This window comes from Exilibacterium tricleocarpae, assembly GCF_007004655.1.
GTDB classification, from domain to species: domain Bacteria; phylum Pseudomonadota; class Gammaproteobacteria; order Pseudomonadales; family Cellvibrionaceae; genus Exilibacterium; species Exilibacterium tricleocarpae.
Window position 1 is genome coordinate 173,014 of sequence record NZ_ML660090.1, and the last position, 57,671, is coordinate 230,684.

Below are 57,671 nucleotides of genomic sequence, written 5' to 3' on the forward strand. Positions count from 1 at the left end.
GGCCAGCGTCACGCTCAGCAGCGCCGCCGCCAGCCAGTTGACGCGGGGACCAAGCGCTGGGCTTTTAATAAAAAGCATCGTGCTCTTGACAGACGGCATCGCAGCTTTAATAAAAAGCACCGCGCTGTTAATAAATAGTTTCACTGTACTTCACCACGGTTTCCGACTTCTGGTAGCGCCCCGGCAGCAGCCGGGCCAGTGATTCGAAGCTCTGCTTGACCCAGTCGTCGTAGAGCCCGGTCCAACTGCGTTGAGCGTTGGCTTCGTGTATTTCGATCGCCTTTTCTTCGAACGGGAAGGCCTGTTCCTCGAGCAACACTTCGTACTGTTCGAGGGCCAGTGCGTCCAGGTCCTTGGGCCGCTCCGAGTCCATCAGGTCACTGCTCAGGCGCGAATAGACTTCACCGATCCGAAAGTTTGCCTGGGTGGCGAACTCGGCCACGCCGTAGTCCAGGATCTTTTTATAAGCTGCCAGGGTGTCCTGCAAGGCCTTTTTCTTGTTCTTGAGACTTCGTTGCAAAGGTAACTTAAGCGGTATGCGCACAAAGTTCTGATAGGTGTCATGGGCCAGTTCCGTCGACGAAAACGCCGCCATGTAACGGGAGCGGTCGGTGCGCTTGGCGCCGGCCCTGGCATCGCCGTCGACGATCTTGCGCAGCCAGAAGCGCCGTTTGCCGGGCTGCTTGTCGGCGAGATAGAGTTCCTGCAGTTTGAATTTCGCCTCCATCGCGATATCGAACGGCTCGGGATAGGTGTTGGCGTATTGGCGGTACTGCGCGATGGCATCGCCGCGGCGCTCACCTTTTTCATACAGCTCCGCCGCCAGGAACAGCGATTGGCGCCGTACATTGGGGTCCGGATCGGATTTGGCGACACCGCCGAGGGTGTCGGCAGCCAGCTCCCAACTCTGCATGGCCTGGTAGACCACGACCAGCTTGGCCGGTATCTTGGCGCTCAGACTGTGGCCGGGGAAGCGGGCGCGAAAATCCGTCAGCTCGCGCTCCGCTTCGTCCCAACGCTGCAGTTCCATCAGATAGTTGGCGGCGTCGTACTGGGCTTTGATGGCAATTTCCGATCCCGGTGTCGCCGCCCGCACCCGCAGCAGTTGTTCCACTGCCTGGGCCTTGTTGCCCGCCGCCAGGGACTGCTCGGCGGTTTTAAAGATACTGGCGGCAACGCGCTCCTCGATCTTAGCGCGGTCCGGGTCTTTGGGATTTAGCAACTGCAATACCGAGCGGTAAGCGACTTCGGCCTCGGCGTAGCGCTGCAGGTCAAACAGGCCGTGGCCCTGCACCAGCCAGGCGGTGCGGCGCAACTCGGTGGCCGCCGGGGGCTGCCACTCGGTGATACGGCGGGCGGCGGCCACTGCTTTTTCATGCTCGCCCTGCTCCAGCAGGGCCTGGGCAGCCTGGGTCAGGACACCCGGGGCGCGCTTGTCGGTGGCGTAGTAGTCGGCAAAGTTGAGGGCGTTGTCAATTTTGCGCTGGGCCCAGACCTGCCGGGTCTCGGCCGGTGCCTGCTCGATCAATTCCTGTGCCGCCAGGATCGCGGAATAGCCGGCTTCGGGCCCGTGCTTTTTGTCGAGATAATGGTAAGCGACGCGCTCGTAAGCGTCGATGGCACGGGGCAGCTGGCGGGCCTCGTAAAAGGTTTCGGCCATCAGGAATACCATCTCCGGCGTCTGCTTGTCCTTGGGAAAGGTGTCGACAAATTCCTGGTACCAACCGGCGGCGGTCAGATAGGTCTGGCGCTGTTTGGCGAGCCGCTGGGCCGGTGACAAGCCTTTTTCCTGCGCGTCGTCCGCCGCTTTTTGCTTGGCTTTGGGTGCTTGTTTTAACTGCTGGGCCTCGGCGTGGTAGTACTTGGCCAGCTCCGGAATGTAAACGTGCAGGTAGGTGCGCAGTTCGTTGCGAATCGGTTCTTCCTTCATGCCCCAGTACTGGCTGTGGATGCCGTAGCCGCGCACGAACGCTTCTTTGGCCGGCAGGATCAGGCTGGGGAAATTACCCAACTCGTACACTTTGATGGTGCGCACGCTAAACGCCGGCGAGTAGTCAGATACGGGGTAGTTCTTCACATAGTGAATAAAGGTGTCGGCACTGTCGCGGAAACGGCGCTTGTCCAGATAGAGTTTACCGAGGCGATCGTAGAGCTGGTGGTGATAGGGACGCTCGCCCAGTTGCCGGTAAACCTCGGTTATGGTCTGGGCGCCGTCGAGATAAGAAAACACCAGGCTCATCACCCGCAGGGTATCTTCAGAGAGGCTGCGTTGCGGCCCGTCGAGACTGGCAAAGTCGCCGTTGGGCGGTGTAATCGCATCGAGCACCTTAGTGAATGAACCCAGGGAGGCGCGATAGTTATTGCGTTTGAACTGGGACCAGCCGTGCATGTAAAGGGCGTTGTGATAAAACGGGGACTCCTCACCGACCGCCATAACCGCGGCATAGGCTGCCTCTGCCGCGGCATAGTTGCCCTCGCTGAAAAACCGTTCGGCGCGGCGGAACTGGGCCTCGGCAATCAGCGACGACTGCGGATAATCCGCCGCCAACTTGTCGAGCACCGCGGCTGATTCCTCAACCCGACCATCCAGCGCGTAAGCTTTGGCCAGCTGGTAGCGCAGGGTATCGGTGTCGGTGTGTGCCTCCTGCAGTTCGATCAGCTCCTCGTACATGTCTATGGCGCCGTCGAAAAACCGGCGCACCTCGGTGGCCGCCAGTTGGGTCTGCTCGCTGCGGGCCATTTCCAGCCCCGCCAGGCGCACCAGGATTTTGCGCCGCACTTCCGGGTCCTCGGCCACTTCCAGGGCGCCGCGGTAACTGTTTTCGATATCTTCCAGGGTCACCTTGGGAATTTTGATTTCGGGGTCGGGCAGTTGCGCCGGTTCCAGTTCCGCCAGGGTGGGTCCGCGGTCGATATCACCATCGCCAAACCAGGCGCAACCCTGCCCCAGAACGGCCAGCACCAGCGCGGCGACGGTGCTTTTGCGCAGCGCCGGACTCATGGCTGCCCCTCCCGCACCGCTGTGCTCTGAGCCGCCGCGGCCTGACCTCCGACCGGGGTCTGTTGCGCCGGCGCGTCTGCTTCAGGTGAGTCTTCCTCGAGCGAGATTTCGTCCTCCAGGGACGCATCATAAAGGCGCGCCACTGAGAGGCGCGCCTGGGCCAGGTAGTGACGCAGGCGCCGGCGCTGGGAGAGAATTTCTTCCGATACCTGCCGGCGCAGGCTGGATTCCGCCAGGGCTACCGCCGCATTGACTTTGTCACTGTGACTCTGCACCCGGGCCCGCGCGGACTGCAGCCGCTGTCGGTAGGGCTCGATATCCGGCGCCGTGTTGATAACACCTTCGAGGCGCTGTTGATTGCGTTCCAGTTCCTGTAGCGCCGCGTCCAGCTCGCCGAGCGTCCTGCGGTTTTCCCAGAGGTGATCGGCAAACGCCTCACTGGCGGTCCACAGCAGCATGCCGCGAAAGCGCCGCAGCGGTGTCCTGTAATCTTCAATATCTTCCCCGGCCGCCTCGAGCCGTTCCATACCGACGCGCGCGCGCTCGGCAATTTCGTAGAGCGAAGCGGTATCGGCACTGGCGATGGCCAGGTAATCGCGCTCGGCGGCGATGGTTTCGATCCGTGTCGCCAGGGCTTCGCGGTGGGCCACCAATCGGTTTTTTTGTTGCAGTAGTTGCCGCGCGGCGACCAGTTGCAGTTTTTTGCCGCGGGCGATTTCCCGCTCGTCCAACATCAACTGGTAGGCGTCAAGTTTTTCCACCCACTGCCCGAGACGGGTCTGCATGCGCAACAGATCGCGCAGTTCCTGCACCGAGCCCTGGAAGCGGTTGCTGGCAAACAATTCCGTCAGGTAGCTCAGGTGGGGTTTGACGGCGGTGGTCTTGTCGATGGCAAACCAGTTGCGATTGCTGTCCTCACTGACCCGCAACGCCGCCAGCAGCGCCTGGTTCTGGAGCTCTTCGAGCACCTGGTCGATGCGGGCAATTTCCTGCTGAAAGACATTCTCGGCATTGAGAAACGCCCCCAGCGCTTCGCCGGCAGAGCCCAGCTTCTCATAGGCATAGGGCACCGCCAGCACCGCCTCTTGAGTAGAGGCGTGTACCAGTGAGCGCCGGCTCAGGGCCTGCCAGGGCTTGAGCGCCACGGCGTAGTCGCCGGTCTGCGCCGCCGCCCAGCCGTAGCCAAGCAGTGCCCGGTTGGACATGGGGCTTTCCAGCCGCACCTGGGTGAACTGACCCAGCGCATCGGCGTGCAGCCCCTGCAACATCAAGGTGTAGCCGGCGGCAGTGAGGGCTTTATCGTTCAGTGCCAGGTGTTCTTCGAGGGTATCGGCGTCCTGCATCAAGCGCAGCTTACCGAGGGCGGCGTAGTGCCTGATGGCCGTCTCGTAATCCTGATCGCGGCTGTAGGCAACACCCAGGTTGTAGTGGACATAGGGCAGCCAGTTGCCGAGATAACGGTCGCCCTTTTTCAGCAGCCGCCGGGCCCGCTCGAGACCGCCCCGCTTGATGGCGAGGTTGACCTGGAGCGCGGCCAGCTCCTGCAGCAGTTCGTCGTCGAAGTTACCGCGAATATTGCCGAGGCTCGCTTCGGCACCGTCCCAGTCGCTGCGCAGGTAACGCAACTTGCCCAGATAAAACCAGGCGGCGTTGCGCACATCCCGCGGGCGGCTGCCGTCGAGCAGGCGGGTAAAGGTCTCACCGGCGCGGCGCTCCATGCCAAATGCGAGACTGATACCGCCGGCCATCAACTCCGGATTATCACCGTGGCCCTTGATACCGCCGCGGGCCTCGGCCACCATCAGCTCGGTGAGGGCGGCCAGGTAGTGATCCTGGTAGTAGTGATACAGGGTGACGCCGTAGCGTAAATCCGCCACCGAACTCAACGGCTTGGCCGCCACGGCCCCGCCGGAACCGGCCGATAGCCAGAGGCTCAGGAACAGCGTTACAAGCCGAGGGGTCTGCACCTGAGGTCTCACAACTGCCATTCTTTGATATCGAAGACCGGTTGCAGCTTGGTGGTGGAGTCGACAATACGCAACTCCAGCGCCTTGGGCTCCTGTTCCTTCTCCAGGGTGACGGTGGCGCCGCGCTTGTACTCGCGTCCCCCCGGGCCTTTGCCGGTGAAAAATGCCGTCACTTCGTGGCTGCCGGATTTCAGGTTGCCGAGAAACAGCCGCTGCACGCCGCCGCGGAACAGGGCATCGACCTGGCGCGGGGTATAGAGATGACTGGCCACCAGTTTATCGCCGATTTTCACCTTTACCGCATCCAGTTCGAAGAATTCACCCACGTCCATGGAGACGAACAGGGCGACCTGGGTGTTGGCGGGGAAGAGCAATTCCTCTTCCAGAATCAACAGGTCGCGATTCAGCTCCAGCACTGTCTGTTTGAGGTCCTCCACCTGCTCGCTCAGGGGTGCGGCGGGTTCATCGCCGGCCGGCAGCACCGGTGCCTCGAATTCGGCGCCGGGCATTGGCTCCGGGTCCTGCGCCCCGGGTTCCGTGTCCAACACAGGGTCGGCCATCGGATCGGAGGTCTGCGCGGCGGGGTCCGTATCGTTGCCGGCGGTTGCATCGGGCTCTATGTCCTGCGCCATCGTCGCCGGATCGGGGTCGGCAATCGTCTCGGCCGGCTCCTGGGCATAGACAGCGGTACCGAGTAACAAACTGACAGCGGCGATACACAGGGTGAATCGGCCGGTTGACGGATTGGTTGTGCGCTTCATGCGATAACTCTCTGATTCTGTGTCTGTTGCTCTTTAATTATGTGGCTTATGTTGTTTGGCTTAGGGCCCTCTATGTCCCTTTAGCTGAGGGCTCTCTAATCCCTCTGGCTGAAGGCTCTCTAATCCCTCTGGCTGAGGGCTCTCTAATCCCTCTGGCTGAGGGCTCTCTAATCCCTCTGGCTGAGGGCTCTCTAATCCCTCTAGCCGAGGGCTCTCTAATCCCTTTAGCTGAAGGCCCGTTATCCCTTTAGCCAGGGGCTTCTCAATTCCGGCTGATATCTCGCCCCGCGGTTAGCCTTCCAGTATTAATCCTAGGCGAACAATTTAAGCCTAGGCGAATGACAATTAAACGTGCCGATAAATATCCGCTTACTACCCAGTCACCGCCACCTTGCAGGCGGCAACAGCGGCACTAGGTACAGCGCCCTGTCTTCCCGCACTGTCCCGCAGCCGCCGGGAGCCCGGCCCCTAAGCCGCAGTCGCAGGGGCGCCGGCGCTGTTACCACCGCTTGGCGGATGGCGTTACTGCAGCAGAATCCGGCATTTCTTTTCCGTCAGCCCGTCTCTTTCTTTTCCGTTAGAAAGCATCGATAAGTGCCAAGTTTATAGTGACAATGCCAATTTTTGTGCGGCATGGACCACAACTTGATAAATTCGGCAGGCAACTGTGCGGAAAAACCCGAATATCGGGCCCAATATGACAATTGGCGTCAAAATCATTCTTTCGGCGGCATCAAACCCTGACTGTAGTGCAGCTTGCCGGCCGAGTCGATAATGACGCCATCAAAATCCTTTAGGCGGTTTAACAGGGCGAGGCCCTTTTCCACTCCCAGTACAAATACGGTGGTCGACAGCGGGTCGGTGTCAAACCCCCGCGGTCCCACCACACTGACACTGGCAATACCGGTCGCCGAGCGACCGGTGCGGGGATTGAGGATGTGGTGCACCCGCTCCCCGGTCTGCTGGTCGATAAAATAGCGCTCGTAATCCCCCGAGGTGGACACCGCGGCGTCGCTCAATGGCAGCAGCACCGCAACCCGGTCCCGGGCGCGGGGGTTCTTGACCCCGACCATCCAGGGGCGGCCGCGCTTGTCGCCGATCACGCGGCTGTCGCCGCCGGCGCTGACACTGGCGTGGGTGATACCGAGTTGGCGCAGTTTCCGCGCCGCCAGGTCGACGGCATAGCCCTTGGCGATGCCCCCCAGGTCGATGCGCAAATCCGGGTGGCCGAACGCCAGGGTGCGGCGCTCGCGGTCCAGGGTAATCAGGCGGTAGTCGATGGCGGGCAACAGTTGCCGGCGCTGTTCACCACTGGGTTGGCGTCCCTCACGATAGTCGTAGCGGCCGCCGACCGAGGCGAAACTGATATCGAAGGCGCCCTCGCTCAGGCGGCTGTAATAGAGAGACTTATCGATCAGCATCTGCATTTCCGCGCTGATGGGTACAACCTCGCCAAAAGCGGTGGCGTTGAGGCGAGATAAGTCGCTGTCTGTTTTGTAGGGGCTCAGGGTATTGTCAAGGCGGCGCGCCTCGGCCATCACCGCCGCGATGGCGCGCTCGGCGGCGGCCGCGTCAGTATGCCAGAGCGTGACACTGACCTCGGTGCCCATGATCGGCTGGCTGTCACTGAACCATTCGGCGCGGGCCGCCAGCGTCGTGCAGACGCCCAGCGACAGCAGCAAAGTGCGCAGTAACAGCGACAGGACGAGGTTGGGAGCGGTTGGCATTGACGACTGCGCCTGCGATCGCTCAGAACGACCAGCTGACGGCATAGCCGCCATCGGCGCCGCGTTCGCCGATCATCGGCAGCGCCTGGAACAGCGGCGCCGGCGCACCCTCGCGCGGCTTGATGGTGCCGGAGAAAGACAGGGTTTCACGGGCGTTAACCTGCAGCCGCAGCTCGATGGGGCCGTCCAGATCAAATACCTCGGCGTTGACGCCGCCCTCACCGTCTTCCTTCAGCTTGGCGGCAAAGCTGCCCAGACTCATCCAGGTGCGCCCGTATTGAAACCGCGCCCCGCGCCAGTTGATATTGCCGTCGATAGCACCGAGATTGGGGCCATCGCCTTTGGCAGACTGAATCTGCACGGACAGGTCGCCGTCCAGCTGCAACTCCTGCCACCAGAGACTCAGCAGGGCCGCCGCGCCGTTGAACTCGCCGTCGGCCAGGCGCCAGCCGGCCGGTCCGCCGCAACCGCGGCCGCTGAGTTTCTGCCGCTGCAGGGCGGTCTCAAAGTCGACGCAGGGTTGCAGCCACAATAGGGACAGTGGCCGAAACTGCCACCGCAGCGTACCCAGGGGCAATACCTGACCCTCGATCTGCACGGCGGCAGAGGCGGCGCGGCCGGACCAGAAACTGCCCGATACCTGACCCATCTGCAGCGGCGTCAGGCTCTGCAGCAACCAGGCACCCCAGGCCGCCGGTATCGACGTCAGCACCATCCCCAGCCACAGGAGTACGGCGGCGATAATCCAGTGTGCACGCTTGATCGGTAGCTGCCTCAGGCGCTTTTCGTCGGCATCGGCTCCAGTAGCTGTATCGGTCACCGCAACTACCCCTTAAACAGGCGCACATTGGCCACCACTTCGCCGGCAACATTGCCGGTCACCACCGACAGTTCACGGACCTGGACGCTGTGCTGACTTTCCAGTTCGTGAATCCAATGCATAAAGTTGTTGAACGGCGCCCCGTCGAGCCGCAGTTTCACCTCACCGCTGCTGCTGGGCTGAAAACCCTGCATCTGCAGGCCGTGCTTGCGCAACGTCTGGTCCACCAGGTCGGCTATGCTGCCGCGGGAGCGGGGCACCGCGGCGGTGCGACTGCGCTGCTGGAGTTCAGCGGCCAGCTCCTGCACCCGGGCCAGCTTTTCGGCGGCGATCACATTGGTGCGGGCCTGTTCCTCCCGCGCCTTCTGCAAGGGTTGCAACACCACTGACCAGAGCAGAAATATCAACAGGCAAACCGCGCCGATCGCCAGGATCAACTGCTCGCGCCGGTCGCGTTGTAAAAACCACTCTTTTGCCGCACCATTCACCGCCTGATCCCTCGCTCACTGCGTAAACCTTTACTCACTTTGTAGCCCTTCATATCCGCGCTCACCCCTATATCTGTCGCTTGATGCGCATGCGCGCCTGCTGCACTTCACCCTGGGCACTGGAGTTGAGCAATTCCGCCTGCAGGCCTTTTTGCTCGACGCTGACGCGCAGCTTCTCAATCGCGTTAAAGGTTTTCGCCTCCAGTGTCAGCCGCAATTCACCGCGCTGATCCGTGTAATTCATCCCCTGCAGGGTAAGCTCTTCGTTGCCGGCGATCAGCGGCGCCACGGTGCCGATCATCACGGTGGCGCCACTGCCCTCGCCACCGCCCTGCAGCGCCTGGACTTTGGTCTTGAGCTGCCTCTCGGGATCGCTGATACGACCTCGCGGCACGGCGGTGCGGTAGGCCTGTTCTGTCTGCTGGCGCAAACTGAGATGCTCCGATTTGAGCACCTGGTAGCCGCCCAGGTTCAAGCCGCCGTAGAGCACCACTGCGACCAGCGCCACCGCCGCGACCTGGCGCCATTCCAGCCACCACTTTTCAAACGGCAGGCGCCGGGCGAATTCCCCCTGGCGCAGGTTGATCGGCGGCGTCGGGCCGGCCTCCAGGTCGCAGCGATCCCACATGTCCAGGGTTTCGGCCTCGACTTCGGCCTCGATATCGGCCGGCAACAGGGCTCTCAGGGTCTCGAGCGCATCGCTGTCATCGGCCAGCAGCCGGATCGACTCCGGCGCCGGTGCCTGTGCCAGCAGGGCCTCGAGGGCCGGCGTCAACAGGGCGGCCTCAATGGCAAAACCGAGATTGTCGCCATAGCTGACCGAGACCTGTCCGCCGTAGGCGAGGCCGCCGAATGACAGGGTCCAGCCGTTGTCGGCCCGCGGCAACACCAGGGGCTCGGGTACACAGTAGTGCAGATCGACGCCGCGGCTGGTGAAAGCGCCCAGTCGCTGGCGGAACCAGTCCCGCTCGGTGTAGGCCACCGCCACGTTTTCCTCACCGGGCTCGCAGAGGGCGAAATGCATATCGTCGACGTCCGCCGCCACCGCCTCCTCGAACTGGAAGGGGACCAAACGCGCCAGGTGGCGCTTCTCTTTGGCGCTGAAAGTCATCTTGTCACAGACGATATGGTCCCCCGGCAGCAGTAGCCAAAGCTCGCTGCCCGCCTCGCGCAGGTGGGCGCAGAGGGCGTCGATATTGCCGCGGCTGGGCACATCTCGCCAGTGGCCGTCGGCACCCAGATCACGCCAGAAATAGGTGTCCGGGTCCGGCCCGAAATGTATGATCACTTTGTTCAACGCAGGAGCCCTTGTTTCGTGGTATCCGGTTTTAGAATGGTTGGTGCTGATATATCGACATCTAAGGTGGCAAAATCCTGACTATCGAAACCTGAGGCACCAAAACCTCGAGCACTGAAACCTGAAGTACTAAAACCTAAAGTGCCGATCTCTACCCTATCGGGTTTTATTCTACTAACTATTAGCATAACGGCTTACTTCCGCGCCGGTCCGGCAACACAGGTTATTATTGTTTCGCATCTGTCCTTCCATTTCCGCCTTTTGGTTCCGCTTTTTGCCAACAGCCTTGCTGTCGACAGTGGACCCGTCCGGGGTTCGCTACCTGGAGGTCGCGCCCGCCAACTCGTCGGCGCCTTCCTCCTCATCCTCGGGCTCGAGCTGCGGATACACCGGCAGGCGGTTGTCGCGGCGCCAGACCACACTGGTCTGGCCCTCGCCGTCGCGCTTGAGCAAACTGGTAATATGACGCCGCTGGCGACCGATCTGAGTTTTGCCCAACAGCATAAAATGGCTGCTCTTTACCGTCAGCCCCTCACTGGAAATCTGGTCCCGCTCCTCCTGGCTCTGGATACTGGTGACGGTTTCGGAGGTGGTAAACTCGCGCACGTTACCGTAACCCTCGTCGCCCCGACCCGCCACCATGGACTCACCGTCAATCAGTGTCAGGGGTGTCAGCTCGGAGCGGATGTTAAGCGTGCTCATCAACCGCGCCGAGGCGGTGTTGACATTGATGTCCGTCGCCTCCGGCAGCGCCACCAGCTCGTACTTCACCAGATTGTACAACTCTATCGGCATATGCCGCACCAACAGCAGCTCACTGATCGAGTTCATCGGCTGGTTGGCCGGCCGGTAGGGTATCTCCAGACCGCGATAGTAGTCGCTTTCGGCGCCGGAAAAATCGAACGGCTGATCGTCGGCATCGAGCCAGTCGATAACCGCAACGGTAATTTCCTGGGCCAGCGTCTGGTCGACGGGAAACTCGTCGTAAGTCTGCAACAGTCGCATAAAACGTCGTTGGGCGGGGGTAAAACGCTGCCAGGGCTCAGCGCTGGCGCCGCCACCCGGGTCCGAGGCCCTGCCCACCAGTGAGTTGATATTGAGCCGCCCCTGGGCGTCTATCAGCCGCGGCTCCACCCAACCGCCCTCCACCGGGAACTGCGGCAGGTCCATAGCCCAGGCCTCGGCCAGGTGATCGACATCCATATCCTCATCCTGGGCCAGCGCATAGGCCGCCAGCGACTCCGAACCGAACAGGTACTCGCGCGCCTGGGCCCCGTGCCAGCGATTCTCGGCCCGCGCGGCGGTGAGTTGGAATTCCGCCGCGATACCCACCGCCAGGCCCACCACGGTGGCGACGATCAGCAGGGCGATAATCAGCGCCGCCCCGGTCTGTCTTCGAAACGGCCGCCGAAACGAAGGTTGCAACGAACGTCGAGACGAGGATTGAGACCAGGCTCGAGGCACCGATGCCGGCATGGGTCTAGGCCCCGACGGCAAGGTCGAACAAACGGGTAATTTCACCCAGGTCCTCCAGTTCGATGGTCATTTCCACCGCGGCGGGCAGTTGCTTGGCCTCCGCCCCCTGCACCGGCGGCCACAGGGTCTGCCACTGCCCCGACCCCAGGCTGGTGACGGTGTCGGGCAGGAAGCGCACCGTCACCTCTTTGACTTCCTCGAGCAGGTCCAGCTCCTGCGGCTCCTCGACACCGGTGCCGTCCACCACAAACCAGTAGTCCCGCCACAGGGTCTCACCGTCGAAGCGATAACCGACCCGCTGCAGCTCGCTGCGCGGCTGATTGAGCGGGTTGGTCCAGCCGCCGCGCACGAACAGCATCAGATATTGGGTGCGCTCGCCGCCGCTGAAGGCGGCCGTGTCGAGACCCAGCGCGTCTTTACCGCTGCGGGCCAGGGCGTGGCGCAGGTCGGTTTCGATCAATTGCAGGGCGCGGTCGATATGATTGAGCCGTTTGGCCGCGGCGCTGGTACGCTCAGTGGCCTCAGTGGCGACATCGAACGCCTCGTAGGCCAGCGCCGCCACCAGCACTGAAATCGCCATCGCCACCAACACCTCGAGCAGGGTGAAACCGCGCTGGCGACCGCTGCCAGGCCGCCTATTCATGGACAAACCCCGCCAACATCACCAGCGACTCTTCCTTTTCCTTGTCGCCGAGGCTGACCCTGACCTCCATCCGCTTCATGCCCTCGACCGGTGTTTCCAGCGCCTCCAGGTACCAGGTCCAGGTGGTGCCGGCCATTTCCACCTGGTCGCTGGCGGTGCCTTTGAAGACCTGGTTATTGAGCCGGCGCAGCACTCTGAGTTCGGTCATTTTGTTCTGCGCGATCCACTGGGCAATGGTGCGGTCGCGCATATAGCTGGTGTGGGAAGTCTGGCCCTGGACCTCGTGCAACAGCGCCGGCAGGGCCATGCTGACAATAGCCAGGGCCACCAATACCTCGACCAGGGTAAAGCCGCGTGTACCTTTTTTTACACAGCCGCGGGTTTTTACTAAGCCGCAGGCGCTTTTTCTAACACAGCCGCAGGCGCCTTTTAAACAGTCGCAAGCACTGATGTGAGCCGGGCTGCGGGCGTTAATCTTCATCGGGTTGCAGCTCCTCCCGCGCCTCCGCCAGGCGCAAACCCTCTTCCCAGACGATACGTCCCAACAGGTCCACCTCGATATGCTGGTTGTGGTCGGAGTCGTCGCGCATGGAAAGCTCCAGCGTAAAGGGGGTGGCCTCACCGCTGGCAAAAAACACCAGGTCGGGAATCAGCTCCTCCTCCCCCTCAGGCTCGGGCTCGGGCAGCTCGCGCCGGTTGCCGAGGCCGGGTCTCGGCACGCCGATATCGGTCTCGCTGCGGGGGGTGGTGAAGTCGCTGACGTACTGGCCGTCCACCTCGAGCAACACGTCCACATATTCCGGCAACTGGACCTCGAGCAGGGGTTCTTCCGCCACTTCCCACTTATCTTCACGGTGGGCGTACCAGGTGTAGCGCCAACCCTGCTCCCCCTCGGGCTCGGTCCATTTCACCCCCAGGGCCTCGCCGCTGAAGGTGGCGTTTTCCAGTGCCAGGTGCATTTGCGAGGTCAGGCGCTGGGCGATATCGTGCATTTCCCTGCTGCGGTTATCGCCCACGGCGAGGGACACCATACCGACCCCGAAACCGATGATGACCAACACCACCAGTATCTCGATCAGGGTGAACCCCCCGGCCCGTTTCCCGCTCATCGGTTTATGCCCTCCGGGGCGCTAGCTGTCGTCGTCGGTTTTCCAGTTGCCGATATCCTTGTTGGGGCCCTCGCCGCCGCTGATGCCGTCGGCGCCCAGGGTGTAGATATCAAACTCGCCGTTTTCACCCGGACTCAGGTACAGGTAGGGCCGCCCCCAGGGATCGGTAGGCTCCTCGTCGAGGTAGGCGCGCCAGTTTCTCGGCACCGGGTCGAGGGTCGGTTGCTCCGACAAGGCCACCAGGCCCTGTTCGCTGGTGGGGTAAGTAAAGTTGTCCAGCCGGTACAGTTTCAGGGCCGTCTCTATGTTGCGGAAATCCGCCGCCACCTTGTCCCGCTGGGCTTCGTCGACTTCGTCGATCACATTCGGTGCGACAATGCCGATCAGCAGACCGATAATTACCAGTACCACCAGAATTTCAATCAGGCTGAAGCCCGTCTGGGGCCGCCGTGTCGTCTTCATTTATCTAACACTCCTTTTCAATCTCTGTTAGTGTCTCTGTCTAATTGCGAGGGCCACTGGCTGATTGTGAAGGCCACCGCCAGGATCACCGCGACAGCGCCAACAGCCACAACCACCAGCGCTGCAACCATGGCCGCAGCGGGCGGTTTTCAACCCACCAGTTTGTTGAGTTCGAAAATCGGCTGCAGAATAGCCATCACAATCAGGGTGACCATACCGCCCATAAACACCACCGTCAGTGGTTCCAGCAGCCCCATGGCGGTGCCGAGCATCATTTCCAGTTCCCGCTCTTGGTTGTTGGCCGAATGCTCCAACTGTTTATCCAGGGTGCCGTTGGCCTCCCCACTGGCCGCCATCTGCACCAGCAGCGGCGGGAATATGCCCGCCTGATCCAGCGCCCGGTGGAGGCTGGTTCCCTCCTGCACGGCCGCCGCCACACTTTTGCTGGCTTCGCGCAGCGCCGTGTTGCTCATCACCTGGCCGGCTATACGCAGGCCTTCCAGCAAAGGTACGCCGCTGGACAACAGTATGCTCAGCGTGGCCGAGAAGCGCGCGCTGTCGGCCTGTAACACCAGTTCGCCGAACAGCGGCAACTTCAACTGGATGCGGTGCCAGACCAGTCTGCGAGCCGGGTCCCGCAACAGCACCGCAACGCCGTAACCAAGTGCCACCAACCCCACCACACAGTAGAGGCCGTAGTTGATGATAAAATCACTGGCGGCAATCAACGCCTGGGTCAGACCGGGCAGCTCCGCGTTGCTGTTGCGGAACAGGCCGGTCAGCTTCGGCACCACGAAGGCCATCAGCGCGGCAATCACCGAAATCGCCACTCCCATCAGCACCATCGGGTAGATCATCGCCATCTTCATGCGCTGGCGGGTGTGCTGGCTGTTCTCGGCGTAGTCCGCCAGCCGCTCCAGCACCGGGCCCAAAAAACCGGCACTTTCGCCGGCCCGCACCATCGACCGGTACATATCGTCGAAAGCGCGGGGATTCTCACCCAGCGCCTGGGCCAGGCTGTGCCCCTCCAGCACCCGCGCCCGCACCTGCAGGACCACTTCTTTGACACCGGGTTTGCGGCTCTGTTTGGCGGCGGTTTGCAGCACTTCGTCGAGCGGCAGACCCGATTGCACCAGGGACGCCAACTGGCGGGTGATCAAGGTGACGTCCTTGGGACTCAGGCGGCGGTTCCAGCCGGAAAAGGAGAAGCTCGGCGCACCGCCACCTGCTTTCTTGGCGGCGGCGGCCTCCACTTGAATCGGCTTTAGCGCCTTGGAGCGCAACTGGCCGCGCACCTGGCGCTCGGAGTCGCCCTCGATAACACCTTTGACTAGCTTGCCGCTGGCGTCCAGTGCCTGGTAACTAAAGGCTCCCATATCATGCCGTCGCGGTGACCCGCAACACCTCCTCGAGGCTGGTGGACCCGGCCAGCACGCGGTCGCGGCCATCGCTGGTGATGGACGGGTATTTTTTGCGGGCGTGGCTGAGCATAGCCTGCTCGCCGGCGCCCTCGTGGATCAACTGGCGCAGGGTCTCGTCCACTTCGATCAATTCGTAAATCGCCGCCCGGCCGCTGTAACCCAGTTGGTTGCAGGCGCCGCAGCCTTTGGCCCGGAAGATGGTGGCGTGCTCGGGCAGGTCCAGCAGCTCGCACTCGGCCTCGGTGGCGATATGCTCCTCTTTACACTCCGCGCACAGCTTGCGCACCAGCCGCTGGGCCATCACCACCTCGATACTAGAGGAGAGCAAAAACGGCTCCACCCCCATATCCTGTAGCCGGGTAACCGCACCGATAGCGGTGTTGGTGTGCAGGGTGGACAACACCAGGTGCCCGGTAAGACTGGCCTGCACGGCGATGGCGGCGGTCTCGCGGTCGCGGATTTCCCCCACCATCACTACGTCCGGGTCCTGTCGCAAAATGGCGCGCAGGCCGCGGGCAAAGGTCATCTCCACTTTGGCGTTGACCTGGGTCTGGCCGATTCCGGACAGCAGGTATTCGATGGGGTCTTCAATGGTGAGAATATTGCGGCTGCGATCGTTGATATGGCTGAGACCGGCGTAAAGGCTGGTGGTCTTACCGGAACCGGTGGGCCCGGTCACCAGGATGATACCGTGAGGCTTGGCCAGCGCCCGGGCGAAACCGGCCTCCACCGGCGCCGGCATGGCCAGTTGTTCCAGCCGCAGGTGGCCGGCGGCCTGGTCCAGCAGGCGCAGCACCACCCGCTCGCCGTGGGCGGAGGGAATCGTGGAAACGCGAATATCCACCGCATGGCCCGCCAGCTTGACCGTGATCCGACCGTCCTGGGGCAGGCGCTTTTCGGCGATATCGAGCTTGGCCATTACCTTCAATCGCGACGCCAGCAGGGGTGCCAGCACCGGTTTCGGCGACAGCACCTCGGTCAATACACCGTCGACGCGAAAACGCACGGCGACCCGATCTTCGAACGGCTCGAGGTGAATATCAGACGCTTTTTCCCGCACCGCCTCAGACAGCACGGCGTTGATCAGTCGAATCACCGGCGCGTCGTCGTCGCCGGCCAGCAGGTCGCCCTCGTCGGGAATCTCATCGGCCAGGCGAGTGAGGTCAAAGTCATCGCCGAGGTCCTCCACCGCGCGCTGGGCGGCACCATCGGTGCTCTGGAACGATTGGGTGAGACGGCGCTGGAAATCCTGTTCGGGAACCTCGATCAGGGTAAACTCGCGACCCAGGTGACGGCGCAGTTCCAACAGCACCGGCAGCGCCACGCCAGGGCGGTGGATGACCTCTTCACCATCGAGCAGCACACCGTGGGCGGAGGCGAAGCCGAACGGCAGAAATTCCGTCGCGACGGCCTCCTCGGGCTGCTCTTCTATATCCTGACCGTCGAGGTCTGTATCAAGGGTGGCGGCCTCACTCATGGCTCAGCCTCCTTTAATTATCTTGCGGCTCGTTGTTTTGCGATTCGCTATTCTGCGACTCGTCACCGGTGACCGGCGTTGTGTCAGCGGGCTCTCGCACAGGTTGAGAGGCACCCTCCGGCCACTCCGGCAACAACGGCAACAGCGACTCGTCGACTTTCACCTCGCCGCGCTCGCGTTGCAGAATCTGTCGCTCGCGGATATAGCGGTACTTTTCCGCGGTGGCGCCGGTCAGTTCCTCGGCATTGCGAATCACAGTGGGGCGGATAAAAATCAGCAGATTGGTTTTACTGACGGTGGTGGCGTCACTGCGAAACAAGCGGCCCAGCCCCGGAATACTGCCGAGAAAGGGTACCCGCTGTTCGGACTCCTGCACATTGTCCTGGATCAAGCCGCCGAGCACGACGATTTCGCCGTCCTTGGCCATGACCTGGGTTTCGACCTTGCGCTCGTTGGTGATCACATCGGAGGCCTGCACGGTGGCGCCACTCAGGCTCGAGACCTCCTGCACGATGTCCAATACCACACTGTCGCCCTCATTCACCTTGGGGGTGACCTTCAGCGTAATACCGACATTCTGGCGCTCGATGGTTTGAAAGGGGTTCTGAGGGTTACTAGCGCCGCCGCCGGTATTGCTGAAAGAACCGGTGACGAAGGGGACATTCTGGCCGACGGTGATGGTGGCCTCGTGGTTGTCCATGGTCAGCAGGTTGGGGGTGGAGAGAATATTGGAACCGGTCTGTTGCTCCAGGGCGTTCAACAGGAACAGAAAACTGCTGCCGTTATCGTTCTGTCTGCCGACCCCGAATATCTGCCCGCGGTTGCCCGCCAGCGCGCCGCCCAACTCAGCGTCGTTGTCGCTGCGAATCTCTTCGATCAGGCGGCCGGTATCGGGGTCGAAACGCCGGGTTACCTCGGTGCCAAGAATACCGGCGGCAATATTGCCAAGCAGACCGTCACCCAGGGAGGAGGAGCCGATACCGTTGCTGTCGCCCTGGAACAACCACTGCACACCGAGCGCATTGTCTTCGCCGCCTTCGAGTTCGACGATAATCGCCTCGACCAAGACCTGGGCGCGGCGAATATCCAGTTTCTCTACCACCGCCAGCAGCGTCGGCAGCACATCCACATCGGCGGTAATCAGCAGGGCGTTGGTCTCCGGGTCTGCCTCCACAGTGGCATTGCCGGCAGCGCTGCCGGCTTTGTCACCGCCGGGACCGACCTTGCCCAGGCTCTGCATGACCTTGCCCAGCACCTCGGCCACCTGTTCGGCATCGGCATACTCCAGGTAGACCACACGCACGTTGCCCGCCTGCTGCTGGGGCTGGTCGAGCTGACTGATCAAATCCCTGGCGCGCTGGCGTTGCAGGTCGTCGCCGCTGACCACGACGCCGTTGATGCGCTTGTCCGCCACCAGTACCAGCTTCGAGGTGGCGGCGCCTTTGCCGGCGTCCTTGTTTTCCAGTTCCTTCAGAATGCGCACAATTTCCTCGGCCTGCGCATGCTTCAACGCGATCACTTCGGTTTTCGCCACCGCGGCGCGGTCCAAACGTTCAATAATATCTTTTATACGCCTGATATTGGCGATGGTGTCGGAGACGATAATGGCATTGCTGTTATCGTAGGCGGCCAGATGGGCATGCTGGGGCACCAGCGGCCTGAGCACCGGCAAGACCTTGACGGCAGTTACGTTGTCGAGTTGGATGACCTCGGTGACGTGCTCATTATTGCTGAGCGCCGCCGCCTGGTTCGGCGCCGGCTTTGGTTTGGTGACCCGGGTCGTTTGACCGGGCCGCACCACGCCGCCCTCGGTGCGACCGTCTTTGCTCGGGATGATACGCACTACATTGCCGCGGGGGATGGCGGTAAAGCCGTGGACATCCAGAATGGAGAGAAACAGATCGTAGAGCTGGTCACCGCTCAGCGGCTCGGCGGAGATGACCTTGACCCGACCCTTGACGCGGGGATCGATGATGATGGTGCGACCGCTGGCATCGGCGACGAACTTGATAACCTCGCCGATGTCCGAATCGTTGAAGTTCACGGTCCAGGTCTGCTCCTGGGCGCCGGCGCAAAACGACACCAGACAGGCGCTCAACAGCAGGCGTTTGAGGCCTCCGGCAAACGTTGTGTTCAACACCGGTCTTGTTGACGCACCTGTCCAAACACCCAGCCACGCCCTCATCCACACTCGCAAACACCCTCTCATCGACACACTCATTCCTCGCCGACCTCATCGAGATCCACATCAACCGTGAGCACCTCACCGTCGCGCTGGATTTCCAGTTGCGCGCTTGTTTTACCTTTCATCGTCTTATATACGTCCATTGCTTTGCTGGAGCTGTCCAGCGTGATGCCATTGACGGCGGTGACCACATCGTTGGCCTGCAAGCCGAGTTGCTCGAACATGCTGCGGTTGCGCCCGGGCCTGATTTTATAACCTTTAACCTCACCGCCTTCACGCACAATACTGACTTTCATCACATCGGCCAGCGACTGCTGGGCACGGGACAGATTGCGCGGCGCGCTGGCAACAGGTCGGGTGCGGGGCCTGGAGGTGGTGACCGGCGGGCGCCGATTACTGATCGCGGGGCCGCGGCGACCGCTGGTGGTTTCATCGAACAGCGACAGCGATTCGTAACGGCCGTTGTTATTTAATATCACCTGCCTGTCCATCACCCTCGCCAGTTTGACGCTCTGGCCAACGGGGAGTTCATCGTCAATGGAATATATGGCCTGTTCGCGGGCATCGGCGATAATGGCACGAGCGGCGGCGGGATTACTGCTGGCCACCACCCCCACCAGGGTCAGACTCAGGCGGGTCTCCTCGGCGGCCTCGATTTGCGGCTCGGGGTTCTCCTGCACCACAGTCTGCTCAGTCTTTGAGGCTTCACCAAACAGATTCAGCGATTTGAGCGCATCGATATCCACCGCCGAGGCCCCGTTGTCGCCGGCGGCGGCCACGGCCACCGGTAGGGCGGCGGCATCCAACGGTGCCAATTCGGGTTCCGGCATCAGCAACCAGAACAACTGGGCCAGCGTGTGACAGAGCCAGAACGCCAACAGGGCCAGGCACAACTGACGCCACCAGGCTGCCGGCAGCCGTTGCAGATAGGCTGCCGATCGATTCAGCTGTTGAAGAGCGGACTGGGCGAGCGGACTCGCAGCCATCCCCTTGATTGTCACCTGCTGTTACCCCGTTATTATTACTCTGACTATTACTCTGCCCGAGTCCGCAGACCCCGTATCAACCCTGGTTAAAACGCAGTGACCGCGAGGGTCCCGACGCGCCACCGGCAGCGCGCTCACAACGCCGGTGAAGACTACTTCTGACCCCAGATTACTGCATTTGTCACCGCGACCGGCAGGCAAATGACTATTCTTAAGGCCATTTCACAAAAACGTCACGCAATATACTCTAATAGCACGTTTTTTTGCCAGCTAGTGTGGCATATATGATGCCCTGGACAAAAAACCCGCCGCAACCCGGCCGCCCGCCGTGGCGCCAGCCGCAAGACTACCGAGCGGCAGGGTTTCCAGGTAAACTCCGCGACAACAGTCGGTTGTCCCCAGCACCCCCCGAGCCGACCGCCGCCTCCGGGGCCAATCATCGAACATGTGTGACATGTGTGAACAGGTACTATGAGTCAGGTCTTCATCCTTCAAAACCAGCACCAGCAATTTCTCAACAAGCACAACGAGTGGGTCGACGGGCGCGATGCTTCCGCGCTGTATAAAACCCCTCACCGCGACGAAGCGCTCAACCAAATGTTCGAGGTCAATGCCAAAGACTACAATCAACGTATAAAAATACTGCCCTGTGTCACCGGCGAGCGCGGCCTGCCCGTGATCGACCCCGACCAACTGCCGGCGCCCGCCGGCGAAGCGGCCACCGCTCACAGCACGGCAGGCCAGTGTGCAGAAACACGGCAGGCCAGTCTAGAGGCCAATTGTGAAAGAAATGAGACGCCTTTCGCAGAGCCGCTATTTCACCATGAATAAGCCCGGCGGCCCGGCGCGGGAGCGAAAAACCCGGCTGGCCACTACCCGCCGGCAACCCGGGCGTCGGGCAATCGGCGCCGGCCTGGATTGAGGAGCTTAACTTGTCACTGAGTCAATCGCTACTGGCAGCCCTGGGTGAGCCGGCCAACACACCCCTGATAACGGGTATTCTGCGCGGTATCGAGAAGGAAAGCCTGCGTATCACTCCCGCCGGCCATCTGGCTTGCACACCGCACCCCCAGCAATTGGGCGCGGCACTCACCCACCCGCAGATCACCACCGATTTCAGCGAGGCACTGCTGGAGTTCATTACGCCGCCGTCGCACCGGGTGGAGGAGGTGCTCGCCCACCTGGAAAATATCCACCGGTTTACCTACCAGCAATTGCAGAACGAATATCTGTGGGTGTCGAGCATGCCCTGCATGTTGAGCAACGACGATGAAGTGCCGGTGGCAAACTACGGCACCTCCAATGTCGGTCGCATGAAAACCGTCTACCGCTATGGGCTCGGCCACCGCTACGGCCGCCTGATGCAGACCATTGCCGGGATTCACTACAACTTCTCACTGCCGACCGCGTTTTGGGCATTTCTGCACACGCACGAAAACAGCAGCCAGGAGTTACAGGCTTTCAAGACCGAGCGTTATTTTGCGCTGATTCGCAATTTTCGCCGTTATTACTGGCTGTTGATCTACCTGTTCGGCGCGGCGCCAGCCGTCTGTCGCACGTTTGTCAGCGATCGCAAACACAGCCTGGTGCCCCATGGGGACGACCACCACACGCTGCACACACCCTATGCCACCTCCCTCAGGATGGGAGACCTCGGCTACCAGAGCCAGGCCCAGGAGGCGCTGGTAGTCTGCTACAACAACCTCTCCAGCTACCTGCACACGCTGTGCGGGGCGATTACCCAGCCCCACCCGGATTACGAGGCCATCGGCCTGAGAAACGGTGCCGGCGAATACCAGCAGCTCAACACCAGCCTGCTGCAGATTGAAAATGAGTTCTACAGCAGTATCAGGCCCAAGCGCACCGCCCACTCCGGGGAGACGGCCCTCGGCGCCCTGCACGACCGCGGCGTGGAGTACATCGAGGTGCGCTGCATCGATCTGAACCCCTACGAGCCCCTGGGTATCGACGCCGGGCAGATTCACTTTCTCGATACCTTTTTGCTCTATTGCCTGCTCAAGGACAGCCCGGAGGCCAACAATACCGAGTACCGGCACATCCTGGAAAACCAGCGGCGCATCGTCTATCGCGGCCGCGAACCGGGTCTGACACTGCTCGACAGCGAGGGAGCCGAAATCGGTCTCAAAGACTGGGGGATGGCCCTGTTGGAGGAATTGGCGCCGGTCGCCGGGTTGTTAGACCGCGCCACGGGCAGCGACCACCACGCCACCGCCCTGGGTCAACAGCGCGGGAAGGTCGAAGACGCGCAACTGACCCCCTCGGCGCGGGTATTGCGGGATATGGAGGAGCAGGGGGTCACGTTTTTCCGCCTGGCCATGAACCAGGCTGAGCGCCACAGCCAGGCGCTGACGGCAACACCCCTCGACCAGCGCACCGAATTGCGCTTTCGCGCCATGGCCGCCACCTCGTTGCAGGAGCAGGCTGCGGTGGAGGCGGCTGACACCCTGTCGTTCGAAGAGTACCTGCAGCGCTTCTACGCCCAGTACCGCTATTGCAATTGCAACCAGCCATGACAGCCGTATGAATTACCTGGCCCATCAGTTGCTGTCCGGTCCGTCGCGGGACCTGCGCATAGGTGGATTTCTGGGTGACTTTGTCAAAGGCCCGCTGCGGGGCAAGTATCCGGCGGCGATCGAGCGGGGTATCGCACTACACCGGCGTATCGATGTGTTCTCGGACCACCACGCCCTGGTCAAACGCAGCATCGCCCGCCTGGGGCCGGATATGCGCCGGGTGGGCGGCATCGCCATCGATTTGTGTTATGACCATTTCCTCGCCCGGCACTGGCACGACTACCACCGCCAACCACTGGCGGACTATTGCGCCGAGGCTTACGGGCTCTGGAGTGACTACGAGGCAGTGATGCCGCCGCCGGCACTGCGGTTTTACCAGCGCGCCAGGCAATACGACCTGCTGCACAGCTACCGGGATCGGGACAACCTGCAGCGGACCCTGTTTTACGTCGCCCGCCGACTCAGCCGGGCCACGCCGCTGGCGGAGAGTTACCCGCGTATTCATCGCGAGTACCGGCAACTGCAGGGGGATTTTGTCGAGTTCTTTCCCCAGTTACTGGCGTTTGCCGACAATACCCGGCGCGGACTGGCCAGCGCCGATCCCAATTAGGCCCCTCACCGCCGGGCGCAGCGAGTGATTAATTATCGCCGCAGAAGCCCGGCAGTTAAGAAACGGCTGCCAGTCACTTTTGAATCACGAAGTTATTAAAATACAGATCCACCACCCCGCTCTCCTCGTCCTCGAGTTCAATGATCGACCGAACTTCCTCCAGCGCCGCCAGGCGCAGCAGCTCCTTGCCCTCCTGGGTGTCAATATCTTCATCTTTCTGCCGGCTGAACAACAACACCAGGTTATTGCGGATAAACGGCATATGATGGCGCACGGACCCGGCCGCGCTGATATTGGACACCCGCACCGACAGCTCGGCACGCAGATACCGCAGGCGCCCTTTGCCGCCGTAGTTGACTACGAATGCCGGCTTCAGGGGAATGTAGATGGAGGGAGCCTTGGCAGGCGCCTCCTCGCTGGCCTCACCCTCTGCCTCTTCCTGGGCCCAGACCGAGGGCGCCGCCAACAGTACGCACAACAGGGCGGCGAGCGACAGACGGGTCACCATGTTCGCAACAACGCGTTTTACAACAGGGGTGTCCAAAGCGAAAAAATTTAAGGCTGCTGTTTTTAAGATAGCCTTGTCTAAGACACCTGGGTTTAAAACAACTGGTTTTAAAACAACTGGGTTTAAGATAACGACATTCACGGCAAACCTCTTACCAATCAGCGTGTTGCAACCAAAGCATAGCGGCAATGTCCAACCCTCTCCAGCGCTTGACCTGCGTCACCCGGCGGTCAAGATACCCTTGAGTTAACCGGCCAATTCACCTAGTGTTAGCAGCCGTTTCCAGAGGAGGACAACCGTGCCCGGTATTCGACTTACCAACCTCATTGTGTTTCTCGGCTGTTGCGGCTTAATCTTGACCGCCCTGTATATGCAGCATGTGATGGATCTCCTGCCCTGCGCGCTGTGTGTGACCCAGCGCGTGTTCGTCATTGCCGTGGGCGTGCTGGCCCTGGGCGCCTACCTGCTCAACCCCGGCGCGGCGGGCCGGCGCTGGTTCGCGGGACTTGGCGTACTGGCGGCCGCGCTGGGAGCGAGCTTTGCCGGCCGCCATGTCTGGCTGCAATCGCTGCCGCCTGACCAACAACCGGCCTGCGGACCCAGCCTCGACTATATTCTGGAAACTTTTCCCCTGCGCGAAGCACTGGATGTTCTGCTGGCCGGCGACGGCAACTGCGCCGAAGTGGTCTGGCAGTTTCTGGGGTTGAGCATCCCGGCCTGGACCCTGGTGGCCTTTGCCGGTTTGATTGTCATCAACCTCTGGCAATTGCTGCGCCGCTGAGAGCCGCGCGAACGGGCCGCCGCCCTGGCGCCGGGATTCTCAAGGGCCGTTGTAATACCAGTATTGTGCCAATAGGGCGCGTATTTTTAACTGAAATCCCACTTTTGCCTTGCCGTGATAATTGAGATCACCTATCTTGGCAATTACGCTATCCACACTTCAAAGGCCGGGCATCGCGGCCCGGGCAACTGGTAAAACAGGTGGTAAAGGAAGTCGTTAAGCCCAGGTAAGACGAACGCTTACTGCCAGTATCGACATTTAGGATGTAACTCAATGCTAGAAAACTGCGAATCTGCGAGAGAACGTTGGGGCGGTGTCAGCGACATCATTGACCGCTGGCTTCAGGAGAGACAGGACATGCTGGTCCTGTACTGCAATTTATCGCACACCACCGACGCGGACTCGCCCGACAGCGAGCGGGGCCCGAAGTTACAGCGCCTGTGCCAAATTATTGTCGACTACGTCTCAGCCGGTCACTTCGAGGTGTACGATCAGTTGATGCGCGAGGGCCGGGAGTTCAAAAACGACGACGCCCTCCGCGAGGCGGGCAAGCTCTACTCCAGTATCGATAAAACCACCGAGTTCATACTCGACTTCAACGATAAATACCAGGAAACCGACGACCTCTCCAGCCTGGCTAAGGACTTGTCCGAGTTGGGCGAAGTCATGGAGACCCGCTTCGAAGCCGAAGACCGGATGATCGCGGTGTTACACGTGGCGCACAAAGGCCTGGTTACCTGACAGCCGGGCCGGCCCCGCGATGAAAGCGCTGCTCCAGTTCAGAGTATTCCCGTCACCGGGCGCCCTTGCGCAGCGGCTGACCATGGCGGCCCTGATCGGCGCCGTTGCCGGTTGTGACAACGACACCAAACCCAGCGACAGCTTTGAAGTGGCCGCCAAAGGTATCCACGGCGCGGCCCTGTCCGGTGACGGCCGCTACGCGGCCATCGGCTCCATCCACCACGGCGGCAGCCTGTGGAGCACCGGCGACGGCGAGCGCCAGTTCAACTGGAATCACCGCCCGGACGAGACGACCACCATTATCAGTGCCGACTTTTCACCGAACGGTGAATTCGCTCTCACCGCCGCTCCCCATACGCTGGTGCTCTGGTCCCTGCGCCCGCCGCAGGCCGGTGGCGCGCAACCGGGTCAGCCCGAGCGCTTCTGGACCTCGCCGGGCGAAGTGTTGTCCATCGCCCTCACCAACCGCGGCCGCTATGCGCTGCTGGGGCTGGCCGACCACTCGGCGGTGCTGTTCGATGTGATAAACGGCGGGATTCAGCGCACCCTCAACCATCGCAGCCGAGTGCGCAGTGTCGACCTCAGCGAGGACGGCCGCTATGCGCTGACCGGTTCAGAAGATTACACGGCGGTATTCTGGGATCTGCAGGCGGGCCCGGACGGTACTGCCACCGAAGTCCTGCAACGTGTCCAACATCAGGACGACGTACAACTGGTCGCCCTCAGCCCGGACGGCAAGCTGGCCCTGTCGGCAGCGAAGTATGACAAGGCAGTGCTCTGGGACACACGTAGCGGCGATACAGTCGGCACTATACCGCTGGCGGCAGAAGGCCTGCGTCGGGGTATACGATTTACCGCTGCGCGCTTCAGCAGCGATGGCCGGCAACTCATTACCGGCCGACCGGATCAGGTGGTGCAGCTTTGGAGCACCGCCTCCCTGCGCGAGCTGGCCAGGTGGAAACTTCCCAAACGCGATGCCTGGAAACCCACCAGCGCCGCCGTAGTGGCGGTGTCATTTAGCGACGGGGAAGGGCAGTACTACGCGGTATCATCCAACGGCTTCGTGCACCGCTTGAGCAAATAATTTACTGTCCCAGGGGGCGCCGGACTCGAATCACAACGGCAGACTGCGCCAAACGCACCAGCACACGTTGGCATTGTCGTCAGGCGCGCGCCTCATCAATGCCCGCCCTAGCCTTCGGCGCTGCTCGCCTCCAGCAACTCCACTTCAAAGATCAGCGTGGCGTTGGGTCCGATCTGCCCGCCCGTGCCGCCGGAACCATAGGCCAGGTCGGAGGGAATATATAATTCCCACTTCGCCCCTTCCTTCATCAGTTGCAGGGCTTCGGTCCAGCCCGCAATCACGCCCTCGACCTGAAACGACACCGGCTGGCCGCGGCGGTAGGAACTGTCAAATTCGGTGCCGTCGATCAGGGTGCCGCGGTAGTGTACAGAGACCTTGTCGCTGGCTTTGGGGCTGGGTCCGGTGCCGGGGGTGATCACCTTATACTGCAGACCACTGGCGGTGGTTACCACACCTTCTTTTTCTTTATTGGTGGCAAGAAAGGCTTCACCTTCCTTCTTGTTGGCGTCGGCCACTACCTTGACCGCTTCCTCGCGCTTGGCCTGTTGTTGCTCCTGAAACGTCTTCATGGCCAACTCGGTTTCCTCTGCGCTCAGGCGCGCGTCCTTACCATCTACAGCTTCCCGGATGGCCTGGGTCAGGACGTCGACATCCACCTCGATATTGTCGCGCTTGAGCTGCTGGCCAATGTTGTAGCCAAATACGTAGCTAATACGCTGCTCCAGACTTTCCAGTGCCGGCGCTCCCGAGGTTGCCCCCGGCGCCGCGGTTTCTTCTGTTGCCTCTGACTTTTGGGATTCCTGACCACACCCTGTGACTACCAGCGCAGAGGCCAGCAGACTCGTTATAATAAGTGATTTCATAGCTGATCCTGTTTAATCCTGTTTAGGCCGTTCGCCAAGCGCTTCCTGCAATGCCTGGTTACGCTGATCCATAAGCTCCTGAACCTTCCTGGCATCGTCAATTAACTTGGAGGCCTGCCCCGGCGTAACGGTAAGGGGCAATGGTATACCATTGCCCGGGCCCTGGGCAGCCTCTTTTTCCACGCCCTCGGTTTGTGCCGGGAGAGGTGTCGACTGGATCACATTGCTATCCGGGTCCAGCCACAGCTCTTCGCTCTGCCCGTCGGGGTTGGGGGCATCGGAAAAACGCCAGCTGCCATCCGCCGCCCGCCATTTATAAACCTTGGTCTTGCCGACCGCCGCCGGCCCCTCCTCGACCAGGGTTTCCCCCTCGCTCAGCAGCCGCTGCCACCAGCGCTCCAGCCGCGACGGCCAACTCGCGACATCCGGTATGAACTGGCGCGCGTCCATCAGCGGCCGGCCGTCGGGGCCTTTCATTATGAAGGGGCCAGCCAGCCCCAGCACCAGAATAAACAGCAGGAATTTAATATAGAGTTTCATTTCAACCTTAGCCTCGTGCAGCAAGTCGTACCTATGTCACAACGCACCTGTGTCACAACGTACCTATGTCACACCGTACTTATGTCACAAACCGGGTCGCCAACCGGTTCAATACCCCGACCGGCTGTCACCAAAGTTTACATACTACTGGCGCTTACCAATTTTCGAGTTACACTAACTGGCTATAATCCTTTTGTCTCAACCCGCGGTTTCGGATAATAAGTGCAATTGTTTAGTGCAATTGTTTGCCACCACGGCTCGCCGAAGTGCATGGCACCGGCGGAGAACAAAAGGGTGTGACATAAAAAGAGCATACATTTTTTTTTCAAACAGCGTTATTATTTCGCGCGATATACAGGTATTAATTTCTCCGTCAATTTAACAGGACACTCACAATGGCCGCTAAAAAGAAAGTCATCGATGCCGTCGCTGATCTAGAGAAACAGATTACCAAACTGTCGGTACAACTGGATAAGGCCCGCAGCAAACAGATTGCTACCGCAACCAAGGCGGCCACCAGCGCGGGAAAAGCACTCACCGCCGCACAGAAGAAACTGGACGCCCTGAAGACAAAATTGGCGGCCGCCACCAAATCCGCACAGGCCCGCAAGACCGCCGCCACTAAAGCCCGGGTAGCCAAAGCAAAGCAGGCAGTAGCCACCCAGCGCACTGCAGTAGCCGCAGCCAAAGACGCGGCAGCCGAGGCCAAAGCCGCTCTCAACAGCGTTAAGGCGGCCAAGAAAATTGCCGATCAGCTAGCCAGAGAGGCCGCCAAGGCGGAAAAGGCCGCCGCACCCAAGAAAGCCAAAAAGGCCGCGAAAAAAACGACCGCCAGGAAAGCGGCCCCGAAAAAAGCCGCAGCTAAAAAGGCTGCCAAGGCCGCCCCGAAGAAGACCGCGGCCAAAAAAGCGGCCAAAGCTGCACCGAAGAAGGCCGCCGCGGCAAAGAAAGCGACGGCAGCCAAACCGGCCACCAAGGCAAAAAAGGCGGCGAAGAAGGCGGCGGCCCCAGCGGTAAAAACAGCGGCACCCAAGAAAAAGAAAGCCAAGGCATCGAAGAAAAGCGCCAAACCGGCAGCGGCCAAATCCGCCACACCAGCGACAACCGCTCCTCAGGCTAAAAAAGCAGAGCCCTCAGCGAAGAAAACAGAGCCCTCAGCGAAGAAAGCAGAGCCCTCAGCGAAAAAAGCAGAGCCTTCAGCGAGTAAGTCTCAGCCCTCAGCCAGCAAACCTGAGCCCTCAGCCAGCAAACCTGAGCCCTCAGCGAGTAAACCTCAGCCCCCAGCCAAAAAGCCGGATTCTCCTGCAAAAACGCCCTTTCCAAAGACACGCGACCCCTTCGGCAAGCCGCCGCGGTCGGTGATTGAAGAAGAAGAGTCCGCCTCTGCCGGCATACCGTCAGCCCCAATAACACCGGCCGCCACCACGTCGGAACCGGCGGCTGACACGCCTAAAACACCGGCAACGCCGAGCCTGTTCGACGCGGAGCCAAGCTCCAAGGATTAGTTTTTGCGGTAAAAACTAATGTTAACGGCAGGCGCCGGTGTGCCGGAACACACCCGCAGTCAGTGCCTGCTAGCCGCGATCGATGGCCTGTATTCCCCCCGCCAACAACTCAACGGCTGACCGGCGGGGGGACACGCCTGCGGCCGCTAGAAAAAACTCCACATTTTCACCCACTGCCGCCACCTTTGCGGCGCCTTCAGCAGGGCGCCGCTCACCACTCACTGCCAGTTGGTAGAGCCACTGCTGCTGCACTTGCTCCGCCTCCAGCTCCAGGCGCTTGCACTGCGCCAACAGCGACGGGCCGGGAGTTTCCCAGTTACCTTTGCGCACAGCGCGACGGGCCTGGCGCAACGGCGTGACAACACGCTGATCCCAGTCCTGCACCAGGCGTTGCGCCGCAGCCAGCAAATCGGCGTCGAGGGTTACTGTGCGTGTTTCAAGCCAACAGCTCCACAACAACAGATTCACGTTGACCCCGTGATTATCCTGTAGCGCCAGGCACAGGGACTCGACTCCGGGCCGGCGGTAAAGGGCCAGCGAGAAGTCCCAGAACGGATTCACGGCATCGGGGTCTTGTGTCATGGGCGCCAGTGTACTGCTTCACGACGGCGATGGACATCTATCAATAGTGCGAGGCAGTACACTAGAATACACCCCATGATTAGCTTACAAAACGTCAGTTTACAGCGCGGCACCAAGCCGCTGCTGGTGGCCGCCGGGCTGCGCGTGCAACAGGGACAAAAAGTCGGCCTGATCGGACCCAACGGCAGCGGCAAGTCGAGCCTGTTTCAGCTCTTGCAGGGCCGGCTCCATCACGACAGCGGCGATTGCAGCGTGCCGCAGCAATGGCGCATCGCCCACATGGCGCAGGAGATCGGCGCCAGCGACGCCACCGCCCTGGACTTCGTGCTCGACGGCGACATGCAACTGCGCCGGCTGGAGCGACGCATTGCCGCCGGTGACGACGACGGCGCCGACCTGGCCGCACTCTACGCACAGATGGAGGATATCCAGGGCTACGCCGCCCCCGCCCGGGCACAGCAACTGCTCAATGGCCTGGGGTTTCTGCCGGCCGAGGCGCATCGGGCTGTCGCGGACTTTTCCGGTGGTTGGCGCATACGCCTGAACCTGGCCCAGGCATTGATGTGCCCCTCGGACCTGCTGTTGCTGGACGAACCGACCAACCACCTGGACCTGGATGCCACTGTGTGGCTGGAACAGTGGCTGCAGCGTTACCAGGGCACCCTGTTGATCATTTCCCACGACCGGGAGTTTCTCGACAACGTGGTCAATCACATCGTCAGCGTGGAGCAGCAACAGCTCGTCAGCTATCCGGGCAACTACTCGGCATTTGAGCGACAGCGGGCCGAGCGCCTGGCGCAACAACAGGCGGTGTTCGAGAAACAGCAACAGCGCATCGCCGACATCGAGAACTTCGTGCGCCGCTTTCGCGCCAAGGCCAGCAAAGCCCGCCAGGCCCAGAGCCGCCTGAAAGAACTGCAGCGCATGGAACAGATTGCCCCGGCCCACATCGACTCGCCATTTAATTTTTCCATCCCCAACGCCGAGAAAATTTCCAACCCGCTGCTGAGCCTGGTCGATGCCGATATCGGCTACGGCCATGACGACGGCGGTCGCCGGGTCCTGGAGCGAATCAACCTGTCCATCGTACCCGACACCCGCATCGGCCTGCTGGGGCCCAACGGGGCCGGCAAATCCACGCTGATAAAAACGCTGGCGGCCCACCTACCGACCCTCGCCGGCGACCGCATTGCCGGCGAGCACCTGCACATCGGTTACTTCGCCCAACACCAGTTGCAGGCACTGGACCTCGGGGCTTCGGCGGCGCTGCATCTCCAGCGCCTGTCGCCGCGGACCCGGGAACAGGCTATACGCACTTACCTGGGCAGTTTCGGCTTCCTCGGCGATCGGGCCTTTGAGACTATTCGGCATTTTTCGGGCGGGGAGAAAGCACGCCTGGCGCTGGCGCTGATCTGCTGGCAAAAGCCCAACCTGTTGCTGCTGGACGAACCCACCAACCACCTGGATCTGGAGATGCGCCACGCCCTGACCCTGGCGCTGCAGACCTTTGCCGGCGCGGTCATAGTGGTCTCCCACGATCGCCATCTGCTGCGCAACTGCGCGGACGAGTTTATGCTGGTGGACGCCGGCAGTCTCGAGCCGTTCACAGGCGATCTCGCCGACTACGAGCGCTGGCTGGCCCAGCGGCAGACCCGGCGACAAAGGCCCGAAGCAACGCCGGCGGCAGCCGCTACTGAGTCAGCCGGCACCGACCGGCGCCGCCAGCGACAACAGGCGGCGGCCCGGCGCCAGGCGTTGCAACCCCTGGCGCAGGCGGTCAAACGACTGGAGCGGGATATGGAAAAAATAACCCGGCGCCTGGCGGCGCTGGAGCAAAAGCTGGCGGACCCGGCCATTTACCAGACCGATCAATCCCACAACCCGCAACTGCGGGACTGGTTGAAGGAACAGACCCAACTGCGCCAGGAATTGGCGCAGCTGGAAGAGAACTGGCTGGCCAGCAGTGAGGAACTGGAGCAAAAACAGGCGGCGACCTAACCCCGTTATTGCCGGGGTGTCAGATCAGCCTCTACACCAATTCGTTCTCGGCAAGGCATCACCCGACGGGAAGCACAGGACTCTCTACAACAACGGCAACGCCGCCAGGGCAAATTGAGGACCGCAGTCGGGCGAGCCGCCAATCCCAGCGCCGTTACTGCACCGTCGACTCAGCTCGCCATATCCAACACCGTATCCACCAGCTTGTTGATACCGGCCGCCGCCTCGCTGATGCGACCCGCCAGCATGTACGCCGGCGTGGTTACCAACTTGCGGTCACGGTCGATATGGATTTCATCGACTGCGCAGGTCTTGTGCACGGCGCCGCTGGCGGTGATGGCCGCGGCGGTGTCCGCATCGCTGCCGATCGTACACTCGGCACCGGTGCCGCAGATGGCCGCCGCCATAACCGGTGCGATGCAGATCAATCCGATCGGCTTGCCCTGGGCACGAAAAGCGCGGGCAAACTCCAGCAGGGCCGGGTTCACCGTCAGCTCGGCGCCGCGCACGGCAAAGTCCGATAGATTCTTTGCCGCGCCGAAACCACCGGGCACGATAAGCGCATCGTAGTCGCCGGCGCCGGCCGTGGCCAGGTCGGTGATGTCACCCCGGGCAAGTCGGGCAGCCTCCACCAGCACGTTGCGGGCTTCGCCCTCCGCCACCTCCCCGCTGGCGTGGTTGATGACATGCATCTGCTCGATATCCGGCGCCAGGCAGGTAACCTGGGCGTCGCGCTGGTCGAGGCGCAACAAGGTGATGACTGATTCATAGATTTCCGACCCGTCGAATACGCCACAACCCGACAGGACAACCGCTACTTTCTTTGCCATGGATCATTTCCCTCCTACTGACGTTTCAGCGATACTTGTTCGGCGATACTCATTCAGAAACGGCTATTGTAGTCAAAACAGCAGTGCTTGAGGGAGCGAAAATATGCAGCAAAATACCCTGATGGCGGTTATCGACCCCACCCGAGACGACCAGATAGCGCTGGCCAAAGCTCAACAGATCGCCGCCACAACCGGGGCGGCCGTGCACGCCTTTTGTTGTTGCTACTTGCCGGCCGAGGCGATGGGCCAGTACAGCTCCAAAGCGGAGGCCAAGCAAGCGACCCTGGCCGATATCCGCAGCAAGCTGGAGTCACTGACGGCGCCACTGCGACAGCAGAATATTCCCGTCACCACCGAGGCCTACTGGAATGAACGCTGGTACGAGTCTGTGATACAGGCCTGCGCCCGCAGCGGTGCCGACCTGCTGATAAAGAGCACCCGCCCCCACAGCCGCCTGCAACGGGCGTTGTCGGCAACCTCCGACTACGTCATGCTGCGCCAGGCACCCTGCCCGGTGCTGCTGGTACGCTCCGAGAAACCCTGGCGGCAGCGGCGGATTCTGGCCGCAGTCACCCTGGAGCAGGAGGACCGGGAGCACGAACTGTTGAACACCGCCATTGTCACCCGGGCCCAGCGCCTGGCCCGATCCGCCGGCGCCGAGCTGCACCTGGTGTCGGCTTCGCCGGAAGTTGCAAACCTGGCGCAGATTCTGAAACTGCTGGACGACGACGCCGGCGGCGACAGCCAAACCCTGATCGGCAACCGCTACGGGGTCCCGGCCGAGCAGGTTCACCTGGAGCAGGGTCAAGCCAGGACAGTGATCGCCGAGGCTGTAAAACGCTTGGCGCCGGATGTCCTGGTCATGGGCACCACCGCGCGCCGGGGGCTGACCGGTGTGCTGCTTGGCAATACGGCAGAGAAAGTGCTGGATGCCGTCGACGTGGACACGCTCGTCGTCAGCTAAAGGCGGCGGCCGTAACTCAGGCGGTCCGCTCAAACAGCAGATCCCAGACGCCGTGACCGAGGCGCTGGCCGCGCTGCTCGAACTTGGTGACCGGACGGTAATCGGGCCGCGGCGCATAGTTGCCGGCACCGGCCAGATTGCGGTAACCCGGCGCACTGCTCATCACCGCCAGTATATGCTCGGCATAGTTCTCCCAGTCGGTGGCAAAATGGGCGCAGCCACCCGGCTTTAATTTTTGCCGGATCTGCTCGACAAACGCCGGTTGCACCAGGCGGCGTTTGTGGTGTTTCTTCTTGTGCCAGGGGTCGGGAAAGTAAAGTTGAAACCGCGCCAGGCTGGCATCGGCGATGCAGTCCTCGAGCACGTCCATGGCATCGGCCATATAGACGCGCAGGTTATCCAGCCCGGCCTTGCCGGCGTTGTTGAGCAGGCGCCCGACACCCGGCGGGTGGACCTCGATACCAATAAAATGTTTGTCCGGTTCGGCCTGCGCCATGGCAACCAGTGAGTCGCCCATACCGAAGCCAATTTCCAATACCACCGGCGCTTCGCGACCAAATACCCGGCCGCAGTTCAAGCGTCCGTCAAACAGGCTCAGGCCATAAACCGGCCAGTAGCGCTCAAAGGCCTGACGCTGTCCCTGGGTTATGCGGCCACCGCGGATCACATAACTGCGAATGGCCTTTTTTTTGAATTCGGGCTTCAAGCTATCGGGATCAAGCATCGACTGTCGTTTAACCGGGAGATCAGTGGGTGAGAAAGCACGGGGATATTACAGGCGCCAGGCGGACAACAACAATAACAGCCAGGCAAGGATAAAGCACAGGCCGCCCAGCGGCGTCACCGGTCCGAGCCAACGCGGGCCACCGAGAGCAAGCCAGTAAAGGCTGCCGCAAAACAGCACTATGCCGGCGACCAGCAACCAGCCGCCCGCCACCAGCAGCCCGGGGGGCGGACCCGGCAGCGGGCGCAGTAACAGTATGCTGACGCCCAACAGCGCCAGTGCATGGTAAAAGTGATATTGCACGCCGGTCTGGTAGGTCGACATCAACGCTTCCGGCAGCCTGCTTTTCAAACCGTGTGCCCCGAAAGCGCCCAGCGCTACCGCGATCAATCCATTAGCGGCGGCGATAAGCAGAAAGAGTTTAGCCATAGAATGTCACAGCAGAGTCGTCACAGTAGTGTCATAAAAAAAGCCGCGCATCGACGCGGCTTTTGTCTGTTAGAGAACGCATTCGATCGCGCGGGCGCCTTTATCAGGCATCGATCAGCGTGCGTACCTTCTTCATGGCGTTCTTTTCCAACTGCCGGATACGCTCTGCGGACACACCGTACTTACCGGCCAGATCGTGCAATGTGGACTTATGTTCACTCAGCCAGCGCTGTTGCAGGATGTCGCGACTGCGCTCGTCGAGTTGCCGCAAAGCCATGTCCAGGCTGTTGACACTGTTGATCTCCCAGTCGGCCGCCTCCAGTTGGGTGGCCGGGTCATAGCGCTGGTCTTCCAGGTAGTTGGCCGGCGCCTGGTAGGCGGCATCGTCGTCGGCATCGCTGTAGGCATCGAAGGCCGCGTCGTAGGAAGACAGGCGACCCTCCATTTCCCGGACATGCTTGACGTCGACATCGAGGTCGCGGGCCACGGCCTTGGCTTCGTCATTGGTGAGCCAGGCCAGACGCTTTTTGGCGCCGCGCAGGTTGAAAAACAGTTTGCGCTGCGCCTTAGTGGTGGCAATTTTGACAATGCGCCAGTTGCGCAGAATGAATTCGTGAATTTCCGCCTTGATCCAGTGCACCGCGAAAGACACCAGGCGCACCCCCTTCTCGGGGTTGAAACGTTTTACGGCCTTCATCAACCCGACATTGCCCTCTTGAATCAGGTCGGATTGGGAAAGACCGTAGCCGGCGTAGGATTTGGCGATATGCACGACAAAACGCAGGTGCGCCATGACCAGTTGCCGGGCGGCATCCAGTTTATCGTCGTAATAGAGTTCTTCGGCGAGACGCTTTTCCTCCTCGGCCGACAGTACAGAAAAACCGTTTACGGCCTGGATGTACGCGTTGAGGTTAGCTCCCGGCGCGAGTAAGTCAGCAGGCTGCAGGCTGGTGCCCATACACTTCTCTCCAGAGTCATTGGACGGTGAGTTTAGCATCCCTTCATTAGATCGCCAACTTGTGAAAAGTTCACAACTTTTCATTTCTAATTCAATACCTTAGCCTGGTTTTGACAAGCTGTTTCAAGAATTTCAACAGCCTATAGGCCCGCTGTGGCGGGCCATTCCACAAGCGCCGCGGCCCCGGGTACGTCAAGTGGGCTCTATCGCGCCCAGATGCCGGCCCACCGCCACCCAGGCACCACACCAGCCGAGCAGGCCGCTGCCGGCTACCAGATAGACACTCGCCGGCCAGCCCAGGCCCTGCAGCCGGAAATCACTCTGATAGAGTTCAGCCAGTTGCGCCACCGGGCCGGACAGCCCCCAGAGCCCCAAACCCAACACCACCCAGGCCAGCAGCCCGCCGCCCACGCCGTACCACCAGCCGGTGTACAGAAACGGACGCCGCACGAAGGCGTTGGTGCCCCCCACCAGTTTGACCACCACGATTTCATCGCGGCGATTTTCAATCGCCAGACGGATGGTATTACCGATCGCCAGCAGCACCCCCAGTGCCAGCAGCCCTCCAAGAGCCAGCACCAGGCGCTGGCCCAACGCCATAATCTGCTGCAACCGGCGCACCCAATCCAGATCCAGGCGCAGGTCGTCAACGACCGCATGAGCCCGCAACTCCTCGCTCAGCGCCTGCAATTGAGCGGCTGTCACCGCCGCCTCCGGCTGCACCACCAACACTCCCGGCAGCGGGTTGCTGTCGAGAGTCTCGAGCACCTCACCAAACCCGGAGTAGGCCTGAAATTCGTCCAGTGCCTGGGTCGCGGAAATATAATCCACCACCGCCACTTCCGGTTTTGTAAGCAAATAATCACTAACTTTCTGGATGGCTTCATCACTGGCCCGCTGGTGTAAAAACACCGACAGCTTGGGCGAGCCCTGCCAGCCGTCTCCAAGCCGTTCGATATTGACCAGGCCCAGGTAGAGCACCGTCGGCAGGGCCAGGGCAATGGCCACCACCAGCCAGGTCAGCAAACTTTGCACCGGTGTGGCCAGCAGCCGCACCAGGCTTTCGATGGCGGTGGTGCGGTGGTGGGAAAAATAGGCACCGAAGCGATCGGCGATCCGGGTTTTGCTCTGGCTGGCACCGCTACGGGGTGCGGAAGCGGGTTTGCGACTCGAGGTCGACTGCTGTCGAGTCGCGCCCTTGGCCTTCGACGGTCGCGGTTTGGACTGCCTCCGGGGCCAGCTCACGGCGTCACGCCCTCGCTGCGAAGTACGCCGTCATGGGTCAGACGGCCCTCGCCCAGGGTTAACACCCGCTGGCCGAGTTGGCGCACCAGGGCGATATCGTGACTGGCAATCAGGACCGTCACTCCGACCTCGTTAAACTGCTGCAGCAACGTCATGATATCGGCCGACAACCCCGGATCGAGGTTGCCGGTGGGTTCATCGGCCAGCAACAGCGGCGGCTTGTTGACCACCGCGCGGGCGATACCCACCCGCTGCTGCTCGCCACCGGAGAGCACAATGGGGTTTTGCTTTTCCTTGTCCAACAGACCCACTTTATCCAGCGCCGCCCGCACCCGGCGCGCCAACTCCCGCGACTGGTAGCCGGCAATCAGCAGCGGCAGGGCCACATTGTCAAACACGCTGCGGTCAAACAACAGCCGGTGGTTTTGAAAGACTACACCGACCTGGCGGCGAAAGTAGGGAATCTGCCCGGCACGCAGGCGGTTGAGGTTCTGGCCGGCGATAAACACCTGGCCCTGGCTGGGCCGCTCCATCAGCATCACCAGTTTCAGCAGGGTGCTCTTGCCGGCGCCGGAATGACCGGTGAGAAACGCAAATTCACCGGTGCGCAGCTCGAAGGTCACCCGGGACAGGGCCTCGTGGCCGCTGCTGTAGCGCTTACTGACGCTGTCGAACTTAATCACGGGCCAATCCGATCATAGGCGAGACGGACGGTCGAAACAGACGATCGCGATGCCCATCAGCCGGCCCCGATGCCGCTGTCATCCGCATCGGCGACCTGGGCGCGGGATTTGGCGAACAGCGCGTCGACAAACGCCCCGGCGGCAAACGGCTGCAGGTCTTCGATACCCTCGCCGACGCCGACAAAGCGCACGGGAAGATTGAATTTTTTGGTGAGGGCAAAAATAACGCCGCCCTTGGCAGTGCCGTCGAGCTTGGTCAACACCAGACCGCTGACCGCCGCCGCGTCGATAAACTGCTGCGCCTGGTTGAGGGCGTTTTGCCCGGTGCCCGCATCCAGTACCAGCAACACCTCGTGGGGTGCCGTGGCGTCGAGCTTACCCATCACCCGCTTGACCTTGGCCAGTTCCTGCATCAGGTTGCTCTTGTTGTGCAGGCGCCCGGCGGTGTCGGCGATCACCACATCAACCGAACGCGCCTGGGCCGACTGAATGGCATCAAATATTACAGAGGCGCTATCTGCGCCACTCTGCTGGGCCACTACCTGCACTTGGTTGCGTTCACCCCAAACCTGCAACTGCTCCACGGCAGCGGCGCGGAAGGTATCCCCCGCCGCCAACATCACGGACTTGCCCTGCTGTTGCAGGCGCTTGGCCAGTTTGCCGATGGTGGTGGTTTTGCCCACACCGTTGACCCCCACGACCAGTATGACGAAGGGCTGTTTTTCCGCCTCCACCCGCAGCGGCTGCTCGACCGGCTCCAGCATGGCCTGCAGCGACCGCTGCAGCGCCTCGTAGAGGGCATCGCCATCGGCCAACTGCCGGCGCGCCACCTGGGCGGTGAGATCATCGACGATTTCGCTGGTTGCCTCCATGCCGATATCGGCCATCAACAACTGGGCTTCGATATCCTCCAGCAGTTCTTCGTCGATTTCTTTCTTGCCGAGCACCAGGTTGCCGAGACCCTCGGTAAAACTCTGGCTGGTGCGGGCCAGGCCGCGTTTGATGCGGGCAAAAAATCCCGGCTTGGCGTCTGCCGGTCGCTCTCCAGCTGTGCCTGTCCCGTTAGTAACAGTGCCAGTAGTACCAGTGCCTGTGCCATCGGCATCAGCAGCATCAGCAGTGCCTGTCCCATCAGCATTAACACCATCAGAACCCGTCGCGCCTATCCTCTGTTTTGGAGCTGTTTCCCCTGCGGGTGCCACTTCGCCAGCGGCCGGCGCCTCGGTCTCGGCACGCTGCTCAGCCGAGTCTTGCTGCGGGTCTTGCGCTGACTTTTTCTTTCGCTTAAAAAACATCGTTGTATTAAACCACTTCAGTATCTGCTTACCATCTGCTTGAGTTGCGCCGCAGCCCTGCCAAGCACCGGGATATTTGCAACCCACGACCTTTCACAGGCAAACTTGACGCCGGACAAAAGCGCTATCCTACCACCACTGACTATGATTACGGAGACTTGTTACCCGTGCCGCCTATCCGCCGGTCGACCGCCGCCAATACCCTGCGCATCATCGGTGGCCGCTGGCGCGGCCGCAAGTTGAGTTTTCCCGCCCTCGACGGCCTGCGGCCCACGGGAGACCGCTGGCGAGAGACACTGTTTAACTGGCTTGCCGCCGATATTCCCGGCGCCCGCTGCCTCGATCTGTTCGCCGGCGCCGGCGCCCTGGGCCTGGAAGCCCTGTCGCGGGGCGCCGCCGAAGTGCTGATGATCGACCGGCAGCCGGCGGCCGTTGACCGGTTGCGCCGCCATCTGCGGGATCTCGACGCCGCCAACGGGCGGGTCTTACAGGCCGATGCACTGGCCTGGCTGCAGGGTACGGGACGCGACTGCACGCCCTATGATGTGGTGTTCGTGGACCCGCCATTTGCCGCGGCGCTGTGGGCAGACACCATAACCGCTCTCAGTGAAGCCGAACTGGTGGCCGCAGGCGGCGCCGTCTATATCGAAGCGCCCGTTGATTTCACCCGGCCAGTACCGCCCGACTGGCACCTGCACCGGGAAAAAAGCGCTGGTAATGTGTGTTTTCGGCTTTATTATCGTCAGTGAGGCCACTGACTGATAGTACGGCAAACCATCTCCCGGCCGCCTTTGAATTAGCGGTGCAAATTGTTTACCATCGGCGGCCCAAAGGTGGGGACCCGGCGCAGCAAAACCGGGCAGCGGCAAGACGCTAACCAGCAGCTCCTACTGAAAAGCAGCTCTTAAAAAAACAGCTTCGAGCGGAAGACAGTCATGAAACGAGTCGTATACCCCGGCACCTTTGACCCGATTACCAACGGCCACGTCGATCTGGTGGAGCGCGCCTGCCGCCTGTTCGACCACGTAATACTGTCGGTGGCCGCCAGTACCAAAAAGAACCCCCTGTTCACGCTGGAGGAGCGGGTCGACCAGGCCCAACAGGTGCTGAGCCACCTGGACAACCTGGAGATATGCGGGTTCGATGTGCTGCTGGCAGATTTTGTGCGGGAGAAGAAAGCTCACGGTGTGCTCAGGGGGCTGCGGGCGGTATCCGACTTCGAGTACGAGTTCCAGTTGGCCAACATGAATCGGGCACTGTCGCCACAGATGGAAAGCCTGTTTTTGACCCCGGCCGAACACCTGTCCTATATATCCTCATCGCTGGTCAGGGAAATCGCGTCGCTCGGCGGCGATGTGAGTAAATTCGTACCCCCGCTCATCGTTCAGGCACTACAGGAAAAGTTCCAGCTAACAGCTAACAGCTAACAGCTAACAGCTAACAGCTAACAGCTAACAGCTAACAGCTAACAGCTAACAGCTAACAGCTAACAGCTCATTATCTCTGCGAGCTGCCAGGATCAGGTCTGTTAGCTGTCGCTTGTAAAACAGACCGGCTTACTTTTTGTATCCGCTCCTGGTACATCCCAGGCAGCGCACAAACGTTGTCTTGCCGGGGCCGATAACCAGGGTATCGGCGGCCTGCTTGACATTGCCGCCGGCAGCGGAAAACGGCAGCGACACCAGCCACAACGCCGACCCCACCACGGTAATACCCAACATGACCGGGCGCACTATCACCAAATCCGTCGCCATCGCCAGGGCGCTGGGGTCCTCATCGACACCATTGTTGTAGCGCTCCTCAGCGGCAAAGCCGAGATTGGCCAACGACAGTGCGCACACCAACACCACAATTCGAGCCCATAATTTCTGTGTTGTCACCACGACATCTCCTCAGTTGCGATTCTCTGGTACTTTTAACTCTTGACCCTTAACTCTTGTAACTCTTGATTCTTGTGATTCTTGACTCTTACAACTCTGGCCCGTGTTCTCACGCCGGCCCGTTTTCGCTGCTGCCTATTGTAGACCGTCAGGCGCAAGAAAGCGTGCGTTGTCGCTCAATTACCGCTGACAAGCGGTACAGTAAACTGTCGAACGCTGTCCCAGGCGCACCTCTTTCAATGGCTTGCCGCAGCGCCCGCAAGGCTGACCACCGCGACCATATACCCAAAGTTGCTGCTTAAAATAACCCGGTTTGCCGTCTCCGCCAACAAAATCCCGCAGGGTAGTGCCGCCCTGCGCTATCGCCTTGGCCAATACTTCTTTTATGTTGGCCGTCAGCGCTTCACAGGCAGCCCGGGAAATGCCGCCGGCAGCCCGCGAGGGCCGAATACCCGCCAGATAGAGCGCTTCGTTGGCGTAAATGTTACCGACTCCCACCACTACCGCACTGTCCATAATCAAGGTTTTTACTGCTTGTTTGCGCTTGCGCGAGCGGGCAAACAGATAGTCGGCGTTGAAAGCCTCCGTCAGAGGCTCCGGCCCGAGATGGCGCAACAGGCTGTGCTCGGCTGGCGGCTCCGCAGTCCACAGCAGGGCACCGAAGCGCCTTGGATCGGTAAACCGCAGCACAGCCCCGTTACCGAAACGAATGTCGACATGGTCGTGTTTGCGTGGCGGCTGATCCGCCGCCACTACCCGCAAGCTGCCCGACATACCCAGATGCAGCAGCGCGTGCCCGTGGGTAAAGCGCAACAGTAAGTACTTACCGCGGCGGTTGACCGACAGCAGTTTACGCCGCTTCAGCAGCACCGGCAGGTCGGCGGGGATGGGCCAGCGCAGACGGGCCCGGCGCAGTTCGACCGCCGTCACCGTGTGGCCGGCCACATGGGGCTCGATCCCGCGCCGGGTGGTTTCAACTTCAGGTAGTTCTGGCATCTCGGGGTGATAGGTCAAACAGGGGGTTGGTGGCCGCGAAGCGGTGACTTTACCATATCCGCACTACCGGCGGTCCACTACAATGTGCGCCTCAATCGCGCGTGAGGATACCATGCCCAGAGCCTACCCCTATCTACTCGGAATCGACACCGGCGGCACCTTTACCGATTTTGTGCTGTTCGACAGCGGCTCGAAAAAGATCCGTATCCACAAGGTGTTATCGACCCCCGCGGCACCAGAGCAGGCTATTTTGCAGGGTGTGGATGACATGGGACTGAGCGCGGCGATTGCCGCCGGTAGCGTGGTGATCATCCACGGCAGCACGGTCGCCACCAACGCCGCTCTCGAGGGCAAGGGCGCGCGTACGGTTTTCATTACCAACCGCGGCCTTGGCGATATGCTGACCATCGGCCGCCAGACCCGCCGCGAACTCTACAACCTGCAACCCGAGCCGCGCCAGCCACCGGTGCCGGCGGCGCTGTGCCTGGAAGTGGACTGCCGTTTGGGTGCCGGCGGCGAGAGACTGCAGGCGCTGACCCGGGAGGACCTGGAGGCGCTGCGCCGCCAGGTGGAACAGCGACAACCGGAAGCCGTGGCCATTAATCTGCTCTATTCATTTATCGACAGCGGCGACGAGGAGGCCATCGAGGCAGTGATGCCCGCCGGGGTGTTCAGTTCCCGCTCCTCGTTCGTGCTGCCGGAATACAAAGAGTACGAGCGGGGTATCGCAACCTGGCTCAACGCCTACCTGGGCCCGCTGGTACAAAACTATCTGCAGCGCCTGCGCCGCGGGGTCGAACCGGCGCCGCTCGGCGTAATGCAGTCGAGCGGCGGCACCATCGACGCCGACCAGGCGGGCCGGCGGGCGGTCAACCTGCTGTTGTCCGGGCCCGCCGGCGGTTTGGCGGCGGCGCGGTTTATCGGCGCGGCCTGTGATCGCCCGCGTCTGATGACATTCGATATGGGCGGCACATCCACGGACGTGGCACTTATCGACGGTGAATTGAAACTGACCAGCGAGGGACACCTGGGGCCCTACCCGGTCGCCGTGCCCATGGTCGACATGCACACGGTCGGCGCCGGCGGCGGCTCCCTGGCCTATATCGACAGCGGCGGCCTCTTGCAGGTAGGCCCGCAGTCCGCCGGCGCCACACCGGGACCGGCCTGTTACGGTCTCGGCGGCACCCAGGCAGCCGTCACCGACGCCAACGCTTTACTCGGGCGGCTGCGGCCGGATAATTTTCTCGGCGGCGCGATGCAGCTCGACATCGAAGCGGCGCGCAATGCTGTAGGCACCATCGCCGAACCCCTGGGACTGGACCTCGAAGCCACCGCGACGGGTATTATCGATATTGCCAATGCCCATATGGTCAGCGCCCTGCGGGTAATTTCCGTGCAGCGCGGCTACGACCCCCGCGATTTTCAACTGTGCTGTTTTGGCGGCGCCGGCGGTCTACATGTGTGTGCCATCGCCGAGGCCCTGCAAATGCGGCGGGCACTGGTGCCGATCCACGGCGGCGTATTGTCGGCGCTGGGCATGCTGGTCGCACCGCGGGAGCGGCAACTGTCGCGCTCCATCAACCGCCGGTTCGACCAACTGACCGACGCGGATTTGCGGCGACAACTGCAAGCGCTACGACTCGAAGGCACCGGACAGTTGCGTCGCGAGGGGGTAGAGGCGGACCGAATCGACGCCCGCGCCAGCCTCGATCTGCGATACACGGGACAGAGTTATACCCTCAACGTCAGCTTCGACACTGCCGATCGGGCCGATGCCGGCAGTGCCGCCATTGCCCGGGCCATCGAGGAATTTCACCGCGCCCACCAACAGCGCTACGGCCACCGCCTGGACATAGCTGTGGAGCTGGTCAATATTCGCCAGCGGGTCAGCGCACCCGCCGAACCGATTCAGTTGCCACCGCTGCAAGCGGCGGCGGAAGCGGCGCTCACCGCCGAACTTCCCGGCATGGGTCCGACGGCGATCTTGCAGCGCGAGCACCTGCGAGCGGGAACGGTTATCGACGGACCCGCGCTGGTGTGCGAGCAGGTCTCAACAACGCTGGTCAGTCCCGGCTGGCAGGCTACAATCGACACGCTGGGAAATATAGTGCTGTCCTGTCGATAAGTGGCGCCACACCAGACACTGGAAAACTTTCTGTTTTGCATGACATTTCCAGAAGCGCCAACATACCGGTCGCTTCGCCTTCGTCGAAAACATTCCTTTTTTCGACACACCATCGGGCGCATCAAATCCAATCGAATCGGATCCGGCTGCACCAAATCCGACCGTATCTGAATATAGGCACTTAATGACTACGTATGCATTGGGTATACGTCTTGCAGAAAATAATCAGCCGACATAAATTGTCTGCAACCGAAAAAAACGCGGGGACACACCGTGAAAAATCTGCAATTGCTTGTGCCCGACTGGATGTTGGGTTCCAAAGACGATAAAAGCGTCGCCAACACGCTACCGGCCGCCCTGGTCGATACGGCGGCAAGCTTCGGCATGGACGGCGAACAGTTGCTAGCTGACACCGGCATTTGCGCGACACAATTACACCAACCGCAGGGGCGCATTTCATTGCGCGCTTATCTGCGCCTGTGCACGCTGGTATTGAAAAAAGAAAAATCGCCCGCCCTGTGCCTGCGTTTTGGCGAGCGGGTCAATATTAGCGCACTCGGCGTGCTGGGCCCGAGCCTGTTGAGCTGCAACACACTGGGAGAGGCACTGGAACTTGCCATCCGCTACCGCGAGACGTTGGGATTCCCTATCGACATGCGTATGGATATCGACAGTCGCTTCTGCTCTATCGTTATCGAGGCACCCTTTCGACTGCTGATACCCACCTTGTTTTTACGCGCCTCGCTGTGCTGCGCCTTCGCCGGCATCCGCCAAAACAGTCGCTTTTTGCTAAACGGCAACTTTAACTTCGCCTCGATCGGGTTTAACTTCCCGCCGGCGGCGGACGACAATATTATCAGCGACTTTTTCGAGTGCCCGATCGACTATCGCAGCAAAACCAACTGCGCCCGCTTCGAGCGGGAGCTGCTCGACCTCCCCATCCGCTACGCCAACCCTTCGGCAAAAAAAATCGCACAACAAAAGTGTGAGCAGACTTTGGCCAGCCTGTATCGATCCCGCAGTATACCGAGGCAGGCGGCGCGCCTGCTGATTGCGCATCTGCAAAACCCGCCGCATCTGACCGAGGTCGCGGCACGGCTCAATCTGTCACCACGCTCGTTGAGCAGGCAACTGCAAAACGATGGCCTGACCTACCAGACGCTGTTGAGTCAATTGCGCAGCCGCAGCGCGCAACTGCTGCTCGAGGAGAGCGACCTCTCCACAGAGGAAATCGCCTACACTATCGGCTTTACGGACGCCGCCAACTTTCGCCGCGCCTTTAAGAAGTGGAATCAGATAACACCGAGTGCCTATCGCCTGCAACAGCGCGCACAAGCAACCGACACCACACCCGCATAGCACAAGGTAGTTGGCAGCCGGATAGTCAGTCAGTTGCGGCCCGCCGACCCCTGCAACGACACCCTCTGCTGATAGGCAGCCGGGGTAATCCCGGTCCACATTTTGAAGGCCCGGCGAAAATTGGCGCAATCGTTATAGCCGAGCAGGTTGGCCACTTTTTCCACCGGCAATTTTTGTGTCACCAGATACTGACACGCTTTTTGCCGTTGTACCGATTGCAGAATTTGCCGGTAACTCACCTGTTCTTTGCGCAGGTGCTTTCTGATGGTGCGGGTGGCCATATTGAGCTGGTCTGCTATCTGTTCCAAGGTCAGGGGGCGGCTATTGCGCAGTAACAGTTGGCGGATTCTATCGGAAAACAGTGACGTGTCGCCCCTTTGCCGGAGTTTTTGCCTGCAACTCTCAAGTTGCATCTGTTCGACGATAGCATTGGCGCTGATCACCGGGCGTTCCAAATCCCGCTCGCAAAAGCCGACCATCGTTTGCTCGCCGCCAAATTCGACCACCGGCGACAACAACTTGCGATACTGGTCAGCATATGCCGGCGCCGGATAAGCCAGGTTAAGGTGGCTGAACAGAAACCTACCCTGGATCAAAAACTGAATGTGGCGCATCCAGCTCACCAGGGTAAACTCAGCAAAAAAACGGCGCCGGTCGTAAACACAATCGTGGGGTAGACAGAGCTCGGCCACAATGACCTCGCTGCAACTTTTCACTTCAATGCGCAGGGGAAAATCCGCCAGCGCGTAAAAACGCAACGCATACAGGCAGGCGTCTTTCAGGGTTTTACTGCTCATCAGCAACTCGGCCAACTGTCCGGTAGTCGATATGGTTAGGACTTTTCCAAACGTCATACCGAAGTCCGGCCGTTTGACGACTAGACGGTCAATCAACTTGTAGAAAGCGGGGAGGGGTGTCACGCCGTTGAAGTCGTTGAGCGATGCTGTGTCTATCTGTGCGGCGCGTTCCAGCGCTGTGCGATCGAAACCGGCAGCGGCGGCCGAGTCGAGCAGCAAAGACACATAGCGGTTGGCAATATGGTCGAAATTCATTTTTTATATGCGGGAAAAGCGGCACCCATAATTATTCTTTTTTAAGGTTAACACAAGCAGAGACAGGTATAGCCTATATGGCCGCTATTTGCCTGGAGGTTTGTGCGACAGGCTGCGCAGTATTTCGCAATCGCCGGCACGCCGGAATGGGCGCTGGAACACCTACTCGTATAAAAGTACGGTTAGATGCGAAAAGGCACTCGTTTCAGGGTCTACTTCTTGGTACTTCAGAGGACTTGCTCCAATTCACACACACTTGCCCTAATCCTATTTATCGGGCGTAAAACGAATCAACCCCTCCTGAGCGGCCGAGGCGACCAGCTTGCCGTCACGGGTGTAAAAACTACCGCGATTAAAACCCCGCGCACCGCCGGCACGGGGGCTGTCCATATGATAATAAAGCCACTTATCGGCGCGAAAATCGCAATGAAACCACATGGCGTGGTCCAGGCTGGCGCCCTGAAATCCCGGGGTCCAGAAGTGTACCGGATGGGCCCGCAATGACGTACCCATCAGCTGCATATCCGAGGCATAGGCGAGAATCATGCGATGGACGGCCGGGTCGTCACTCAGGGTGCCGTTGGCTTTTACCCACATGCCCTGTACCGGTGCGGCCTCGACCGACAGATCATCCAGATCGCGGCGCTGGATGACCCGGGCATCAATGGCACGAAAACGCCCGACATCCTCGGGCAGGCGGCCCGGATACCGGCGACTGATGCTCTCCCAGTATTCCCAATCGGTCTGCAAACCCTCGGGGCCAGGCACCTCAGGCATATCCATCTGGTGCTCCAACCCCTGTTCGAGCTTTTGGAACGACATGGAGGCGTTGAGGATCGCTTTGCCGCTCTGCCGGGCAACCACCCGGCGGGTGGTAAAGCTGCCGCCATCGCGAATCGGGTCGACCTCGAAGATAATGTTTTTCTCTACATCCCCGGGGCGCAGAAAATAAGCGTGCAGGGAATGCAGATAGCGCTCGGATGTCAGGGTGCGGGTGGCGGCGCTGACCACCTGCGCCAGCACCTGACCGCCAAACACTCGCGGCGTGCGCCGCACCTTGGTATCGCCCCGGAACAGGTAGGTATCCAGTTGTTCAACTTGCAGGTTGTCGACCAGGTCGTCGAGACCAAAAATCCTGTCGCTGGCTGGTGGCATAGTCACTTTTCCCAGGTTTGGCGGCGCGGGCTGGCGCAAAAAGCCCGCATTGTAGCATTGAACCGTTACTTGAGGAGGTGCTATTCGTGGCCGCTCGCCCGCAGTTACCCCTGGGCTCAGGGCTGTTGCTGGTCCGCAAAACGTTCGGCCATATGCGCGACCGTAGTGGGGAATACCAGCACCCCCGGCTTGGCCAGGCTGGCGAAAATTTCCCCGGCGACCTTGTCCGGAGTCTCCCAGTCTTTCACCATATCTTTGTACTTGTCCTTACCCGCACCGATCGCAGCATTGAAGATATTGGTTTTCATTCCACCGGGACACACCACCTTGACTTGTATGCCCATGGCATCCAGCTCGCCGTGCAGCGAGCGAAACGCGCCCACCAATGCGTGCTTCGAGGCGGCATAGGCGTGCAAATCGGGCCCCGACGGGATCACCCCCAGAATCGATGCCACATTGATAATGGCACCGCCCTGGCGGCGCAGCGCCGGAATAGCCCGCTGCGCCAAATCGATATAGGCCCAGTAATTGACTTCGAACAGATGCTGGGCCTGCGCCAGCTGTTGTTGCTGCAGGTTGGCAAAATAGGCGTAGCCGGCATTGTTGATTAACATGTCCACGCGCCCAAACCGCGCCAGGGCCCGATCGATAACCCGACCGCGCTGCCGGGCATCGGCTAAGTCCACTTCCACCACCAGAGCTTCGCCGCCGCGTTTTGTGTAGGCCTCGGCGAACGCCTGCGACGGTCCCGGGTTAATATCGGCCAGCACCAGTTTCATCTCTCTGGCTGCCGCCTCCTCCACCAGGGCGGCGCCCAGGCCGCTGCTGCTGCCGGTGATGATTACAACCTTGCCGCGGTAATCCGATTCGGCGCCCTGAACGGTGGCGACAAGTAATAAAGCCACTATTGCGAGTGATAGTCGACGGTACATTTCCATAAGCGGTTCCTCTCATTGGCATGCATCATTTGCGTGCATCATTGGTGTGAATCGATTGTTTGCGTGAGCCGATCGCCAGGGCGGATCGACACCCGCCGGACATCAATGCCAACCCAGTAAAAAAACCGCCGGTATCGCAGCAGATAGCGCGCCATAAAAAGCTTCTCCGGCGATATAGGGGAGGCACCAGATGTTACCGAGGCCTGCCGGCGCGCCTATGGCCGCAAACAGGAAAGTCGTGCCGGATGTCCAGGTGCGAATTGGGGAATTGGCGGCCATGGGTTTGTTTGCGCTGGTTGCGAACCGGCGGGCGCGCCGGCGGTCATACACACTAGCGCCATATAAACATTCCATTGCCTTGCCAAACAACCCTTGAATGAACGAATGCTTTATGATTGAGTCATCGCCACGGGCAGATCGCGGGAGCACCGGAGTATGACAAATGGGACTGCGACCAATGGAGCCATGACACCCGGAACCCTAATGAGTGGGACCGGGACTTCGCCGACTGCAACACCATCACCCCAGTCTCTGTACCTGCTCGGCTACAGCGCCGCGGTGTTGCCGCTGCTGACCATGCATCTGTGTTTTCTGGTATCGGCATGGCAGGGCCATATCGATTGGTGCATGCCCTACTGGTCTCACTGTGTCAGTATCAGCAGAGCAGGGCGCTACGGCCTGTCTTATTTTTTGTTTAAAGGCGGGTTTATTCCCACCACCATACTGCTGGGTTTCTTTTGGCAGTTGAGCGTGCTGTGGTTACAGTTGCTCACCGGCCGGCGCGACCGCTGGCTACCCTGGATCGGCTGGCTCGCCTCCCTGTCATTATTGGTATATACACTGGCTTTAGGTCACCATGGCGATGCCTTTCGCCAGTTGCGCCGCGCCGGTGTGATCCTGTTTATGGGCCTGACATTTATCGCCCAGGTGCGGGTAAGCAGTGCCCTGGCCCAGAGCCGGTCACTGCAGCGCGCCGGCAGGCGCCTGCTGGCGTTTTGCGGATTTATTCTGGCCATCGCCCTGGTGTCACTGGGACTCGATGCCGCCATGGGGTCGGATTACGACATGATAGAGGATACCTTCGAATGGTGGCTGGTAATGCTGTTGATTGTACATTTCTTCGCCCTGGCCCGGTTGTGGCAGCGCAGCGGCTTTCGCCTGCAGCCCGCCGTCTCCCCAGGCGGGGGTTGAGCACCGCAGCGCGGTCGCGCGCGCGCTGCCGGCAACGTCCGCGGCGCTGGCTGGTGGCGTTGGCCGGCGCCTTCAGCCTGGCGGCCGACGCCTGTCGCGAACTGACACCGGAATCGCCCCAGGAGCAGTTCGAATTTCGCCTGCAGGAATATTCGCTCGACCCGGTTATTGCGCCGGGCGCCACTATCGGCCGTATCGATATCAAACGCTTCAACGTTTTCGACCTCGACAATCCGGACGATAACCAGTGGTATGCCCGCCTGGCCAACCGCTGGCACTGGGTGACGTGGGAAAAGGTCATTCGCGATATGCTGCTGGTAAAACCCGGCGATGACTGGTCGGCGCAAAAAGCCCGGGAGAGCGAGCGGCTGCTGCGGTCGCAGCACTATATCTACGACGCCCGGGTGCGTGCGCGCAAGTACTGCGACAACCTGGTGGAGGTGGAAGTTATCGTGCGCGACGTCTGGACCCTCACCGGCGGCATCAGCTTTACCACCGGCGGCGGCGAGAGCCGCGGCTCCATCTTTGTCAGCGATATCAATGCCTTTGGCACCGGCACCTCGCTGTCGCTGGGACGCACGGACGACAGCGAGCGCACTGGCGAGTTTATTGAATATCGCGACCGCCAACTGGGCGGTTCGCGCTGGGAGCTCAGAACCCGGCTGGCGGACAATGAAGACGGCTTCGATCGCAACCTCTCGATCGGCCTGCCCTTTTTTTCCCTCGACGCCAGGCGCCACTATCTCGCCGCCTGGCGTGAAGAGGAGCGGGATGACACACTCTACTTCCGCAACGACGATGTGGAGGAGTTCGGCCACCTTATCGACGCCGGTGCCCTGACGCTGGGCTGGAGTCGCGGTCTGGTCAACGGGCACACCACCCGCTGGCAGGCCGGCTGGCAATACCAGCGGGATCGCTTTTTTGTCACCGATGAAACACGGGAGCCAAACGCGCTGCCGGAGGACCGCACCCGGTCCTTTCCCTGGCTGGGGATCGAACGCATCGAAGATCGGTTTCTGGTCAGCCAAAACATCCGCGCCAGCGGCCGCAATGAGGACCTCTATGTAGGCCAGCGCTGGAACCTGCAGCTCGGCGCCCTGGGCTCGGCCACCGGCAGTGACGAGTCCCTCTGGTTCCTGGGGGGCAACTATCAGAACACCCTACACCCCTGGGGCGACAGCCTGTTGCACACCCGGCTCGGCGGCAGGGGCTTTTGGGACAGCAGCAACGACGACTGGGAGAACCTGCACATCACCAATACCTGGCAGTGGCGCATCAACCCCTTTGCCCGGCGCCAGTGGCTGGCGGACCTGCGCCTGGACTACACCCGCAATCTGACCCGCGACCGGCAGTTGCTGCTCGGCGGTGACAACGGGCTGCGGGGTTACCCGTCACGCTTCCAGGCGGGAGATCGCAGCTTTTTGCTCAGTATCGAGCGGCGCCGCTTCTACGACACCCATCTGCTGCGGCTGTTTTACGCCGGCTCGGCGGTGTTCGTGGACACCGGCCGCGCCTGGTTCAAGGGGCGGGACAACGGTGAAAGCGGCGGTACTCTGACCAATGTGGGGTTCGGCCTGCGGGTGGTCCCGAGCCGCTTCCGCAGCGACCGTATCCTGTCCATCGACCTGGCTTTCCCCCTGCAATCGGGTCCGGATATCGACAGTTACGAACTCTCCATTCGCGGCCGGCAGACATTTTAGGCACCCGCCTGCTGCCGGCGGACCGACGGGCGCAGGCCGGCTGTGTACCCCGGGCTCGTCCCGAATGTTTTCGAAAGGCCGGATTCGCTGCACTATCGGCGGGAATTGTGGCAATATCACCCCCCTTCGCACTGCGACTCCAGCGGCAACTTTAGTTACCACTAAAGTTAGACCAACGAGGTCTTCCTCTGGGGCGGGCTAGCGCTTCGACCAGAAAGTATTTTCATTTCGATGGCACTGAGGTCTCGATCCGGGTATAGCCCTTCGGGACCTTCGCCAGCAGGGATGCTGGCGCAGAGCCTACAGGGATGCATTTACGGCGTGTCCCGAAGGGCTATACCCGGATTGAGACCGGGCTGGTTAAGGACACCAAAACCCGTTTTGGGTGAAAAGATTTACTGGTCAGAGCACTAATATCACGGGTGCGCCCGGCACAGGCCGACGCAGCCGGGATTTACACTGACAACTTTATTCAGGCTCACAACAAGAGATTTTCGAATGGCTAATGAATCCAACGCCGCCGCCACCGGTAAGGTGAATATCGTGCGCGTCAACAAAGACAAACATAAAAATATCAAGATCAAATCCACCAGCGGCATGCCGCAGGCAACCAAACTGCATATTTCCTCGGTGGTAGCCCGTGAGTTTCCCCAGGCGGCAACCAACTTCCCGGTGGTCTTTATCAAGGACTCCAACAGCGGTCGCTACCTGGCGGTGAGCCTGTTTGGTTTTGAAGAGGGAGAAAACCTGTTTTTCGAAGACGGGAAATGGGCCGCCACCTATGTGCCCATGAATATCGCCCGCTATCCCTTCGCCATCGAGGTCAGTGAGAACGCCGATAAAAAAGCGGTGGTCCACGTCGGTCTCGACAAAAGCAGCGACTATGTCAACGAGGAGGAGGGCCAGGCGTTATTCAGCGAGCAGGGCGAGGAAACCGATTACCTGAAAAGTATGACCAAATATCTCGGCGAGCTGTTCGAGAGCGAGATGGTAACCCAGCATTTCACCAACCGGATGGTTGAGATGGAGCTGGTGCAGCCGATGGACTTCGGCCTGGAGATGGCCAACGGCGACAAGCGCTCAGTAACCGGCATCTACACTATTCACCAGGAAAAACTGCAAAACCTCGATGACGAGAAACTGACCGCACTGCACAAGCAGGGCTATCTGGGTCCCGTCTACGCCATGCTGACGTCGCTGGGCCAGGTAAACCGGCTGGTGCGGCTGCGCAATAAGACCGGGGTCAATACCATCAACCGCCTGCACCTGCAATTGAAGTAAAACCTTCACCGGTGCCCCGACACCCGGGGCACTCACTGCAACCGGGTGAGGCGGGGCTGCCCTAACGCGGATTGTCGGCGATAAACTTCACCGTCACTTGCGCCAGTGCCTCGCCCTGATCTTCCTGCAAAAAGTGCCCGCCATTTTCGATGGTCGTATGCGCCTGCCCGGCAGTGCCGGGCACAAGCTTCTGGAATACCTTGTCGCCACCGCGGGTAATCGGATCGGCATCGCTGAATGCCGTCAGGAAGGGCTTGCGCCACTGTTTCAATACCTCCCAGGCGGCCAGGTTTTTCTCCCGCGCCGGATTGTCGGGCGCGGTGGGCACCAGCAGTGGGAATTGGCGGGCGCCCTCTTTATAGCGCTCGTCCGGGAACGGGGCGTCATAAGCGGCAATAACGGCGGCGGGCAGCTCTGCGGTCACTGCACCGCTGATAATCTTACCGGTGGGAAACTCCTCGACCTCTTGAGAAAACTTCTGCCATTGCAGAAAGGCCTCTCCCGGGTCGTGGTCACCGGTCGGCAACATGGTATTGGCCGCCACCACGCGGGCGAAGCGATCGGGGTTTTCCGCCACCAGGCGCAGGCCGATTAAGCCGCCCCAGTCCTGGCAGACCAGGGTCGCGCTCGCCAAGTCGACCTGTTCCAGCCAGCTTTGCATCCAGGCGACGTGGCGTGCGTAGGTATAGTCGCTGCGCCGGGTGGGCTTGTCGGAGCGTCCAAAGCCGATCAGGTCCACCGCCAGCACCCGATGGCCCGCCTCTACCAGGATGGGAATCATTTTCCGATACAAATAAGACCAGGACGGCTCCCCGTGCATCAGCAACACCGGATCGGCACCGGCGGGCCCCTCGTCCAGGTAGTGAACCCGCAGTTGCCCGCCTTCGGTGTCGTCCACAGTAAGGTAATGGGGCGCAAACGGGTAGTCGGGCAGGTTTTCAAATTGAGCGTCGGGGGTGCGCAAAAATTCCATGATAGCTCCTCTAGAACTTATATCGAATAGCTTTTACTATCGCAGCCTTTGCCGGGTTCAAGCCGGCAGGCGGCCCAATAGTAGTGCGTTTACCGGTGCCGTATCCGCTGCCAGGCGTCGCTCAGGCGCGTCCCCGGTACCAGGGGCACTGCGGTGCGGGGCGCGGCGTATCGATCAAAGGTTTTCGGGCTTGGCATGGCAAGAGCGCCTGAAGGTGGGGAATACAATACCGGAACGGTCATTCTAGTACCCGCTGTGACGACGCACAAGAAACTTAACAGCCACAAAAAAACCCGGTTTGCACCGGGTTTTTAGAAGGGTCCTGCTTTCTCTCTCTACTGACCTGACCTGCCCTGACCTGACCTGATTTACCACCTTCGGCCCTCGGGGCACCCGGGAGGTCGGCAGGTGGCAAACCGATCTACTTGATCTTGCCTTCTTTATACATCACGTGCTTGCGCACCACCGGATCGAACTTCATGATTTCCATCTTCTCCGGCATATTGCGCTTGTTCTTGGTGGTGGTATAAAAATGGCCGGTGCCGGCACTGGAATTTAAACGAATCTTTTCGCGCATTTTACAATCTCCTAGACTTTCTCGCCGCGGGCGCGCAGCGTACCCAGCACCTGCTCGATACCCTGCTTGTCGATAATACGCATACCTTTAGCTGAAACACGCAGCTTCACAAAGCGCTTTTCCGCCTCAACCCAAAACCGGTGGGTGTGCAGATTAGGCAAAAAACGACGCTTGGTGTGGTTTTTCGCATGAGAAACATTGTTACCGGTTACCGGACGCTTGCCTGTAACCTGACATACCTTGGACATTTTCCCGCCTCGTCAATACAAATCACTCGCTCTATCGCCCGCTGGTTTCGGTTGGGCGACACGGGGAGATTTCGCTATGCCCCCGCCACAAAGAGCGGCGTTTTATACCAGAACGACCCGGCAATAGCAAGATTTCACTGCCGCTGGCGGCAAAATCCACCATCTGTCTCCGGTGTACTACCATCTACGCCACCTGGGCACTACCTATGCACTACCTATGCACTACCTATGCACTACAGCAGGCCCCGCTCGGCAAAGGAGACCACCTCGGTGTCACCCACGACCATATGATCCAAAACCCGCACATCGATCAACCCCAGCGCCTGGCGCAGGCGCTCAGTAATGCGAATGTCGGCCTGACTCGGCTCGGCAATGCCCGAGGGGTGGTTATGGGCCAGTATCAGTGCGGCGGCGTTTCTGTGCAGGGCCCGCTTAACCACTTCCCTCGGATAGATACTGGCGCCGTCGATAGTGCCGGTAAACAGCTCTTCATAAGCCAGCGGTCGATTTTGACTGTCCAGAAACAGTACGGCAAATACTTCCTGCTGCTGGTGGCGCAGGTGTGCGCGCAGATACTGTCGCACCGCCGCCGGACTTTCCAGAGCATCCTCCCGGTCGAGGGTCTCGCGGAGGTGACGCCGGGCAATTTCCAGGGTCGCCTGCAATTGAGAGAACTTGGCCATGCCCAATCCCCGGGCCCGGCAAAAGCACTGCTGATCGGCCTCCAGCAGTTGCCTGAGCCCGCCGAACTGCGCCAGCAACTCCCGCGCCAGGTCAACCGCTGACTTGCCGCGGCAGCCGGTGCGCAGAAAAATCGCCAGCAGCTCGGCGTCGGACAGTACCCCAGCACCTCTGGACAGCAGTTTTTCCCTGGGTCTCTCGGCGCTGGGCCAATCCCTGATCGCCATGCTTGCACACTCCTTGTTGCCCTGTCGCCGGCATAACGGCGCGCTGAACACGACGCCGATCCGGTATTAAAGCAGCCTGGCGAAACCCTGTCGAGCAAGCATATAATGAAATTTAAGCAACTCACTGGTAATTATGACCTGGGGTGATATGGTACTGGCTTTTCCCGGGTCCGCGGCTGTGCTACCGGCGGTTTTTAGCGGCAATAGCCACACCCCGGGTCCCATTTCCAATTGGGGTCTGCACCAGGACGCTGTTAGAAAAGCGACGGGCCAAATTCAGATAAAGGCTTCTGGTTAGAGACAAGTGACATTCAAGACTGCGGCATGAGCTCCCTGAACAACAAACACATACTTCTCGGCGTCACCGGCGGCATCGCCGCCTATAAAAGCGCCGAAATTATCCGCCGACTGCAGGACCAGGGGGCCGAAGTGCGCGTCGTGATGACGGCAGCGGCTCAGGAGTTTATTACGCCCCTGACAATGCAGGCGCTGTCCGGCCACCCGGTACATACCACACTGCTGGACCCTGAGGCGGAGGCGGGCATGGGCCATATCGCCCTGGCGCGCTGGGCGGACCTGCTGTTGATCGCCCCCGCCAGCGCCGATTTTATGGCGCGCCTGGCACAGGGTAAGGGCGACGATCTGCTGAGCACCGTGTGCCTGGCAACCGCCGCCACTATCTGTGTGGCCCCGGCCATGAATCAGGCAATGTGGCGCAATGCGGCCACGCAAAACAATCTGGCGCAGTTGCAGCGGCAAGGCGTCGTCACCGTCGGACCCGACACCGGCAGCCAGGCCTGCGGTGATGTGGGCCCCGGTCGCATGCTGGAACCCGCCGCTATCGCCGCACATTGCGCCGGGCTGTTCGATACCGGCAGCCTGGCCGGCAAGCGGGTGGTGATTACCGCCGGCCCCACCCGCGAGGCACTGGACCCGGTCCGCTATATCAGCAATCACAGCTCCGGCAAAATGGGCTATGCACTGGCCGAAGCGGCGCGGGAAGCGGGCGCCACCACGGTGTTGATCAGTGGACCCACCCACCTGCCCAGTCCGGAGCGGGTCACACTGCTACCGGTTGTAAGTGCCGAGGAGATGTACGCCGCCAGCCTGCAGGCCCTGCCGGACTGTGATGTCTTTATCGCCACCGCGGCAGTGGCGGACTATCGACCGGATCAGGCCGCCGCGCAAAAAATTAAAAAAGGCGAGCGCGACACGCTGGTAATAGAGCTGGTAAAAAACCCGGACATAGTCGCCGCGATGGCGGCCCATACACCCAAGCCGTTTACGGTAGGCTTCGCTGCGGAAACCGAACGCGTGATCGATTACGCCCGCGATAAACTGGAGCGCAAACAACTCGATTTGGTGGTGGCCAATGATGTCTCCCGTTCCGACATTGGCTTTAACAGTGATGAGAACGCCGTCACCCTGGTGTGGCCGCAGCGTGAAGAAAACCTGTCGCGCCGCAGCAAGCATCAATTGGCCCGTGACTTGGTCGAGCGAATTGCCAGACAATTGGCGTAAAATAACTGATTCACCGGTCACTTTTCTGCACTGACAACTATTCAACCGAAACAACGGCTCTAAAGGAAAAACAGCGTGGAAGCCCAAACGACCTCGCCGCCGAACACAAAAACAGGGGCAGCGGCAGATCGAAAAGCGCAAAAGAAACGCCAGGGCATCGTTCTGGCGGTGATGTTGATGTTGAATATCGGCCTGGCTTACTGGGCCTATACCAAATGGGTTGTCGAGGCACAACAACAGCGACTGGATCGACTGACAGACTCCATAGGTCAGCAACTGGCAAGCAGGACCGGAGAGCGGCTTACACAATTGCAGGCCGACATTGAACGCCTTGCCGCGCAGCCGGGTCTGGCACAGGCCCTGGCCGACAACAACGCGACAGCACTGCGGGTTTTTCGCAACGGCATAGGGCGAACCCTGGTCGATGCGATCGCCATCCGCTTCATTCCGCTGAATACCGCGGACGTGGACGCAAGCGGCGCAGTGCCGCTGCGCTTTGCCGAGCTGGATATGATCAACCGCGCTGAAAAACGCACGCCGGTGACACCTGAGGCCAGCAGCCTCGACGGCGCCTGGATTTTACACGCCGTTGCCCCGATACCTGCCGAGGCGGAAAAGCCGGTGGCGGGCACACTGTTTATCAGCCTTGGCAACGACAGCCTGCAGCCTTTGTTGAGCGAGACCGACAGCCATCTCGGCAAGGCTGAACTGATGCAGCAGTTTCCGCTCTCAGCCCCGAAAACCGTTGTCGCCATCGGCGCAGGCGACCTCGGCGCCGGCCAGGTACACAGCGTCGCCGACACCCACTGGAAAATCCGCTTCACACCGGGCCCCGCCCTGGCGGAACAGGCCGCGGTCAATCCCCTGCCGTTGATTCTGGTACTGGCACTGATAGCCGCCATCACCCTGGCCGGCAGCTATCAGCTGGCCAAACACCCCCGGCTGTTGCCGCCGTCCGCTGCCAGGCGACAGGCCGGGGCGACACCGGATCCCGCCGCCGCGGCCAGCACCGGGGAGACACTCGCCGACACCATCGACCAGGATATTCTCGATATCGATGTGGCCGATGAGGA

General features: G+C 60.8%; 55 protein-coding genes (2 of these 55 only partly in view). 18 read left to right on the forward strand and 37 right to left on the reverse strand.

Features of this window, described 5'->3' with window-relative positions; all coding sequences use genetic code 11:
- The 17 genes from FKG94_RS07130 to gspC all read right to left on the reverse strand — a co-directional run.
- Positions 1-78, reverse strand: partial view of a tetratricopeptide repeat protein gene (locus FKG94_RS07130; RefSeq protein ID WP_179957530.1) — the 5' end (the start) only. It extends 639 nt beyond the left edge of the window; only the first 78 of its 717 coding nucleotides appear in the window; it begins with the start codon at positions 76-78; its stop codon lies off the left edge, out of view.
- 49 nt (positions 79-127) lie between these two features.
- Positions 128-3,001: a tetratricopeptide repeat protein gene (locus FKG94_RS07135; protein WP_246124992.1), complete on the reverse strand. Its 2,874-nt coding sequence runs from the start codon at positions 2,999-3,001 to the stop codon at positions 128-130.
- On the reverse strand, positions 2,998-4,968 hold the full coding sequence (locus tag FKG94_RS07140; RefSeq protein ID WP_142903520.1) for a coiled-coil domain-containing protein: 1,971 nt from the start codon (positions 4,966-4,968) through the stop codon (positions 2,998-3,000). Before FKG94_RS07140 ends, FKG94_RS07135 begins: the two co-directional genes overlap by 4 nt.
- Positions 4,969-4,976: 8 nt before the next feature.
- On the reverse strand, positions 4,977-5,477 hold the full coding sequence (locus tag FKG94_RS07145) for an AraC family transcriptional regulator (RefSeq protein WP_142903749.1): 501 nt from the start codon (positions 5,475-5,477) through the stop codon (positions 4,977-4,979).
- Between the two features lie 968 nt (positions 5,478-6,445).
- Positions 6,446-7,456 (reverse strand): FAD:protein FMN transferase, encoded by a 1,011-nt coding sequence (locus FKG94_RS07150; protein WP_142903521.1) that lies wholly within the window; start codon positions 7,454-7,456, stop codon positions 6,446-6,448.
- Between the two features lie 22 nt (positions 7,457-7,478).
- A complete protein-coding gene (locus tag FKG94_RS07155; protein ID WP_142903522.1) occupies positions 7,479-8,276 on the reverse strand; it encodes a type II secretion system protein N in 798 nt (265 codons plus the stop codon).
- Positions 8,277-8,281: 5 nt separating this feature from the next.
- Positions 8,282-8,764 (reverse strand): type II secretion system protein GspM, encoded by a 483-nt coding sequence (gene gspM / locus FKG94_RS07160; protein WP_142903523.1) that lies wholly within the window; start codon positions 8,762-8,764, stop codon positions 8,282-8,284.
- A gap of 67 nt (positions 8,765-8,831) precedes the next feature.
- Positions 8,832-10,052: a type II secretion system protein GspL gene (gene gspL, locus FKG94_RS07165; protein WP_246125019.1), complete on the reverse strand. Its 1,221-nt coding sequence runs from the start codon at positions 10,050-10,052 to the stop codon at positions 8,832-8,834.
- Positions 10,053-10,379: 327 nt separating this feature from the next.
- Positions 10,380-11,486, reverse strand: a complete 1,107-nt coding sequence (gspK, locus tag FKG94_RS07170) for a type II secretion system minor pseudopilin GspK (RefSeq protein WP_179957531.1) — start codon at positions 11,484-11,486, stop codon at positions 10,380-10,382.
- Between the two features lie 55 nt (positions 11,487-11,541).
- A complete protein-coding gene (gene gspJ / locus FKG94_RS07175; protein ID WP_142903526.1) occupies positions 11,542-12,180 on the reverse strand; it encodes a type II secretion system minor pseudopilin GspJ in 639 nt (212 codons plus the stop codon).
- Complete coding sequence (gene gspI, locus FKG94_RS07180; protein WP_142903527.1) at positions 12,173-12,661, reverse strand: type II secretion system minor pseudopilin GspI; 489 nt, start codon at positions 12,659-12,661, stop codon at positions 12,173-12,175. The genes gspJ and gspI overlap by 8 nt, the downstream gene beginning before the upstream one ends.
- A complete protein-coding gene (gene gspH, locus FKG94_RS07185; protein ID WP_142903528.1) occupies positions 12,651-13,289 on the reverse strand; it encodes a type II secretion system minor pseudopilin GspH in 639 nt (212 codons plus the stop codon). The genes gspI and gspH overlap by 11 nt, the downstream gene beginning before the upstream one ends.
- Positions 13,290-13,310: 21 nt before the next feature.
- Positions 13,311-13,751 (reverse strand): type II secretion system major pseudopilin GspG, encoded by a 441-nt coding sequence (gene gspG, locus FKG94_RS07190; protein WP_142903529.1) that lies wholly within the window; start codon positions 13,749-13,751, stop codon positions 13,311-13,313.
- Between the two features lie 149 nt (positions 13,752-13,900).
- Positions 13,901-15,127, reverse strand: coding sequence for a type II secretion system inner membrane protein GspF (gene gspF / locus FKG94_RS07195; protein ID WP_142903530.1), 1,227 nt, complete (start codon positions 15,125-15,127; stop codon positions 13,901-13,903).
- A gap of 1 nt (position 15,128) precedes the next feature.
- Complete coding sequence (gspE, locus tag FKG94_RS07200) at positions 15,129-16,649, reverse strand: type II secretion system ATPase GspE (protein ID WP_142903531.1); 1,521 nt, start codon at positions 16,647-16,649, stop codon at positions 15,129-15,131.
- A 13-nt stretch (positions 16,650-16,662) separates the two neighbouring features.
- Positions 16,663-18,789 carry a type II secretion system secretin GspD gene (gene gspD, locus FKG94_RS07205; RefSeq protein WP_425460035.1) on the reverse strand — a complete coding sequence of 709 codons (2,127 nt, stop codon included), beginning with the start codon at positions 18,787-18,789 and terminating at the stop codon, positions 16,663-16,665.
- 77 nt (positions 18,790-18,866) lie between these two features.
- Positions 18,867-19,820 carry a type II secretion system protein GspC gene (gspC, locus tag FKG94_RS07210; protein WP_142903532.1) on the reverse strand — a complete coding sequence of 318 codons (954 nt, stop codon included), beginning with the start codon at positions 19,818-19,820 and terminating at the stop codon, positions 18,867-18,869.
- A gap of 471 nt (positions 19,821-20,291) precedes the next feature.
- Here gspC and FKG94_RS07215 point away from each other — a divergent pair, with 471 nt between their 5' ends.
- The 3 genes from FKG94_RS07215 (at position 20,292) to FKG94_RS07225 (ending at position 22,964) form a co-directional block, all read left to right on the forward strand.
- Positions 20,292-20,651: a hypothetical protein gene (locus FKG94_RS07215; protein WP_142903533.1), complete on the forward strand. Its 360-nt coding sequence runs from the start codon at positions 20,292-20,294 to the stop codon at positions 20,649-20,651.
- 101 nt (positions 20,652-20,752) lie between these two features.
- Complete coding sequence (gene gshA / locus FKG94_RS07220; protein ID WP_142903534.1) at positions 20,753-22,354, forward strand: glutamate--cysteine ligase; 1,602 nt, start codon at positions 20,753-20,755, stop codon at positions 22,352-22,354.
- A 7-nt stretch (positions 22,355-22,361) separates the two neighbouring features.
- Positions 22,362-22,964 carry an acyl carrier protein phosphodiesterase gene (locus FKG94_RS07225; RefSeq protein WP_142903535.1) on the forward strand — a complete coding sequence of 201 codons (603 nt, stop codon included), beginning with the start codon at positions 22,362-22,364 and terminating at the stop codon, positions 22,962-22,964.
- Between the two features lie 73 nt (positions 22,965-23,037).
- Here the strand turns inward: FKG94_RS07225 and FKG94_RS07230 are convergent, their stop codons facing one another.
- Positions 23,038-23,472 (reverse strand): flagellar basal body-associated FliL family protein, encoded by a 435-nt coding sequence (locus FKG94_RS07230; RefSeq protein WP_246124996.1) that lies wholly within the window; start codon positions 23,470-23,472, stop codon positions 23,038-23,040.
- Positions 23,473-23,770: 298 nt separating this feature from the next.
- On the opposite strand from FKG94_RS07230, the gene FKG94_RS07235 reads away from it, so the two are divergent.
- The 3 genes from FKG94_RS07235 to FKG94_RS07245 all read left to right on the forward strand — a co-directional run bounded on the left by FKG94_RS07235 (position 23,771) and on the right by FKG94_RS07245 (position 26,078).
- The gene (locus FKG94_RS07235) at positions 23,771-24,253 is read left to right on the forward strand and encodes a disulfide bond formation protein B (protein WP_142903536.1); all 483 of its coding nucleotides are present in this window, start codon (positions 23,771-23,773) and stop codon (positions 24,251-24,253) included.
- A 273-nt stretch (positions 24,254-24,526) separates the two neighbouring features.
- The gene (gene rsd, locus FKG94_RS07240) at positions 24,527-24,994 is read left to right on the forward strand and encodes a sigma D regulator (protein WP_142903537.1); all 468 of its coding nucleotides are present in this window, start codon (positions 24,527-24,529) and stop codon (positions 24,992-24,994) included.
- A 19-nt stretch (positions 24,995-25,013) separates the two neighbouring features.
- On the forward strand, positions 25,014-26,078 hold the full coding sequence (locus FKG94_RS07245; RefSeq protein ID WP_246124998.1) for a WD40 repeat domain-containing protein: 1,065 nt from the start codon (positions 25,014-25,016) through the stop codon (positions 26,076-26,078).
- Between the two features lie 107 nt (positions 26,079-26,185).
- Here FKG94_RS07245 and bamJ read toward each other — a convergent pair whose 3' ends face one another.
- Positions 26,186-26,941 (reverse strand): BamJ family beta-barrel-assembly machinery protein, encoded by a 756-nt coding sequence (bamJ, locus tag FKG94_RS07250; protein ID WP_142903538.1) that lies wholly within the window; start codon positions 26,939-26,941, stop codon positions 26,186-26,188.
- A 12-nt stretch (positions 26,942-26,953) separates the two neighbouring features.
- A complete protein-coding gene (locus FKG94_RS07255) occupies positions 26,954-27,481 on the reverse strand; it encodes a DUF4124 domain-containing protein (RefSeq protein WP_142903539.1) in 528 nt (175 codons plus the stop codon).
- Positions 27,482-27,876: 395 nt separating this feature from the next.
- On the opposite strand from FKG94_RS07255, the gene FKG94_RS28700 reads away from it, so the two are divergent.
- Positions 27,877-28,986, forward strand: coding sequence for a histidine kinase (locus FKG94_RS28700; protein ID WP_179957532.1), 1,110 nt, complete (start codon positions 27,877-27,879; stop codon positions 28,984-28,986).
- A 69-nt stretch (positions 28,987-29,055) separates the two neighbouring features.
- Here FKG94_RS28700 and FKG94_RS07265 read toward each other — a convergent pair whose 3' ends face one another.
- Positions 29,056-29,568, reverse strand: coding sequence for a TIGR02444 family protein (locus FKG94_RS07265; protein ID WP_142903540.1), 513 nt, complete (start codon positions 29,566-29,568; stop codon positions 29,056-29,058).
- 75 nt (positions 29,569-29,643) lie between these two features.
- On the opposite strand from FKG94_RS07265, the gene FKG94_RS07270 reads away from it, so the two are divergent.
- Positions 29,644-31,566, forward strand: coding sequence for an ABC-F family ATP-binding cassette domain-containing protein (locus FKG94_RS07270; protein ID WP_142903541.1), 1,923 nt, complete (start codon positions 29,644-29,646; stop codon positions 31,564-31,566).
- A gap of 170 nt (positions 31,567-31,736) precedes the next feature.
- Here FKG94_RS07270 and elbB read toward each other — a convergent pair whose 3' ends face one another.
- Positions 31,737-32,396 (reverse strand): isoprenoid biosynthesis glyoxalase ElbB, encoded by a 660-nt coding sequence (elbB, locus tag FKG94_RS07275; RefSeq protein WP_142903542.1) that lies wholly within the window; start codon positions 32,394-32,396, stop codon positions 31,737-31,739.
- Positions 32,397-32,499: 103 nt separating this feature from the next.
- Here elbB and FKG94_RS07280 point away from each other — a divergent pair, with 103 nt between their 5' ends.
- Positions 32,500-33,360, forward strand: coding sequence for a universal stress protein (locus tag FKG94_RS07280; RefSeq protein ID WP_142903543.1), 861 nt, complete (start codon positions 32,500-32,502; stop codon positions 33,358-33,360).
- A gap of 16 nt (positions 33,361-33,376) precedes the next feature.
- On the opposite strand, the gene trmB is transcribed toward FKG94_RS07280, so the two are convergent.
- The 6 genes from trmB to ftsY form a co-directional block, all read right to left on the reverse strand.
- Positions 33,377-34,084: a tRNA (guanosine(46)-N7)-methyltransferase TrmB gene (gene trmB, locus FKG94_RS07285; RefSeq protein ID WP_246125000.1), complete on the reverse strand. Its 708-nt coding sequence runs from the start codon at positions 34,082-34,084 to the stop codon at positions 33,377-33,379.
- Between the two features lie 48 nt (positions 34,085-34,132).
- Positions 34,133-34,513, reverse strand: a complete 381-nt coding sequence (locus FKG94_RS07290) for a DUF423 domain-containing protein (RefSeq protein ID WP_142903544.1) — start codon at positions 34,511-34,513, stop codon at positions 34,133-34,135.
- 103 nt (positions 34,514-34,616) lie between these two features.
- Positions 34,617-35,471, reverse strand: coding sequence for an RNA polymerase sigma factor RpoH (rpoH, locus tag FKG94_RS07295; protein WP_142903545.1), 855 nt, complete (start codon positions 35,469-35,471; stop codon positions 34,617-34,619).
- 192 nt (positions 35,472-35,663) lie between these two features.
- Entirely contained in the window at positions 35,664-36,716 is a 1,053-nt protein-coding gene (gene ftsX, locus FKG94_RS07300; RefSeq protein ID WP_142903546.1) for a permease-like cell division protein FtsX, read from the reverse strand.
- Positions 36,713-37,399: a cell division ATP-binding protein FtsE gene (gene ftsE / locus FKG94_RS07305; protein ID WP_142903547.1), complete on the reverse strand. Its 687-nt coding sequence runs from the start codon at positions 37,397-37,399 to the stop codon at positions 36,713-36,715. The genes ftsX and ftsE overlap by 4 nt, the downstream gene beginning before the upstream one ends.
- 56 nt (positions 37,400-37,455) lie before the next feature.
- Entirely contained in the window at positions 37,456-38,694 is a 1,239-nt protein-coding gene (gene ftsY / locus FKG94_RS07310; RefSeq protein WP_142903548.1) for a signal recognition particle-docking protein FtsY, read from the reverse strand.
- Positions 38,695-38,861: 167 nt separating this feature from the next.
- Here ftsY and rsmD point away from each other — a divergent pair, with 167 nt between their 5' ends.
- Both rsmD and coaD read left to right on the forward strand, forming a co-directional pair.
- On the forward strand, positions 38,862-39,443 hold the full coding sequence (rsmD, locus tag FKG94_RS07315; RefSeq protein WP_142903549.1) for a 16S rRNA (guanine(966)-N(2))-methyltransferase RsmD: 582 nt from the start codon (positions 38,862-38,864) through the stop codon (positions 39,441-39,443).
- 186 nt (positions 39,444-39,629) lie between these two features.
- Positions 39,630-40,121 (forward strand): pantetheine-phosphate adenylyltransferase, encoded by a 492-nt coding sequence (gene coaD / locus FKG94_RS07320; protein WP_142903550.1) that lies wholly within the window; start codon positions 39,630-39,632, stop codon positions 40,119-40,121.
- Positions 40,122-40,250: 129 nt separating this feature from the next.
- Here coaD and FKG94_RS07325 read toward each other — a convergent pair whose 3' ends face one another.
- Together FKG94_RS07325 and mutM are read right to left on the reverse strand one after the other, a co-directional pair.
- Complete coding sequence (locus FKG94_RS07325) at positions 40,251-40,574, reverse strand: hypothetical protein (protein WP_142903551.1); 324 nt, start codon at positions 40,572-40,574, stop codon at positions 40,251-40,253.
- A 180-nt stretch (positions 40,575-40,754) separates the two neighbouring features.
- Positions 40,755-41,570, reverse strand: coding sequence for a bifunctional DNA-formamidopyrimidine glycosylase/DNA-(apurinic or apyrimidinic site) lyase (mutM, locus tag FKG94_RS07330; protein ID WP_142903552.1), 816 nt, complete (start codon positions 41,568-41,570; stop codon positions 40,755-40,757).
- Between the two features lie 112 nt (positions 41,571-41,682).
- Between mutM and FKG94_RS07335 the strand changes: the two genes are divergently transcribed.
- Together FKG94_RS07335 and FKG94_RS07340 are read left to right on the forward strand one after the other, a co-directional pair.
- Positions 41,683-43,695: a hydantoinase/oxoprolinase family protein gene (locus FKG94_RS07335; RefSeq protein ID WP_142903553.1), complete on the forward strand. Its 2,013-nt coding sequence runs from the start codon at positions 41,683-41,685 to the stop codon at positions 43,693-43,695.
- A gap of 273 nt (positions 43,696-43,968) precedes the next feature.
- On the forward strand, positions 43,969-45,054 hold the full coding sequence (locus tag FKG94_RS07340; protein WP_142903554.1) for an AraC family transcriptional regulator: 1,086 nt from the start codon (positions 43,969-43,971) through the stop codon (positions 45,052-45,054).
- A 29-nt stretch (positions 45,055-45,083) separates the two neighbouring features.
- Here FKG94_RS07340 and FKG94_RS07345 read toward each other — a convergent pair whose 3' ends face one another.
- The 3 genes from FKG94_RS07345 to FKG94_RS07355 all read right to left on the reverse strand — a co-directional run bounded on the left by FKG94_RS07345 (position 45,084) and on the right by FKG94_RS07355 (position 48,199).
- Positions 45,084-46,106 (reverse strand): AraC family transcriptional regulator, encoded by a 1,023-nt coding sequence (locus FKG94_RS07345; RefSeq protein ID WP_142903555.1) that lies wholly within the window; start codon positions 46,104-46,106, stop codon positions 45,084-45,086.
- A gap of 267 nt (positions 46,107-46,373) precedes the next feature.
- The gene (locus FKG94_RS07350) at positions 46,374-47,261 is read right to left on the reverse strand and encodes an acyl-CoA thioesterase (protein ID WP_142903556.1); all 888 of its coding nucleotides are present in this window, start codon (positions 47,259-47,261) and stop codon (positions 46,374-46,376) included.
- A 116-nt stretch (positions 47,262-47,377) separates the two neighbouring features.
- The gene (locus tag FKG94_RS07355; RefSeq protein WP_142903557.1) at positions 47,378-48,199 is read right to left on the reverse strand and encodes an SDR family NAD(P)-dependent oxidoreductase; all 822 of its coding nucleotides are present in this window, start codon (positions 48,197-48,199) and stop codon (positions 47,378-47,380) included.
- Between the two features lie 435 nt (positions 48,200-48,634).
- Here FKG94_RS07355 and FKG94_RS07365 point away from each other — a divergent pair, with 435 nt between their 5' ends.
- From FKG94_RS07365 to FKG94_RS07375, 3 genes are all read left to right on the forward strand, one after another.
- Positions 48,635-49,390, forward strand: coding sequence for a hypothetical protein (locus tag FKG94_RS07365; RefSeq protein WP_142903559.1), 756 nt, complete (start codon positions 48,635-48,637; stop codon positions 49,388-49,390).
- Positions 49,387-51,090: a BamA/TamA family outer membrane protein gene (locus FKG94_RS07370; protein ID WP_142903560.1), complete on the forward strand. Its 1,704-nt coding sequence runs from the start codon at positions 49,387-49,389 to the stop codon at positions 51,088-51,090. Before FKG94_RS07365 ends, FKG94_RS07370 begins: the two co-directional genes overlap by 4 nt.
- 498 nt (positions 51,091-51,588) lie before the next feature.
- Positions 51,589-52,371, forward strand: coding sequence for a SapC family protein (locus FKG94_RS07375; protein ID WP_142903561.1), 783 nt, complete (start codon positions 51,589-51,591; stop codon positions 52,369-52,371).
- Between the two features lie 61 nt (positions 52,372-52,432).
- Here the strand turns inward: FKG94_RS07375 and FKG94_RS07380 are convergent, their stop codons facing one another.
- The 4 genes from FKG94_RS07380 to radC form a co-directional block, all read right to left on the reverse strand.
- Positions 52,433-53,344 (reverse strand): haloalkane dehalogenase, encoded by a 912-nt coding sequence (locus FKG94_RS07380; protein WP_142903562.1) that lies wholly within the window; start codon positions 53,342-53,344, stop codon positions 52,433-52,435.
- Positions 53,345-53,765: 421 nt separating this feature from the next.
- A complete protein-coding gene (gene rpmG, locus FKG94_RS07385) occupies positions 53,766-53,921 on the reverse strand; it encodes a 50S ribosomal protein L33 (RefSeq protein ID WP_142903563.1) in 156 nt (51 codons plus the stop codon).
- An 11-nt stretch (positions 53,922-53,932) separates the two neighbouring features.
- Positions 53,933-54,169 (reverse strand): 50S ribosomal protein L28, encoded by a 237-nt coding sequence (rpmB, locus tag FKG94_RS07390; RefSeq protein ID WP_142903564.1) that lies wholly within the window; start codon positions 54,167-54,169, stop codon positions 53,933-53,935.
- Positions 54,170-54,402: 233 nt separating this feature from the next.
- The gene (gene radC, locus FKG94_RS07395; protein WP_142903565.1) at positions 54,403-55,077 is read right to left on the reverse strand and encodes a RadC family protein; all 675 of its coding nucleotides are present in this window, start codon (positions 55,075-55,077) and stop codon (positions 54,403-54,405) included.
- Between the two features lie 324 nt (positions 55,078-55,401).
- On the opposite strand from radC, the gene coaBC reads away from it, so the two are divergent.
- Together coaBC and FKG94_RS07405 are read left to right on the forward strand one after the other, a co-directional pair.
- Positions 55,402-56,598: a bifunctional phosphopantothenoylcysteine decarboxylase/phosphopantothenate--cysteine ligase CoaBC gene (gene coaBC, locus FKG94_RS07400; RefSeq protein ID WP_142903566.1), complete on the forward strand. Its 1,197-nt coding sequence runs from the start codon at positions 55,402-55,404 to the stop codon at positions 56,596-56,598.
- A gap of 75 nt (positions 56,599-56,673) precedes the next feature.
- On the forward strand, positions 56,674-57,671 hold the start of the coding sequence (locus FKG94_RS07405; protein WP_246125003.1) for a phosphomannomutase/phosphoglucomutase. Its footprint extends 1,459 nt past the window's final position; only the first 998 of its 2,457 coding nucleotides appear in the window; its start codon is at positions 56,674-56,676; its stop codon lies beyond the right edge, outside the window.

Coding starts and splice junctions, on each gene's coding strand:
- elbB (WP_142903542.1), bottom strand. CDS start 32,396: ATGGCAAAGAAAGTAGCGGTTGTCCTGTCGGGTTGTGGCGTATTCGAC.
- rpoH (WP_142903545.1), bottom strand. CDS start 35,471: ATGGGCACCAGCCTGCAGCCTGCTGACTTACTCGCGCCGGGAGCTAAC.
- FKG94_RS07145 (WP_142903749.1), bottom strand. CDS start 5,477: ATGCCCGGCGCCGAATTCGAGGCACCGGTGCTGCCGGCCGGCGATGAA.
- FKG94_RS07375 (WP_142903561.1), top strand. CDS start 51,589: ATGGCTAATGAATCCAACGCCGCCGCCACCGGTAAGGTGAATATCGTG.
- FKG94_RS07380 (WP_142903562.1), bottom strand. CDS start 53,344: ATGGAATTTTTGCGCACCCCCGACGCTCAATTTGAAAACCTGCCCGAC.
- FKG94_RS07365 (WP_142903559.1), top strand. CDS start 48,635: ATGACAAATGGGACTGCGACCAATGGAGCCATGACACCCGGAACCCTA.
- gspC (WP_142903532.1), bottom strand. CDS start 19,820: ATGGCTGCGAGTCCGCTCGCCCAGTCCGCTCTTCAACAGCTGAATCGA.
- gspH (WP_142903528.1), bottom strand. CDS start 13,289: ATGAGCGGGAAACGGGCCGGGGGGTTCACCCTGATCGAGATACTGGTG.
- FKG94_RS07355 (WP_142903557.1), bottom strand. CDS start 48,199: ATGGAAATGTACCGTCGACTATCACTCGCAATAGTGGCTTTATTACTT.
- FKG94_RS07280 (WP_142903543.1), top strand. CDS start 32,500: ATGCAGCAAAATACCCTGATGGCGGTTATCGACCCCACCCGAGACGAC.
- FKG94_RS07350 (WP_142903556.1), bottom strand. CDS start 47,261: ATGCCACCAGCCAGCGACAGGATTTTTGGTCTCGACGACCTGGTCGAC.
- FKG94_RS07270 (WP_142903541.1), top strand. CDS start 29,644: ATGATTAGCTTACAAAACGTCAGTTTACAGCGCGGCACCAAGCCGCTG.
- rpmG (WP_142903563.1), bottom strand. CDS start 53,921: ATGCGCGAAAAGATTCGTTTAAATTCCAGTGCCGGCACCGGCCATTTT.
- gspE (WP_142903531.1), bottom strand. CDS start 16,649: ATGAGTGAGGCCGCCACCCTTGATACAGACCTCGACGGTCAGGATATA.
- gspJ (WP_142903526.1), bottom strand. CDS start 12,180: ATGAATAGGCGGCCTGGCAGCGGTCGCCAGCGCGGTTTCACCCTGCTC.
- FKG94_RS07215 (WP_142903533.1), top strand. CDS start 20,292: ATGAGTCAGGTCTTCATCCTTCAAAACCAGCACCAGCAATTTCTCAAC.
- FKG94_RS28700 (WP_179957532.1), top strand. CDS start 27,877: ATGGCCGCTAAAAAGAAAGTCATCGATGCCGTCGCTGATCTAGAGAAA.
- gspF (WP_142903530.1), bottom strand. CDS start 15,127: ATGGGAGCCTTTAGTTACCAGGCACTGGACGCCAGCGGCAAGCTAGTC.
- rpmB (WP_142903564.1), bottom strand. CDS start 54,169: ATGTCCAAGGTATGTCAGGTTACAGGCAAGCGTCCGGTAACCGGTAAC.
- FKG94_RS07225 (WP_142903535.1), top strand. CDS start 22,362: ATGAATTACCTGGCCCATCAGTTGCTGTCCGGTCCGTCGCGGGACCTG.
- FKG94_RS07265 (WP_142903540.1), bottom strand. CDS start 29,568: ATGACACAAGACCCCGATGCCGTGAATCCGTTCTGGGACTTCTCGCTG.
- gspI (WP_142903527.1), bottom strand. CDS start 12,661: ATGAAGATTAACGCCCGCAGCCCGGCTCACATCAGTGCTTGCGACTGT.
- FKG94_RS07150 (WP_142903521.1), bottom strand. CDS start 7,456: ATGCCAACCGCTCCCAACCTCGTCCTGTCGCTGTTACTGCGCACTTTG.
- coaD (WP_142903550.1), top strand. CDS start 39,630: ATGAAACGAGTCGTATACCCCGGCACCTTTGACCCGATTACCAACGGC.
- mutM (WP_142903552.1), bottom strand. CDS start 41,570: ATGCCAGAACTACCTGAAGTTGAAACCACCCGGCGCGGGATCGAGCCC.
- FKG94_RS07290 (WP_142903544.1), bottom strand. CDS start 34,513: ATGGCTAAACTCTTTCTGCTTATCGCCGCCGCTAATGGATTGATCGCG.
- FKG94_RS07245 (WP_246124998.1), top strand. CDS start 25,014: ATGAAAGCGCTGCTCCAGTTCAGAGTATTCCCGTCACCGGGCGCCCTT.
- coaBC (WP_142903566.1), top strand. CDS start 55,402: ATGAGCTCCCTGAACAACAAACACATACTTCTCGGCGTCACCGGCGGC.
- ftsY (WP_142903548.1), bottom strand. CDS start 38,694: ATGTTTTTTAAGCGAAAGAAAAAGTCAGCGCAAGACCCGCAGCAAGAC.
- rsd (WP_142903537.1), top strand. CDS start 24,527: ATGCTAGAAAACTGCGAATCTGCGAGAGAACGTTGGGGCGGTGTCAGC.
- radC (WP_142903565.1), bottom strand. CDS start 55,077: ATGGCGATCAGGGATTGGCCCAGCGCCGAGAGACCCAGGGAAAAACTG.
- FKG94_RS07335 (WP_142903553.1), top strand. CDS start 41,683: ATGCCCAGAGCCTACCCCTATCTACTCGGAATCGACACCGGCGGCACC.
- FKG94_RS07255 (WP_142903539.1), bottom strand. CDS start 27,481: ATGAAACTCTATATTAAATTCCTGCTGTTTATTCTGGTGCTGGGGCTG.
- FKG94_RS07345 (WP_142903555.1), bottom strand. CDS start 46,106: ATGAATTTCGACCATATTGCCAACCGCTATGTGTCTTTGCTGCTCGAC.
- trmB (WP_246125000.1), bottom strand. CDS start 34,084: ATGCTTGATCCCGATAGCTTGAAGCCCGAATTCAAAAAAAAGGCCATT.
- bamJ (WP_142903538.1), bottom strand. CDS start 26,941: ATGAAATCACTTATTATAACGAGTCTGCTGGCCTCTGCGCTGGTAGTC.
- FKG94_RS07230 (WP_246124996.1), bottom strand. CDS start 23,472: ATGGTGACCCGTCTGTCGCTCGCCGCCCTGTTGTGCGTACTGTTGGCG.
- gspG (WP_142903529.1), bottom strand. CDS start 13,751: ATGAAGACGACACGGCGGCCCCAGACGGGCTTCAGCCTGATTGAAATT.
- FKG94_RS07135 (WP_246124992.1), bottom strand. CDS start 3,001: ATGAGTCCGGCGCTGCGCAAAAGCACCGTCGCCGCGCTGGTGCTGGCC.